Genomic DNA, 57,671 nt, shown 5'->3' on the forward strand with positions numbered 1-57,671 from the left:
GAATTCCTCACTATATTTACTCATATAAAAACACCCCAAACGTTAGATTTGTCCTCTAACTTTTGGGGTGCACCACCAACTCCATTTATAATGCGCGATTTTGATGAAATGTGCGCGCTGACGGGTTACGCAGTGCTCCGCCTCCCGCATCATCTCCTCGCTAATTCATAATGCGCGATTTTACATTGCCTGTGCTCGAAAAAATCGAAATTGCGCGGAATCAGACACATCATGCGCGATTCTAGACCAGTTTTGCTCGAAAAATTTCAGAATGCGCGGAACTTCACTTTAAATGCGCGATCTTGATTAAAATGTGCGCGCAGATGGGTTACACCGGGCGCCGCCTCCCGCATCATCTCCGCTACCGCTAATGCGCATCTCTCCAAAACAAAAAAACTTGTTGATAATCTCACTTCAGGAGATTTATCAACAAGTTTTACTTTTATGACTTTGTGCTAATCGGGCGTTTTCTAACGCCTTTCATTTCTTGTTCGAGCTCATCGAAGAACTCTTCGTTTGTTTTTGTTTCTTTTACTCGTTTAATAAACTGGTCGACGTATTCTGGAGAATCATTCATAGTCTTACGGATGGTCCAGAGTTTATCTAAATGCGGCTTAGAAATAAGCAGCTCTTCCTTACGTGTGCCTGAACGACGGATATCGATAGATGGGAAGATGCGGCGCTCAGATAGCTTACGATCTAGGTGGAGCTCCATGTTCCCTGTTCCTTTGAATTCTTCATAGATGACATCGTCCATACGAGAGCCTGTTTCAATTAATGCGGTGGCAAGGATGGTTAAGCTACCGCCTTCCTCGATGTTACGCGCTGCTCCAAAAAATCGTTTTGGACGGTGGAAGGCTGCTGGGTCAATCCCTCCTGAAAGTGTACGTCCACTTGGTGGCACATGAAGATTATACGCTCTAGCTAAACGGGTAATACTGTCCATTAAGATGACGACGTCTTTTTTGTGTTCAACCAGACGCATGGCCCGTTCAAGAACGAGCTCAGCCACTTTGATATGGTTTTCAGGTAACTCATCAAACGTAGAGCTAACCACTTCACCTTTTACAGAGCGCTCAATATCTGTTACTTCCTCAGGTCGCTCATCGATTAGTAGCACAATCAGTTCCACATCTGGGTGATTGTCTGCGATGCTGTTGGCTACTTCTTTCATTAGTGACGTCTTACCGGCTTTTGGTGGAGCCACAATTAAGCCACGTTGTCCAAAACCGATGGGAGAAATAAGGTCAATGATTCGTGAGGAAATACGACCAGGCTTTGATTCAAGTTCAATCTTCACTTCCGGATACAAAGGGGTGAGGGCCGGGAAATACGGACGGTCCTTTGATGTTTCTGGCGCTTTGCCATTTACTGCTTCCACATGCAACAACCCATGGTATCGTTCATTTTCTTTTGGAGGGCGAACCTTACCAGATACCTTATCGCCATTTCGTAAGTCAAAACGACGAATTTGGGAAGCTGAGATATAAATATCCTCTACACTCGGCATGTAGTTAATTGGCCGAAGGAATCCAAATCCTTCGGTAGCAATAATGTCCAGGACTCCTTCCATAAACATTAAGCCATCCTGTTCTGCTTGCCCTTTTAAAATAGAAAAAATGAGTTCTCTTTTTGTTAGTTTACTATAGTAGGAAACCTTATATTCCTTTGCCAGCTCATAGAGTTCTTTAAGCTTTAGCTTCTCAAGTTCAGCAATGTGAACACTCATTGTTACACCACGTTTCTATTAATTTTCAAAATTCTGGATCGTAATAGGTGCTACATCTTTTGATCCGCTTTATCTCACTTTGTCAAGACAGCACAAAATAGCCAAAGCTCCTGTTTATAAGAGTTCTTCTGTAGAAAATAGGGAAAAAATATTCTTATTGATCACCTGGGAATTCGCGTGTTTTCTCTTATTTTTTTATAGGAGGGTTCATGGAGAGATAGGTTTGTGGATCTAATTCACATAGCGAGTATATATACTATATTATTCTACCCTAAAACCCATAGATTATTCAATAGGCGCGCAAAAATAGAGGTTGGGACAATCTCGACAACACAACTTTTTACTAGAGTATAACTTTTATATATAAAAAATCCGACCGTGCGCATATGCTTTGTATGCATGTACGGCAGCGTTCGGATCTTTATCTATCTAGATGTAATTATTTAACGAATAACTAAATCTGGCTTTTTGTTCATACTATGTGTGCCGTCTACAAAGCGAACGGTACCTGATTTTGCTCTCATAACAATTGACTGCGTGTCTGCGTTTTGTCCTTTGTAACGTACTCCACGCAAAAGCTCACCATCCGTTACACCTGTAGCAGCAAAGATGCAATCATCGCCGCCCACTAGGTCATCCATTGAGAACACTTTATCCAGGGTTTCAATGCCCATGGAACGACAGCGTTCAACCTCGGCATCATTTTGAGGTAGCAATTTGCCCTGTAGTTCTCCACCAAGACACTTTAATCCGGCTGCCGCAATGACTCCTTCTGGGGCGCCACCTGATCCAAGCATAATATCTACACCCGTGTTATCAAATGCTGTATTTACCGCTGCTGCGACATCTCCATCAGGAAGTAGCTTAATACGAGCACCAGCTGCACGGATATCCTGAATCATTTGTTCATGGCGTTTGCGGTTAAGAATGGTTACAACTAAGTCTTCAACATCCTTATTTTTCGCTTTGGCCACGGCTCGAAGATTATCAATGACCGGGGCATTTATATCGACAAGTCCAACCGACTCGGGTCCAACTGCGATTTTTTCCATATACATGTCCGGGGCGTTAAGAAGTTGTCCGTTATCAGCAACAGCTAGCACTGCAAGCGCGTTCCACTGTCCATATGCAACAATGTTGGTTCCTTCAAGAGGGTCCACAGCAATATCAACTCTAGGGCCATAACCATTTCCTAGTTTCTCCCCGATATAAAGCATAGGTGCTTCATCCATTTCACCTTCACCGATTACCACTGTACCTTTCATCGGGATGGTGTCAAATACATCGCGCATCGCTTCTGTTGCAGCTCTATCCGCCTCTTCTTTATTGCCTCTCCCCATCCATCTTCCTGATGCTAGCGCAGCTGCTTCTGTTACACGTACAAGCTCCATTGATAAACTTCTTTCCATGTCCAAACCCCTTCCAAGCGTATTGTTTCATCTCTAGTGTATCTTTAGCTTTTTACTTGCTCCCGTTCTTCCTCTGACATTTGCTCACGCCAGATTCGGGCACCTAAACCAACAAGCTTTTCTTCTAAATTCTCATAGCCACGGTCGACATGCTCAAGTCCAGATAATTCAGTGACTCCGTCGGCCATTAAGCCTGCAATCAGCAAGGCCGCTCCGGCACGAAGATCACTGGCACGAACTTTAGCTCCCTGAAGTGCGCTAGCGCCGTTTATAATGGCTGAGCGCCCTTCAACCTTAACGTCTGCACCCATTCTCCGGAGCTCATCAATGTGTTTAAACCGTGCATTATAAATCGTATCTGTCACGATACTTGAGCCTTCAGCCTGAGTCAAAAGCGTTGTAAACGGTTGCTGAAGGTCTGTGGGAAACCCTGGATAAACAAGCGTTTTAATATCTACACCTGTTTTTGCTTTATGATTCGAGATTAATACCTGGTCGTCTCGTTCTTCTACAGAAACTCCCATCTCTCTCAATTTAGCAATGAGCGACTCCACATGGTACGGAATAATATTGTCTACTACTACCTTCTGACCAATAGCAGCGGCCAAAATCATATATGTACCTGCCTCAATCCGGTCCGGAATAATGGAATGTCTGCAGCCATGTAAGGACTCCACGCCATCAATTCGAATGACATTGGTACCGGCACCTTTAATTTTGGCTCCCATATTTGTTAACAATGTGGCGACATCAATAATTTCAGGCTCTTTTGCTGCATTCTCGATTACCGTCTGTCCTTTTGCCAACACAGCAGCAAGCATAATATTAATTGTTGCACCTACACTGACAACATCTAAATAGATGCGAGCTCCTTTTAATTCATCTGCTCGTAAATAAATAGCACCTTGCTCGTTAGTTACCCGGGCACCTAACGCTTCAAAGCCTTTAATATGCTGGTCAATTGGACGCGGTCCTAAATTACAGCCTCCTGGTAGTCCAATTACTGCTTTTTTAAACTTACCGAGCATCGCGCCCATCAAATAATAGGAAGCTCGCAATTGCTTCACTCGACCATTCGGCAAAGGCATAGAGAACATATTCTCCGGTTGAATGGTCATTTCATGATCACTTAATTGAACCTCCCCACCTATTTCTCTTAAAAGCTCTGCTAAAAGCTCTACATCTGAAATGGCTGGGAGGTTATCTATGGTCACTGGACTATCAGCTAAAATAGCAGCTGGAATAAGAGCAACAGCACTATTTTTAGCGCCGCCTATTTGCACGGTCCCCTCTAAGGGATAACCGCCTTCAATCATTAATTTATCCATGATCGCACCCTTTCTTTCCTCATCCCGTTCTTCTAACCAGTATATCCAGATCCTGCTTTTTTCTAACCGGATATGAATGATAAACTGGGCAGAAGAACGGAACCGCATTACGTCAAACCAAATCCTTGTGGGCCCATCATTTTCACAGAGAAAATCTTTACTTACGATTCTCCCAATCCGCAAGAAACTTCTCAATTCCTTGATCTGTTAGCGGATGCTTTGTCAGCTGCTTAATGACTTTTAGAGGAATGGTGGCAATATGTGCACCTCTAATGGCTGCCTCTGTTACATGTACAGGATGGCGAACCGAAGCAGCAATGATTTCAGTTGGTAGCTTGTGTGTCTCAAAGATCGCCGCAATTTGGTCAATCAAATCAAGCCCGTCATGTCCAATATCATCAAGTCTTCCTAGAAAAGGAGATACATAGGTTGCCCCTGCACGTGCGGCCAGCAATGCTTGTACCGGAGAGAAAACCAGTGTCACATTTGTTTTAATACCTAATTCAGAAAAGGCATGGACTGCTTTTAAACCATCCGGTGTCATAGGAACCTTCACCGTAATATTAGGGGCAATGGCCGCCAGCTCTTTTCCTTCGTTAATCATTGTCTCCGCATCCAGTGCAATAACCTCCGCACTAACAGACTCAGAAACTAGATCCGTGATTTCACGTAAACGATCGTGAAAATCAACGCCTTCCTTAGCTACTAAAGATGGATTCGTTGTTACTCCTGCTAGAATACCTAATTCTTTTGCTTCGCGAATTTCATCAATGTTGGCTGTATCTATAAAAAATTTCACCCAAATCACATCGCTTTCTTAAGATTAGTATATTAACGAGCATGAAATCGATAAAAGCAGTTCCGCTGAACTGCTTTTATCATGTTTCCCCTATTAAGCCTTGTTGGAAGAGCCAAACTCTTTCATTTTCCCAGCAACTGTTGCTTTAATCGCATCTCTTGCTGGTCCAAGATATTTACGTGGATCGTACTCTTCAGGTTTTGCAGCAAGTGTTTCACGTACTGCTTTAGCTGAAGAAATTTGGCTTTCTGTATTTACGTTGATTTTGGCATGTCCAAATTCAATCGCTTTTTGAACGTCTTTTGTAGGAATTCCTGTTCCACCATGAAGAACAAGTGGAATACCGACTAGACCGTCGATGGTTTTCATGTGGTCAAATCCAAGATTCGGCTCACCTTTGTATGGACCATGAACTGAACCTAAAGCGGGAGCAAAGCAATCTACATTTGTAGCTTCAACTAGCTCTTTACACTCTTCAGGAATCGCATAAGCAGCTTCTGCATCATCTACAATCAGATCGTCCTCTTGTCCACCAATACGGCCAAGCTCAGCCTCAACGGAAACTCCAACTGCGTGAGCCATTTCAACTACACGTTTAGTAAGAGCAATGTTTTCTTCAAGTGGATGATGTGAACCATCAATCATTACAGAAGTAAATCCTGCGCGGATTGCTTTGGCACAGCTTTCAAGGCTAGAGCCGTGGTCAAGGTGAATAGCAACTGGTACATCTACACCATACTCTTCCATTAAAGCTTCAACTAAAACAACAATTGTTCTAAATCCACCCATGTAACGAGCGGCCCCTTCAGAAACACCAAGAATAACCGGAGAGTTCTCCTCTTTGGCTGCTTGAAGAATCGCTTGAGTAAACTCAAGGTTGTTTAAGTTAAACTGTCCAACAGCATAACCCTCTGCTTTTGCTTTGTTCAGCATGTCTGTCATTGATACTAAAGGCATAATGATCCTCCTAATATATATTGCTAATTTTTTCACACAGCGGTGTTAAAACAAGCATAATTTCGATAATAAGTCAGTACAAGCCTCACACCTAATACCCTCGTGTGCATAACCATTTAATACTATGTACTACTTACGTGATTCAATGTACACATCGGTTACCCGTGGTTCATCGGAACGTGTCCATTATAGCATATTATACGTCAAAAACACCCCTTTCACACTGTAGATTTAACGTTTTTTTTAAAATCCACACATGTAGGATGTCGTTTTTTTCTATAGATGATCACGTATTACTTGCCTTACATCATCAATATCAAACGGTTTAGAGAAGTACGTAGCCGCCCCTAACCTGATCGCTTCATTAATTAAATTTAATTCTCCATAAGCTGTCATCATGACGACCTTAATGTTAGGATGTGTCGACTTAATTCTGCGAAGAATTTCCAATCCATCCATCCCCGGAATCTTCATATCTAAAAGAATTAAATCCGGGTTCTCCTCTTCAACAGTCTTAATCGCCTGGACTCCATTCGCCGCTTGAAATACTATATATCCGTCTTTCTGCAAAATTTCATTGAGAAGAACACGTATGCCATACTGATCATCAACTACGAGTAATTTCTTCAATAAAATCCCCCCTTATGCTCTAAGCATTCTTTAGATCTAATGGACTATTTTCGGTGTGATGCATAGGGATTCCTTCTTTTGTTTTGCAGATTGTTAAAATTCCTCGAAAAATGTTTCAAAGGCATGAAATATTGAAGTTTGTTACAATCATAAAAGCAAATCATCTAAAAAGGAGTCAAATCATGCTTCGTATCTTTACCACACAATTAACTGGACTTACAAAGGAATTCCTTCAAAAGCAAGAAGAACAACTAGAAGACGCCGCACGCCTTTTAGCTCAAGCCGCCATCTCTGGCGGGACCATTTATATCGCTGCTTACGGAGAAATGAAAGCTATTCAAGCCGAAGCATTGCATGGAAAAGAACCGCTAATACAAGCAGCCGCATTCACTGACGAGGCATGTAAACAGCTGTCAGATAGGGACCGTATCATCTTAGCAACGCGATCCTCAGACGATCCCGAGGCTGTTGCCCTAGCAAAAAGTTTACATCAAAAAGGAATCCCTTTTCTTTCTATTACAACCTTAACAGGGAACGCCGATGATTCTCTAGTGTCTTTTTCCGACATTATTCTTAATCTAGGCATTCAACACAGCTTAGTTCCAACGGATAATGGCTCTCGCATCGGCTATCCAGCTTCCTTGCTTGGACTCTATGCCTATTTTTATCTCTCACTTACATTAAAGGATATGTTGATGGAGCTTGAGTGATAGGTTAGTGGGTTCTGAGCGGTGAGGGCTTAATTAATTTTAGCGAGCTTTCCCACAAATTCTGAATGCCCCTCCCCCTCTTCCATAGAGCTCGTAACGGCTTCTGCACAACATTCCCAACAAAAAAAAGATGCGCAACTCTTCGTTACGCATCTTTCTTCTAAATTTAGTTCAGTGAAGCTTTGATAAAATCTCTGAATAGTGGCTGTGGACGGGTTGGTCTTGAGACGAATTCAGGGTGGAACTGGGATGCGACAAAGTATGGATGGTCGGCTAGTTCGATGATTTCGACAAGGCGTCCGTCTGGGCTTGTGCCCGAGAAGATAAAGCCTTTCGCTTCCATTTGGGCACGGTATTCATTATTGAATTCATAGCGGTGGCGATGTCTTTCGTAGATGACTTGCTCGCCGTATGCCGCTTTGGCAACTGAGCCTTCTTGCAGTTTGCATGCATATAACCCGAGGCGAAGAGTTCCGCCTAAGTCTTCGATGTCCTTCTGCTCTGGAAGGAGGTCAATGACTGGGTATGGTGTGTCTGGGTTAAGCTCTGCTGAGTTTGCGCCTTCTAGATTCAGCACATTGCGCGCGTATTCTACGGAGGCGAGCTGCATGCCAAGGCAAATGCCTAGGAAAGGTACCTTGTTTTCTCGTGCATAGCGGATTGCCGTGATTTTCCCTTCAATTCCACGGTCTCCAAACCCACCTGGGACTAAGACTCCATCCACATTTTGAAGAAGGTCAGCGACATTTTCATCTGTTACTTCCTCTGCATTGATCCATTCGATTTTTATATCAGCGTCGTATGCGTAACCGGCGTGGCGCAACGCTTCTGCTACAGAAAGATAGGCATCTGGTAGGGATACGTATTTACCTACAAGCCCGATACGGACGGTCTGCTTCAAGTTACGCACGCGTTCGACTAACTCTTCCCATTCTGTCATATCTGCTTGCTTGGTTTCTAACTTCAGATGATCACATACGATGTCATCTAGCTTTTGCTTTTGCAAGGCTAATGTGACTTGGTATAACACATCTGCATCTTCCGCTTCAATGACTGCTTCTTTACGAATATCGCAGAACAAAGCAATTTTCTCTTTCATTTCGTGTGGCACTGGGCGTTCTGTACGAACCACAATGACGTTCGGCTGAATGCCTAGTGAACGCAGTTCTTTGACACTGTGCTGAGTAGGTTTTGATTTCATTTCCCCTGCAGCTGCTAGATAAGGAATCAGTGTGCAATGTACGTACATCACATTTTCAAAACCTACATCACTTTTGATTTGGCGAATCGCTTCAAGGAAAGGTAAGCTTTCGATATCACCAACCGTTCCGCCGATCTCTGTAATAACGATGTCAGCATTTGTTTCTCTGCCTGCGCGGAAGACACGCTCTTTGATTTCATTAGTGACGTGAGGAATAACTTGTACGGTTCCACCAAGATAATCACCACGACGTTCTTTCTTTAGCACAGAGGAATAGATCTTCCCTGTGGTTACGTTGCTATTCTGGCTCAAATTAATATCAATAAATCGCTCATAGTGACCTAAGTCTAAATCCGTCTCTGCTCCATCATCGGTGACAAATACTTCTCCGTGCTGGTAGGGACTCATGGTTCCTGGATCCACGTTAATGTATGGGTCGAACTTTTGGATGGTTACACTCAACCCTCTATTTTTTAATAATCTGCCTAGTGAGGCTGCGGTAATTCCTTTTCCAAGTGAGGAAACGACACCGCCTGTAACGAAAATATACTTTGTTGCCATGCTTGATCTCTCCTTATGATTGCTCACCTAGGTGGCCACAGGTCACGCTATTTCTTTAGGGAAGGCCGGTAAAACAAAAAAAACAAAAGCGGCAGTCTCCCTCCAGTAAAGGGGGCGCTCGCTTTTGTTTCTACTTATCTATATCCGTTCATTATACGATTTCTTAAGCCCAAGGATGATTCTACCTAGAAAATGTGGATAAGTCAAGTGCTTGTCTTAACGATCTTCTTCTTCCTCATCATCAAAGGAATCGTCGTCTTCATCCTCTTCTTCGTCATCGTCATCATCAAAGCCATCAAGGTCTTTTTCATCATAATCTTCTTCAGATGAATCTTCCTCGCTAGAGATTTCATCCAGCTCATCTGCCAGATCTTCAAACTCGTCCTCTTCTGAATCATCTAGCTCGTTATCATCAACTAAATCCAGATCATCGTCATCCTCGTCAGCTGATTTTTTCTTTTTCTTCTTAGGTGCAGCAGCCGGAACAGGCTCTTCAATTTGATCGATAGGGTACCATGATTTTAAGCCCCAACGATTTTCTCCAAGTGTGATAAAGCGTCCATCTGTATTTAAATCGGTATACAAAAAGGATATGCGGTTATTCACATCTTCTTTGCTTAAGCCTTTAATTTCGGCAATTTGATTCACTAATTCATAATATTCAATTGGTTGATTTTTCTCTTGCATTAAAGCAAATGTAATCTCTATCATCGACATTTCCTGTATCTCGTCAGCACTCAATGTACTCAAATTCAAACCGGGCACGCCCTTTCACCATTATCTATACGATCCCATTCGTCTATTATCCGTTAAAGATCATCTTTTTTATTATAAACATATTTTCATAAAATATGCTAGAGCTTCCTCAAATAGCGTTCTTACTCTCGCTTTAGTAGATTCTTAATCTGCAAAGCTATGTATTCATCAAGTGTAAAATGCTTTCGGATCGCCCATCTTCTGAACGTCCACATTTGTCCTGCCACTAACAAATTATGCGTGAACAGCTTTTGCTCTTTGTCTGTGAATTGAAAAACACCCTCTTGGTTACACGCAGAGACCATTTCTTCCATCATAGCCGCCATCTCTTCTTCTTTTTTTAACACATAAGGAAGAGTTTCTTTTGGTAAAGACTTTGTCTCTTGATACATAACAAGCACTTCATCCTGCATGGAATCAATGACGGTAAAATATGCGCGTATCGCTGCTTCTAATCGTTCCACAGCAGAACCCGACGTATAAAGTTGTTTCTTTAGCCGTTCTGTGACTTCCTCATATATGGCATCGCAGACCAAGTAAAGCACATCTTCCTTTGTGCCAATGTATTCATAAAGCGTTCCTATACTAAATCCGGATTCCTTAGCAATTTCTCTAGTGGTTGTGCGGTGGAATCCCTTTTCTATAAATAACCGGACAGCCCCTTTTATAATCTGCTCACGCCGTTTAAGAATGAGCTGCTGATCTTTAACTAAAGATGGAACAGACTTCTTTTCCATACAGCAACAGACTCCCTCATTAGTATTTGACCTTATCTTATCATGACCCTTCAGATAAATTCAAAATGCTTTTTTCATGAAAGCTATTGGCTTAGGGCATAGTAAGATCAAAATCACTTTCTAAGGAGAGACCAAGATGAAACCTTTACTCATTAGTATCGCCTTCATTATTCTTGTATACATCTGGTTTCGGATAGATTATCGCATGGGTATGGCTAAACTGCGAAAAGAAGCTCACCAAAAAGTGCAGGAAACACGTTATCCACATGCTTCTTTGATTGATAATGGCGAGGATTTTTTTGTAAAACTGTTTCATGATATTCATCACGCACACCATCACGTGCATATTTTGTTTTATATCTTTAAAGAGGATCAAATTGGTACACGGTTGGTGGATCTGCTACTAGCCAGGGCCAAAGAAGGTATCGACATTATTTTAATGGTTGACTGGATCGGTTCAAAGCTTTCACGAAAAACCATCAAGACATTGCGAGAAGCAGGCATCACGTTTACCTATTGCCATATCCCAACCTTTCCAACCATCTTCTTTTCCTTAAACCAACGAAATCATCGAAAAATCGCCGTCATTGATGGAAAAATCGGGTACATAGGCGGATTTAATGCAGGGGATGAATACCTTGGCCGCTCAGCTAAATTTGGTTTCTGGAGGGATTTGCATTTGCGTTTGGAAGGTGACGGTGTTCAGGATCTTCAATCTCAGTTTTTAGAGGATCTTGAGCAAACAAATGCAGATTATTTTCATAAAAATCAGTACTATCCAAAGCTCACTAAAGGGAAACATATGGTACGGCTTGTTCCGACAAATGGGCGCTTTCTTGAGCAAATGTTAATTGAAACACTGCAAAAGGCGCGTTCCTCCATTTACCTTGGGTCTCCCTATTACATCCCTGGTCCTCGTGTACAGGAAACCTTATTAAATGCTGCGCAAAATGGTATCGACGTTAAGCTCATTCTGCCGCAGAAGTCTGATCATCCTCTGGTAAAGGAAGGCTCTCTTTCATATGTAGAGCGTTTAGTGGAAGCAGGAGCGTCAGTTTATCACTATGATCAGGGGTTTTACCACGGAAAAGCCCTGGTCACAGACCAGAGCTTAGCATGGGTAGGAACATCCAATTTAGACAAACGCAGCTTTCATTTGAATAATGAGATGACCTGCCTTCTATATGATCAAGAGAGTGTACAACAGGTGTTGGATTGCCTGATACACGACATGTCGATCTCTGAAGCCTTAACAGTGGAATCTTTGCAAAATCGCTCTCTTTTCAGTAAAGGTAAGGAACAGATTGCTCTCCTGCTTTCAAACCTTCTTTAGAAAAGAAATGCCTCGAGGAAGAACCAAATGATTAGCACTGTCTGAATGATCGCCTTTGCGACTGTGCCACTTAAAAAGGCTAAAAATGAAGCAAAGGCAATCTTCACAGCACGTTCAAAATCCCGCTGTAAATAAAGCTCAATAATTAAAACCAGTACAAATGGCACGACGATAATACCGAATGGTGGGATCACAAAGGAGCCTACAATCACACCTACCATCGCCGCTCGCTCACCCCAGGCCGATCCGCCATACTTTTTTACAAAATACCGACTCGCTAATAAGTCCGCTACAATTAAAACAACCGTTAAAATAACTGCTGCCGTCCAAAAGAGCCAGCTTAATGAGCCGTCTGTTACGCCAAACTGATAGATAAAGAATCCAATCCAAAGCACAAGTACAGACGGCACAATCGGGAAGATTAGGCCTGCATAGCCAAGAATAAAACAGACTGCTATGAGAATCCACCAAATAATATCCATGTTAGACTACATCTTTTCAGGAGCAGCGACCCCGAGTAATGCTAATGCATGCTGGATGGTTATTTGTGTTGATTTCATTAATGCTAAACGAGCCGCACTCTTCTCAGGCTGCTCTGCATCTAAGACACGCTCTGCATTATAGAAGCTATGCAGGGCGGACGCCAAATCATGTACATAATTGGCTATCTTATGCGGTGTGCGTTTCGCCGCTGCATCCGCCACCACTGCCGGATAATCACCAATGGCTTTAAGTAAATCGTATTCTTTTTCAGAAGCGATTGGAGTTAAGTCTGTTTCCGCGTTATAGGATAGACCAAGCTCCTCACCCTGACGCAGCATACTGCACACCCGAGCATGCGCGTACTGCACATAGAACACCGGGTTCTCATTAGACTTAGATACAGCCAGATCCATATCAAACTCTAGCTGCGTATCAAGGCTTCTCATCGCAAAGAAGTAACGTGTTGCATCAAGACCAACCTCTTCCATAAGCTCCCGCAGCGTTACCGCTTTTCCGGTCCGCTTACTCATCTTCACCTTCTCGCCACCCTGCACGAGGCTGACCATTTGGGTGATTTGAATATCGAGCTTAGTCGGATCATAGCCAAGTGCTTCAATTGCCGCTTTCATCCGTGCAATGTAGCCGTGATGATCCGCTCCCATCATGTCAATAAGACGATCATACCCGCGATTAAATTTATCCTCATGGTACGCAATATCCGGAAGTAGATACGTGTAGCTTCCATCCTTCTTAATCAGAACACGATCTTTATCATCACCATATTTTGTGCTACGAAGCCATGTTGCTCCGTCTTCCTCATATATTTCATCTTGTTTACGCAGAACATCAAGCGTACGATCAATCACGCCTGATTCGTATAAGGATGTTTCAGAAAAATATGAATCAAACTCCACACGGTAATCTGCTAGATCCAGCTTAATTTTATCCAATGCTTTATTCAGACCATACTGACGAAAAGCCTGCAATCGCTCCTCATCAGATAGCTTTAAGTAAGCATCCCCCTCGCTTTTAGCTAGCTCTTCACCCATTTCAATAATATCCTTACCGTGATAGCCATCCTCAGGCATTTCTACATCTTTCCCTAATGCTTGCTTATATCTTGCCTCAACAGAGTATGCCAAATTATTAATTTGATTGCCTGCATCATTAATATAATATTCACGGCCTACCTGATAGCCTGCTTTCGTCATAATTCTGCACATCGCATCTCCCACAGCCGCTCCACGAGCATGCCCTAGGTGTAATGTACCTGTAGGATTAGCAGAGACATACTCTACAAGGATTTTCTCCCCTTGCCCTGCATCACTTTCCCCATACGTTTCTGCGTTAGTGAGCACATCCTGAATAACTTCACGCAGGTACGATTTATCCATATAAAAATTGATAAAACCTGGGCCCGCAATATGAACCTCTGAAACTGATGCTTTTTCTTTTTGCAGTTGGTCTACAATCGTTTCAGCGATCTGTTTAGGTGCTTTTTTAGCTACTCTTGCTAACTGCATTGCAATGTTTGTTGCATAGTCACCGTGTGATTTATCTTTAGGTGTTTCGAGCAGAATATCTGGAATCTCCTCTGCCTTAGCCAGTCCTGCCTCTATCACCGCTGCCTTAATTTCATCCTTCAAGACCTGTTTAATCTGTTCCACGCTATTCATGATTCCGCGCTCCTCTAATAAGTAATGGTTATTCTTCTGCTTCTTCTAATTTGAGTCTGATTTCATGCGTTCCTGTTGACTGACCCTGTAAAAAAAACTGATAGCGAATATAAATTTTCCCTCTAGGCTTTTGCAAGCTTGGCCATTGTACAATCACTAATTCAGTGTCTGCTCTAGTTTCCCAGGAGGCCTCTGGTGTTACGTACCGCCCAAGCGTCTCCTCACCAGAACGGAATATCTGCCTCATTAAGACATCCCCCTGACGTATCAGAGTCAGCTCCTCGCCATCCCATTTCATCGTCGTTTGAACTTTACTATCTACTCCAAATGTCTCAACGAATCTCAAATAATCCTGATTTCTTTTATGGTATAACTCACCTTCTGTTGAAAATTCATACGACTCCATCTCGCCATGTAGCTCTATATTGGTTTGAAACGTTAAACGTAATCGTCGTTTTAATGGTTTATTCATGCGGCGCACACCTTCCTACCTATCAAGTTTAGCGAGTTTGTCCAGCACATGCAAGAAGCTCTTATGTTTAGTATTTCGGAAAACGTGATATATATATAACAACAAGAAAAAGGAGGAACCAATCATGAGCAAAGATAACGGTGTTGGAGATAAGATTAAAGGTGCAGTAAATAAAGCCAAAGGTGAAGTCAAAGACCAAGCCGGAAACGCGACAGATAATAAGTCCCTCCAAGCAAAAGGGAAAAAGGATAAAGTAAAAGGTGAAGTGCAAGATACTGTAGGTAAAGCAAAAGACGAGAAATAAAATAAATAAGAGCTTGTCGGTTCATCTCTTTTTTAGGAGAGGGTCGGCAAGCTTTTTTTGGCGGCTCATGTTTTGTTTCTTCGACGTCGCTCCCAAAATTTAGGCACGCTTACCGCGGGAGTACCTGAGCTAATCTGGCTGTACCCCTTTATATCAATGAACCTTTGTATCGAGACCATTGAAAAAGTCATGTAAGAATGAGCTTAATGGCGCCGCTACAGGAGAACCCTACGCTTTCCGCGGGAACGGCCTCAGCCCTCGAAGCGGAAAACCACCACTTCGATGTCTTCAGACGCGTTCTGTTCCGCAGGAGTCTACGGGTTCTCCTTCCGCTCATGTTCCCAATCAGTAAAATGACCAACATTCCTATCTAAGGAAATGAGGTCTGTTTTTTTGTTTGAAAGAAGATTTACTATCATATAAAGCTTCTTTTTCAGTGGCCTCCGTTTCATCCCGCAGGTGTCGGCCTATCTACACAATAATAAGGACTTGACCCTCATTGGCAAGAGTGATGACCTCCTTACCAAGACCAAGAGCTCTTCTCCAAGAAGAACGGGCTCACTAGCAAGAGCAATGGCCTCGTTACCAAGACCAGGAGCTCTTCTCCAAGAAGAACGGGTTCACTAGCAAGACCGATGACCTCCTTACCAAGACCAAGAGCTCCTCTCCAAGAAGAACGGGTTCACTAGCAAGAGCAATGACCTCCTTACCAAGACCAAGAGCTCTTCTCCAAGAAGAACGGGCTCACTAGCAAGAGCGATGGCCTCCTTACCAAGACCAGGAGCTCTTCTCCAAGAAGAACAGGTTCACTAGCAAGAGCAATGACCTCCTTACCAAGACCAAGAGCTCTTCTCCAAGAAGAACGGGCTCACTAGCAAGAGCAATAACCTCCTTACCAAGACCAAGAGCTCCTCTCCAAGAAGAACGGGTTCACTAGCAAGAGCGATGACCTCCTTACCAAGAACCTAGGTTCTCTCTTAGATCAACAGACTCCATACCAAGGGCAATGCCTCTCTTACTAGGTATTGAGCAGCTTTTCGAAGGCGCATTCTCGGCTTTCGTCTATCCCTATTAAACAGTTAAAAGCTCAGCATTCAGCTGAGCTTTTTTCTTACTTCAAAAGATCGCCAACAAATTTCGGTAGAGCAAATGCTGCGCGGTGGATGTCTTTTGTGTAGTATTTTGAATCGATTTCGTGGAATCGGTCTTCACTTACTTCAAGTGGGTCATGCTTTTTGGATCCAATGGTGAAGGTCCAGAGTCCACTTGGGTAGGTTGGAATGTTTGCTGTGTAAACGCGTGTGATTGGGAAGATTTCTTTTATATCCTTGTACACGTTACGGATCAACTCCTGTTGGAACCATGGGTTGTCTGTTTGCGCAACGAAGACGCCATCTTCATTTAATGCTTTTGAAATGCCTTCGTAAAATCCTTTTTCAAACAGCTTCACTGCGGGTCCAACGGGTTCGGTTGAATCAACCATGATGACATCATATTCGTTCTCTGATTGAGCAATATGCATGAAGCCGTCAGCGATTTGCACGTCTACTCTTTCATCATCGAGTGCTCCGGCAATCGTTGGAAGGTATTTTTTTGAGTACTCTACGACTTTTCCATCAATCTCAACTAATGTCGCTTTCTCCACAGATGGGTGCTTTAGCACTTCGCGAATGACGCCTCCATCTCCTCCACCAACCACTAGCACGTGTTTTGGATTTGGGTGCGTGAATAATGGGACATGCGCCACCATTTCGTGATAAACAAATTCATCTTTCTCTGTTGTCATAACCATGCCATCAAGAACAAGCATATTGCCGAATTCCTCAGTTTCAATCATGTCCAGCTGCTGAAAGTCAGTTTTTTCTGTATGTAAAGTTCGTTTAATTTTAGCTGTAATTCCAAAGCGTTCCGTTTGTTTTTCTGTGTACCATAATTCCATGTTCATCACCTCTTATTTATTTGCCGATACCCAAGCCAAGTATATAGCAAAAAAAGAATCATGCCAATTCTCTTTATGCTCATGTTTAAAAAAGTGAATGAAAACCTATCCTGTATATAAAAACGTCACGCAGGAGGTGGCAGCTGTTATGCAGGTGGTTCTTAATCGCAAAAAAAAGCGACAGATCCGGTTACTCCGTTTTACGATACGGTCTATTTTACTTGCTCTTATTTTTTCTGGTCTTTTTATTCTTGGATTGCTTTCTTATACGCGTATGCAGGGGCCACCGCCGATTCAAGTTCCTCAGACCACGGTTTTCTATGGATCTGATGGTTCGGTTATTGGGGAAGACCACGGTGGTGAGAACCGCTACTGGCTATCATTTAATGAAATGTCTCCATATATTTTAGATGCAACGGTTTCGATTGAGGATCGAAAGTTTTATAAGCATTTTGGCTTTGATCCGGTTCGGATTGGTGGGGCCATTCTTGCTAATATCAAAGCTGGTTCAAGTGCCCAGGGTGCAAGTACGATCACACAGCAGTATGCCCGAAACCTATATCTAACACATGAAAAAACCTGGACTCGTAAATGGAATGAGCTGATGTATGCCCTGCGCCTTGAAATGAATTACAGCAAGGAGGACATCCTGGAGGGCTATCTAAATACCGTTTATTATGGGCATGGTGCTTATGGTATTGAAGCCGCAGCGAATTTTTTCTATGACAAGTCTGCAGATGAATTAACCTTAGCCGAAGCATCCATGCTTGCAGGTGTTCCAAAAGGGCCGAGCTATTATTCTCCCGTTACTGATTATGAACGTGCAAAAGCGAGACAGGAATTAATTCTTACGAGCATGGTGACAAATGGTTACATTACTACCGAAGAAGCGGAAGCAGCAAAAGCAGAGGAGCTTATTTTTGCAGAGACGGAGAGCCAGACAAGTGAGGTGGTTGGACCCTATTTTCAGGATGTGGTCATCAATCAGTTAACGTCTCTTCTTGACCTTAGTGCAGATGAAGTAGAAACAGGCGGCTATCATATCCATACAACGCTTGACCCAAAGATGCAAAAGGAAGCTGAGCATTGGGTGCAGGAAGAAATGCCAGATTCGACACTACAAACGTCTCTCGTAGCCATTGATCCAAGATCCGGCGGTGTACGTGCAATGGTAGGCGGCGTAAATTACGCTGAAAGTAGCTATAATCGTGCCACTCAAAGCAAACGTGAGCCCGGGTCAACCATTAAACCGTTACTCTATTACGAGGCACTACAGCATGGCTTCACAGCTGCCTCTACTTTTATGAGTGAACCAACAGAGTTTGTGTATGATGATGGGCGACAAACGTATGCACCCAAGAATTTTAATAACCATTACGCTGAGGACTTCATAACGATGCAGCAGGCGCTGGCGGTATCTGATAACATTTTTGCGATTAAAACACATCTGTTTATCGGACCGGATAATTTGGTACAGATTGCAGACAAATTAGGACTCGGTTCATTTAAAAATGTTCCCTCTCTTGCCTTAGGTTCCCAAGCAGTGAGCCTGCTTGACTTAACAAATAGCTATGTTCCCTTTGCAAATGAAGGGCTTTATAGCGAGCCGCAGTTTATTTTAAAGGTAGAGGATGCAGAAGGAGCCATCCTGTATGAACAAGAACCCGAGCTACAGGAAGTACTCGATCCTGTTTCTGCGTTTTTGATGACCGAGATGATGACAGGCATGTTTGATCCTGCATTAAATGGCTATACCAGCGTGACTGGGAGTTCTGTGGCCCCATTATTGAATCGACCAGTCGCCGGCAAATCCGGATCTACCCCTAAGGACAGCTGGATGGTTGGTTTCACGCCGCAGCTGGTGACCGGGGTTTGGGTCGGTCATGACCGTGATCAGGAGCTAAATCAGCATGATGAAGGTCCAATCTCTAAGAAAATTTGGGCGAACTTTACCGAGCATGCCCTTGAGGGACAATTAAAGCTACCCTTCCATAAGCCTCAAGGAGTGACTCGCGTGGAGGTTGACCCACAAAGTGGTCTACTCGCGAACGACGCTTGTCCAGGCGGTGTACCAATGTATTTTAAAGAGGGAACAGAACCAACATCAGCCTGCACTTCGCCCGAAGAGCAAGAAAAGCTTGAAGAACAAAAGCAGGAAAAAGAACGATTCATGGATCGATTTAAACGGTGGTTTGGCCAGGATGATCATTAAAACAAGGAGGTCTACTCATGAGTAAACGTTCAAAAATCGCTCTTAGGGTTATCCTTGCTACCACCTTTGGCCAGACCCTCCTTTTTCTTATTGCTGCTCTCTTAACAGGGAACTGGAAGCTACTTGTCTGGAGCTCCACATTTGGCGTCATAGTTGGCATTCCCGTCCTGCTTATTGTAATGAGACAAATCCGCTTAAAGAAAACCTAAAGATCTTGTATGTGAAGCAGCAAAGATGCATACCTTTAAAGAGAGATTCTTTCTCATTCATGCTACACTATGCTTACGATTTAATTAAAGGAGTGACAGGATGACCACATACAAAAGCAGGCAGGAAATACCCGAGGAAGAAAAGTGGAATCTGCAAGATCTATACCCGGAGGAAGTTGATTGGCACAGCGATTTAAAGAAAGTTGAAGCGTTAGCTAAAGATCTATCCGAGTACGATGGGAATATAAAGGATGGACAATCCTTGTACGAGTTTTTAAAGAAACAAGAGGATCTAAGTTTTATCTTTACCCAGGTGTACGCCTATGCGATGTTTAGTACTGATATTGATACAAGAGACTCTAACGCCCAATCCCTAAAGGATCGCGCTACACAGGTCAGTGTAAAAGTAGGCTCAGCTACTTCATTTTTCATGCCATTCCTTCTTACTCTTGAAGAAAAGACGTTAAAGTCCTACATAGAGGAAGTGAAGGAGCTTGAATACTTTGAAGAAGAGCTTTGGGACTCTTTCAGATACAAAGCGCACGTGCTGACTAAGGAAAAAGAAGAAGTCCTATCTGCATTAGGAGAAGCCCTTTCGTCACCTGACCGAACCTACGGTATGCTAAACAATGCGGACATTCAGTTTGGCACGGTCACGAATGAAGACGGCGAGAAAGTGGAAATGACCCGCGGCATGTACTCGAAGCTCATTGAGGATGAAGATCGCAGCAAACGGAAGGAAGCGTATTTTGCGTATTATAAGCCGTATGTTCAGTTAAACAATACGATCGCCTCGACACTATCAGCAGCGATCAAAAATAATGTAACCCTTTCAAAGCTACGTCAGTATGAGTCAGCACTTGGTAAGTCATTATTCACGGACAAGGTACCAACTGAGGTCTATGAGAATCTGATCGCTACAGCAAAGAATAATTTGGAACCCTATCATCGCTACACTGCTTTACGTAAGCAGATACTCGGTGTCGACGAGCTTAGACAATATGACCTAAACGTATCGCTTGTGAGCGGCGCCAAAAAAGATATCTCTTATGAAGAAGCTTATGAAACCATGCTTACAGCCCTTGCTCCTTTAGGTGAGGAATATATAGAGACCCTAAAGGAATTTAAAGAGAAACGGTACATTGATGTGCGGGAAACACCTGCCAAACGCTCTGGCGCTTATAATATGGGGGTTTATGGCGTACATCCCTTTGTACTTTTAAACCATCATGATGATCTTGACAGCTTATTCACGCTAGCACACGAGATGGGGCACGCCATGCACAGCCATTACTCAAGCACCCATCAACCACAAATCACTGCGAGCTATACCATCTTTGTGGCAGAGGTAGCTTCAACAGTAAATGAAGTGCTGCTTATCCATCATTTACTCGAGCACTCCACTGATAATGACGTACGAAAATATCTACTCAACCACTTCATGGATCAGTTCCGAGGCACCTTCTTTACCCAGGTGATGTTCGCTGATTTTGAGAAACAAACCCATGAATTAATTGAGCAGGATGAACCGTTAAATGCTGAGAGGTTTAATAAAATTTATGAAGACCTATTTCGTGAGTACAATGGACCCGACATCGTGTTTGATGATGAAGTAAAATACGGATGGTCACGCATCCCGCATTTCTACCGTCCATTTTACGTCTATAAATACGCCACAGGCTTCGCTTCCTCTATCCAGATTGCCAAACGCATCTTAGATAAGGAAGAAGGCGCTCTGGAGGACTATTTAACCTTCCTAAAAAGCGGAAGCTCTGAATATCCACTGGATTTGTTGAAAAAGGCCGGCGTGGACCTGACCACACCAGAACCAATTGAATCCGCCCTCGCTTATTTTGGTGAGATTGTAAGTGAATTTGAATCATTGTAGGGGATATGACCATAAGCCAATGTCATGAAGGTGCCATTGGCTTTTTGTGTCGTGTGGCAGGGGCAGGAGAGGGCTTTTGTTTTGCAAGGGGGGACGAAGAAAGTAGGTGATGAGGACCTGAGCAAATTTAATATGTGCGGAAATCAAAAACTCCCATGCTTCCTTTACAAAGCATGGGAGTTTTGCTCCAGTATGAGTATGGTGGCTCTATCGTTTCACTTTCAGCTTCTATCGTTTCACTTTGACCTCCATCGTTTCACTTTCTCCATCCATCGTTTCACTTTCACTTCTATCGTTTCACTTTCTCCATCCTTCGTTTCACTTTCACCATCTATCGTTTCACTTTCTCCTCCATCGTTTCACTTCCTCCTCCCCCTCATATCCCATCCATCCCACTACTCTCTCCCCACAAAAAAACAGCAAGCACTATGTGCTTACTGTTTAATCCTTTTGCAGGGCATCGTGAAGTTCGGCGTCTGAATGGTTCCACATTTCTTCGTTGTGGCTCTTGAGAAATTCGGCCAGTAGGTGACGAGATTTCTTTTCCATATCATCTACAACAATTTTGCCTTTTAAGGATTTATCCATTTTGTTCACGTGCTCTGGCATGCTTTTGTAGCCGCGTCTGATTTCCGTATCAACACGCATTTCACAGCCTGCGACCCCACCATAATACGGTTTGTTCTCTTTAGAAAGAATCGTTACCCAGACGAGCCAATACAATTTGCCATTTGGAACCTTATCTTTTTCCTTTAAAAATTTAATTCGTTTTTCCACTGAGGATCTAGCGTGGAGGGCGCCCATATCTACAAAAACTTCATCGTCCTCTGGGTTAACAAAAACAGGTGTCATATTATCCAGGTTTAGTGTTCCTGCACCATAACCACCATGCCCATCAGTCGAATCCCCGCTTAATATCGTAAAACCGGTTGATGTCTTTTTCTTTAAGTTCTTATTATTTAATAAATCCATTAGCTGAACTCCCCTTCAACTTGTTCCGTTTGTTTTTTTTATTTTAACACATTCAGTCTTTGGTTCCTATTTTTCAGCATATGCAAAATCCGACAACTCTCCCCAACCAACGACATAAGCATACAAGAGTTATATAGAATATATGGTAGTATATTAGAGTTGAATAGAGATATTATAAAATAATTATAAAATATGAAAATATATATGGATATTTAGAGATCATAGGACTATAATCATTTCAGCACCATACAAAATATTCCCTTTAGGAGGAAAATGATGAAAAGGTTTGTGTCTGCATTCCTAGTTTTTGCACTATTATTTTTGTCTGTACCAAATGTGAGCTTTGCCTCAGTGAATGATGAGGAATTAGAGGGGTTTCTTATTGAAAGAGAGATTACTAGAGACCAATTGGATGAGTATTTGGCTCGTTGGGGTCAATACGTAAATGATTTTGATACGTTAGAGGAATTAAGTTACTTCGTTTACACAGTAAAAGGTACCGATCCAGATGGTTTTCCTTTTATCCAATATACTCTTGATTGGTTTGAAATTACATACGACGAGCTAATCTCATTACTTGCAGAGAATGGATATACAATAGATGATTTTATTTTTACTGAAGATATAGATGACTACTTATTAGAGAATTTTGAATGGGATTGGGATTGGGAAGAAGAAGAAGATTACTGTGACCCATCTCTTGAGCCATTCTTTAAAGAATTCGAGTTCACTTGTGAGGAGTATACAAATCTGATCAATCACTTATTTGATGTTATTGAAAGTAATCCAGAAACAGTTGACCAGCTTTCTGCACTAGCAGATCGTATGATTGCTTTTGATGACTTTGAATCTGCAAGGGAACTTACTGCAGAAGAAATTGCTGAATTATTCTCAATTGGTAAAGAGCTTATTGACTTACTAAAATTAAAACCTGAGTATTATCTAGCCAAGCCTGGTGAACAAAAACCTATAAGTTTTACTGACTTAATGAATTTAGATAAACTTGAAGGATATGATTTATTGGTTGTGCTATATAATCAACAGAACGATAAATTGGCTGATTTCTTCATTTCTGCTGAGATGTTTAATGCTGTTTTCATGAAGAAGGTTGGTGGTGATGTTGAAGAAGTGGCTAGAGAAACAGAGAATAAGGTAGAAGAGAAAAACCAAAATCCTACACCCCCTAGTTCAGCTGAAAAGACAGCTAAACCTAGCGACAAAAAAGTATCCAAAGCAGAGGCTAGCACTACATCCAAAAAAGTAACAAAAACAGTGGATGGTGCAAAAATGCCTAAAACGGCTACTTCTTACCCTGCGTATGCCATGATTGGTCTAATGATGACGTTAGGCGGAGTGATCTTATTCCGTAGACTTAAGATGGCGTCATGAGTAGGAGATCTGAGAAAAGGACGAAGCGCTTAAATAAGCGTTTCTTCCTTCTTTTTTTCACCGCTGCCCTTATCGTTTTTGGTTTGTGGTTTACGACAACAAATGCCTACAAATTCGCCAAGGGGTATTTCCTTTTTAAAACAGAGCAAGTGGAGGCTCAAACGCCTTCTGCTGAAAAACCTAAAGTCGAAACGCCTGAGCCCACTGAGCCGATTGATTGGTGGCCTGAGCAGGGCGAGTTAATGGGTGAGCTTGAGATTCCTGCCATTAAGGCGACTTTGCCCATCTATCATGGCACGGACGATAATGAGTTAGATCAAGGAGTCGGGCATTTTGCTCAGAGTGTATTGCCTGGAGACCCTGATAATTCGGTATTGTCTGGTCATCGCGACACAGTATTTCGCAAGCTTGGAGATGTTGGCGAGGGTGACACATTAATTGTTCGAACTAAAATTGGTGAATACACATACAAAATTTTTAGGCAGCGTATTGTAGATGAAGATGATCGTACGGTGATTGTATCAACAGAAGAGGCACAGCTGACGTTGACTACTTGTTATCCGTTTGAATTTGTAGGATCTGCCCCTGATCGATATGTTCTCGAAGCTGAGCTTATTGATACGACTCTTTATTCGGAGCTTGCTGATTTCGATTATTAGAAGATTGCCTATGCTATACTGGATAAGAAGCTGATAAAGGGGGATTATCCATGCCAATCGTAACTGTAAAAATGCTAGAAGGTCGTAATGATGATCAGAAGCGAGCGTTAATTGAGCAAATCACTTCTACTGTCGTTGAAACGGTAGATGCGACTCCGGAGAGCGTGACGGTCATTATTGAAGAAATGAAGCCTACCCATTTGGGCAAAGCAGGAAAACGTCCTTCCGATGCATAGGATGAATGAAAAAGAAGACCGAGAGATTAATACTCTATCGGTCTTCTTTTTTTAAATTTTATATAGTGATGTACACTGAACCAAATGACAAGAATAACTCCTAGTGTTATATAACCAGCTATTGGTCGAATAATCATTAAGCGAAGCAATAGTGGAATGCCAGCACCAAACAACAGCCAAAACAATAAGGCATAGCTGAAGAATTTCATGATCTTCACCCTTCACGTTATCTAGACATCAGCTTTTCGATGAACTAGTTCCACTATATAAAAACCACTGCTCTTTTTACATAAAAAAGCTGTCTAAAAAAATGTGATATTGTGTCTAATCCCCTATTGCACCACATAATTCTTAAGCTGACTCATATAATGAATCGCTTTCTCAAATTCCTCATTTGTATATTTTTGTTTTGGCTTTACAGACATGACCTTCTGCTTCAATTCCTCACCAGACAGATGGTCAAAATATAATAATGTGGATAACAATTCAAGGAAACGAGAGCTCTGTTGATTTAAGTCGCCTGTTACATCAGTTAGATCGGGCAGGTTAATCATTGATAGCTTTAAAAAGCGTGTGCCCTCGTCTGAAAGACTGTAACGATAGTGATAATAATGCCCCTTATCTTCCTTTAATTCCTCAATAAGCCCTAGATTCGTCAGCTCTTCCATGCGCAGGCTTAGCTCTTCTGAGTAAGGTCCATAGACGTGAAAGGTGAATTTCTCTCCAAAGGGAACGTTCAGCTTCTTTAATATGTATATCATCTTTTGTAATTTCTTCCGTCCAATGACCTCGCCTGCTTGTGAAAAGAAAGTCATTAATTTAGCATGTTCTTCTAGCATATGCGCCTCCTTCACCTTTCTTGAAATAACAGATTGCGAATCTCTTCTTTTTCCACCTTATTTTCTTTTGATGCCAGCCAGTCACTTGGATAATATAACTTATGGTCCGTTCGTTTTTTTCCGGAAATGGATTCAACTAAATCCGATTCCCTTGAAAGCTCTCTTAATTTGCCATTAGGCTTAACTAAATGGATAGGCACCCGCTCCTCTTCCTCTCCAGGTCGGTAGAAGTCATACGGAAGATCTGAGGAGGAATCAACCACTAGGTAATAATCCGGGTCTAATCCAGCCTGAGTAAATAACTCTCTAAGTCTTGCCCAATCAGCCATTTGATTATTAGGGTTAATTTCCACATACTTAAACAGCTTTCGATTGATAAATCGATGACATAAATCCTTTAGGATCTCGTCGTCCTCTTCCTGCCACATCTGAAAATAATATAGAACAATCGATTCATCTAACTTAAGATAGTCTGTCAAGGTTGGTTTTCCTTCAAAAAAAGAAAACAAATGCTGGGGAGGCTGTTGGAACCGGTAGCCTTCTTTGTATAAAAACTTTGCTCGCTGAAAAATTTTACTTAATATCACTTCAGCACTTCGCGTAACAGGATGGAAATAAACCTGCCAGTACATTTGATAGCGGCTCATAATATAATCTTCTACCGCGTGCATGCCGCTTTGTTTAATCACCACTTGATCTTCAGTGGGTCTCATTACACGCAAAATACGCTCCATATCAAAATGCCCATAGCTAACTCCGATGTAATAGGCATCTCGCTGTAAATAATCCATTCTGTCTGCATCAATTTGGCTGGAGATCATACTCGTCACCAGTTTATTTGAAGATGTTTTTTCTATGACTTCCGCTACTTCCTTGGCGAAGTCAGGACCTATTGACGTTAGAACCTGATTTACCTCTGTATCACCAAGAATAATTGCCCTTGTCCACGCTTCATGATCAGAATGAAAGACCTTTTCAAACGAATGCGAAAAAGGCCCGTGACCAACATCATGTAGTAAAGCTGAAACTAGTGCAAGCTGTCTATCTTTTTCATTCCAATGGGGTCTACCTTGAAAGACTTCAATCATACGTCTTGTGATCTCATAGACCCCTAAGGAATGGGTAAACCTAGTATGCTCGGCACCATGAAAGGTGACATAGCTTGTCCCTAATTGCCGCACTCGTCTAAGACGCTGAAATTCTTTGGTGCCAATGAGCGCCCAAATCAATTTATCCCGAACATGAATATATCGATGCACTGGATCCTTAAACACTTTCTCTTCATCAAGCAAACCTCGATAGGATTCTGTCATGTCGGTTCCACTCCATTTTCGTCGCAAATACTAATGTTTTTATTATACATGAGCGAGGTACAGGATGAAATGAAAAAACCAAGACAGCTGATATCGTAGCTGCCTTGGTTCTTGGTCGTATGTCAGGACGTCGCCTGCATGTCTGAGTCATCATCATCTATGTGGCCATTTTTTCGTTCACTATGGTCTAAAATAACTGCACACACAGCATCTCCAGTGATATTAACTGAGGTACGAATCATATCGAGAATACGATCGACACCAATAACAAGAGCAATCCCCTCAGGCGGAAGTCCTACCGAGGTAAGGACCATTGCAAGCATGATCATACCTACTCCTGGTACTCCAGCGGTTCCGATACTTGCAAGGGTCGCTGTTAAAACAATGGTTAATAAGTCAGGGACAGAAAGTGCTTGGCCATATACCTGTGCAATAAATACGGTTGCTATGGCTTGCATAATGGCCGTACCATCCATATTAATCGTTGCACCCAGCGGTTGAACAAAGCTAGATACCTGTTTAGATACCCCGAGATTTTCCTGTGCTGATTTCATGGATACAGGTAATGTACCATTACTACTTGATAAACTGAAACCCATCGCAATAGCTGGAAAGAATCCTTTATAGAACTTAATCGGATTCATTCTGCCGAAGATAGAGACAGCCCCACCGTATGTGATCGCACTATGAATAATCAGCGCACCCACCACACACAGCATATACATGGCTAAAGAACTCATAGCTGCAATCCCTGCATCTCCAAGAGCTGAGGCGAGTAATGCACCCGCACCATATGGAGCAACCTTCATAATAATGCCGACAAGGTACATCATAATTTCGTTACCCTGTTCAAATAGCTTCGTAATACCTTTAACCTTATCTCCAAGAATGGCAAGCGCAATCCCTACAAATAATGAAAAAGCAATAATTTGTAGCATGTCACCCTCTGCCATTGCTCCAATTGGGTTAGACGGAATAATATTTGTAATGGTCTCCATAATCGGTGGAGCTTCTTCAGCTGTATAGCTTTCATCTGCTTCACCTAGCAATCCTTCATCTCCTGGCTGTACAATCAGAGCAATGGATAAACCAATTGCTAGAGCAATAGCTGTTGTGATCAAGAAAAATCCAACGGTTTTCCCGCCAATTCGACCTAATTTCTTAGGATCTCCCATTCCAGCTGCTCCTAGTGCAATAGAAAAGAACACCAGCGGTACCACAATCATCATGATCAGATTAAGAAATGTTGAACCGATTGGGTCAAAGAAATATGTATCGACGTATTGAAAAGCATCTGGTGCAAAGATATTAAAGATAATTCCCGTAATCGCACCAACAGCGAGTCCTATTAGAATTTTTACTGTTAAACTCATATTCGTTCTCCTCTCTTCACTTGATATGATTTCTAATTCATTCCCTCTTTTTTCGTAAATGAAACAATTTTCCAGTGTTAATTCCATAGCCCTTGAAACATGTGTGCTATTGTATACCACACAGATCAACGCGTGCAATGTTAATTCATACCAGAGCGTATGGCTACATGTGCTTCGAGAACATGGTATACTAAGCTAATTAGTTCTATAAGAAACGGGAGATTTTTTTTATGATGGCTGAAAAAGAAACACAAGAATTTAGTAAAAGCTGGCGTTATTTTGACCATTCAAATCGGGGACCGGAATACGACGCCCTTCAATCCTTCGCCTTTGACGATATGCTGTGTCAAACGGTGGGAAATAGCGGTGGAGCAGCCTTTAGAGCCTGGGTTCATCACCATACGGTTGTACTCGGCACACAGGATTCCAGACTACCTTATATTCATGAAGGACTTACGTTTCTATCTCCGCAGTATCGTGCGGTTGTTCGAAATTCAGGCGGACTTGCTGTTATGTTAGACGAAGGGGTCCTTAATCTCTCACTTATTTTTCAAGAGGAGAAGGGTTGGTCCATTAATGCGGGCTACGACATGATGGTAACGCTCATTCGCACAATGTTTAGCACCTATAGAGATCAAATTGAAGCGCGTGAAATTGTTGGCTCTTATTGTCCAGGAAGCTATGATCTAAGTATTGGGGGACGGAAGTTTGCCGGAATATCTCAGCGACGGACACGCGGGGGAGTCGCTGTCCAAATTTATCTCTGCGTGACCGGGAGTGGGTCCGCACGCGCCGGGGTTATTCGAGACTTTTATGAAGAAGCGCTTCAGGATGGCGAGACTCGTTTCGACGTACCCGCTATTCGTCCAGAAACGATGGCCTCTCTAGAGGAATTAACAGGGGAAGCACTTACAGTGAAGGATGTATTGCAGCGTGCGCTTCAAGCTATGACAGAGCTTGGTGCGAAGCTTGTTCCATCAGAAGCTACAAAAGAAGAACAAGGCTTGTTTGAACAACAGCTCATTCGAGTGACTCAGCGGCACGATCGTTGTCTTGCCCCGATTTAAGCAAAAGAAAAACGCAGCGGAAATCGCTGCGTTTTTCTAATATTAAACTGTCACCCGCTGGTTAACAGCCTGCATCGCTGTAATTAAGCTAAGCTTAAACACATCGTTTGTGTCACATCCGCGAGAAAGGTCGTTCACTGGTCTATTTAGACCTTGGAGAACTGGACCGATCGCATCATAGCCACCAAGACGTTGGGCAATTTTGTAGCCTAGGTTACCCGACTCAAGACTCGGGAATATAAAGACATTAGCCTGTCCTTGTAATGGCGAATCAGGTGCTTTCTTTTGTGCTACCGCCGGAACAAAGGCTGCATCAAATTGGAATTCACCATCAATGACAAGGTCTGGACGTTCCTTCTGGGCAATTTTTGTAGCCTCAGAAACCTTTTGTGTCTCTTGAGATGAAGCCGATCCAAGCGTTGAAAAGCTCAGCATTGCTACCTTTGGATCGATATCAAATAATTTTGCTGTTTCTGCTGTCGCAATCGCAATTTCGGCTAACTCTTCTGCATTTGGTGCAATGTTAATCGCGCAATCACCAAACACAAATTTATGCTCATCCTTCACCATAACGAAAACACCCGAAGTACGTTTAATTCCTGGCTGCGTTTTAATGATCTGAAGTGCAGGACGAACGGTATCTCCAGTAGAGTGAGCAGCGCCACTAACTAATCCTTCTGCTTTATCCATGTAAACAAGCATCGTTCCGAAATAGTTTACATCAAGTAGGATCTTTCGTGCACTTTCCTCTGTTTCTTTTCCTTTACGTCGTTCAACAAAAGCTTCCACCATTGCATCAAACTCTGCGTAATCGGCTGGATTGTATATAGTCAAGTCGGACGAAATTCTTATTCCGTGTTGTTTAGCAACATCCTTTATAGCGTTTAGATCACCAATTAAAATAGGCTTAACGATACGCTCTTCTTTAAGTTGAACAGCCGCCCTTAATACTCTTTCGTCTGTTCCTTCTGGAAAAACAATGGCTGGCTGATGTTGTTGGACCTGCTCTTTAATAGTAGAAAACAAATCACTCATGCCAAACCCTCCTTTACTTTATCTATACCCTGTATACCTCTAGAATACCCCTGTTTTTCGTAAAAGGGAACAGGTATACACAAAGTTGTCATTTTTGCAACTAAAAAAAGTGCCAGCGCGTATACGCTTACAGCACCATGGATATTGGTGGATATCGCTTACATTTATTTTTTCAAGAAACTCTTATTTTATGTGCCCGATTGTGCGAATTGATGTTTTGACCAAGGGAAATATGATAATGTAGATAGGAATAAAACAAAATGAGTAGAGTGTACACAGGGGGTTGTAATACAATGAATGAAGCTGCAAAAACATTAGACGGCTGGTATGTCCTACATGATTTCCGGAAAGTAAATTGGGCTGCATGGAAACAAGTTCCAACTGAGGAAAGAGAACAGATATTAGCTGAACTTAAGAGCCTTCTCTCTAAATGGGAAGAAGCCACTCTTTTTGAAAAAGGAACACACACTATTTACTCTATCCTTGGGCAAAAGGCAGACGTCATGTTTATGCTGATGCGTCCCACCATGGATGAGCTTAATGAAATGGAAAATGCATTTAATAAAACAGCCTTTGCTGAATTTACAATTCCGACATACTCCTATGTATCCGTTGTCGAGCTAAGTAACTATCTTGCTGGCGAAAGTAACGAAGACCCATATGAGAATCCGCATGTTCGCTCAAGATTGTACCCAACTCTTTCTGACGCACCGTACGTTTGCTTCTATCCAATGGATAAACGTCGTGACGGAGAAGACAACTGGTATATGCTAGATATGGACGAGCGTCGCTCCCTTATGCGTAGCCACGGTATGATTGGACGTAGCTATGCCGGGAAAGTAAAGCAAATCATCTCCGGCTCTATTGGCTTCGACGACTGGGAATGGGGCGTCACGTTATTTGCTGATGATGTCCTTCAATTTAAAAAGCTTGTGTACGAAATGCGTTTTGACGAAGTATCCGCACGTTACGGAGAATTCGGATCCTTCTACGTGGGGACCCTGTTAAAGAAAGATCATATGGCTAAATATTTTCATGTTTAGGGTTTAATTGAGTTCCTGAGAATGTATTTCTCGGGGACTTTTTTTGTGAGGGAGTGGTTGGATGCAATTAGTTGGGGTGTTTAGCGATGTATCTGCTCTTCTTCCGATGGATTCCGGCCTCCTCGCGATGTATCTGCTCTTCTTCCGATGTATTTCGGCCTCCTCGTGATGTATCCGCTCTTTTCCTACCTCACCCTTGCTTCCCATAACAAAAAAGCTGACCAGCCCGGTCAGCTTTTCCTCTTATTTCTCTAATTCAGCCATCGTTAAATTCGGACGAATGACCACAAAGTACGTTTGAATAATCATGAAGATATTTCCGATAACCCAGTATAGCGAAAGCGCGGATGGTAATGTGATACCAGCTACTACAATCATGACAGGCATGATATAAAGTAGAATATTCATTGGGTTTGGCATTCCTTCTACTGTTGGCATCTGCATTTGACTCATTGACATTTTAAATTGGAAATAGGTTGTGATGGCAGCGACAACTGGCAAGATGTAATCTGGTTGTCCTAAATTAAACCAAAGGAATTCATGCGCTCTGATCTCCTCTGTACGGATAATCGCAAAGTAAAATGCCATGATAATTGGAAACTGTACAAGAATCGGTAAACACCCTGCTAGTGGGTTAACACCGTGCTTCTGGTAAAGAGAAAGCATTTCTTTTTGAACTTCTTGTTGAGCTTGAGGATCTCCCTTTTTGCTCTTCATTCTTTCCTGAATCTCTTGCATCTCCGGACGAAGTAGCTGCATTTTACGCGTACTTTTTTGCTGTTTTAGCACGAGTGGCAAAAGCACCATACGAATTAGAATGGTTGTTAAAATAATGGATAGGCCGTAGTTATTATTAAAAAGTACGGCAACCGTGGTAATTAGCCATGACATTGGGTATACAAAGAAATGGCTCCAAAACCCCTCTGTTTCAGATGTTATCGGTTGTTGCTCCATTGGGTTACACGCTGAAAGTACAAGCATCAGCAGCACCATGGTAAGCATAATAATATGAGACTTCTTCAAAATGTTGACTCCTCCTTGTTATATATAGAACATTGGTTAAGCGACTGCAACAAGGGACGGAGCCTCATCATCAGAAGCAATTTGATCAAGAACTGATGGGATTTTCGGACGATATATAACCGACATAGGGCGAATAGGCAGAGCTATCAAATGTGAATGAGCTTCGACTCGCATTGTCTTTTGCTGATTCCATTTTACTTTATGCTGATTAAACGACAGATTCAGCGTCGAAAAAGCAGCCAGCATATATATTCCAATTAAGACAACGGCCCAAAGCATCATCATTTCAAGCAATAATTCAATCATACCTATTCACCTCCTATCATTTGCACAACAAAATTATCGTACCATACTTATCCTCTGTTCTCAAAATGCTTTTTGAAGATATTATTACTTTTTTGAAAGCGATAACGCAGACTTGATTCCTTTCACTAAGGAACCACTTCCATACATGATGACTCCACCTTTGTATACCTTGGCTGCAAATACACTGAATACGCCTATAGACGCAAGCATCACTCCAAATGAAAGAATGACTTCCCACACAGGAATAGCAAGCATTCCAAAACGAAGGAACATAATAATAGGTGAGAAAAAGGGTATCCAGGAAGTCACAGTCACAAGCATTGATTCTGGATTAGTTAAGCCAAACATAGCGATAAAAAAGGCTATCATTAGTAGATAGATTAGTGGTTGAATTAAGGTGTTTACATCCTCCACCCTACTAACTAACGATCCTAGCATCGCCGCAATGCTTCCATATAATAAAAAGCCAAGAGCTAAGAATATTAGACCATACGCAATCAGATCAAATTGAACGGATGGACCTAAGATCACTTGAAGGAACGAATCCTCAATGCTTGATCCACGAATTAAAAAGCCAATCCAAGCTCCTAAAAACATACTTCCAACCTGCAAGATGGCTAAAGCACCAATACCAAAAATCTTCCCGAACATTTGTACAATGGGATGTACACTTGAAACTAGAATTTCCATAACCCGGGAGGATTTTTCCGTAGCGACTTCGGTTGCAATCATGGTGCCGTATATTATGACGGATAGATAAATAACAAAAACCATAATATAGACCATGGCCTGTGCTTGAAAGGTTTCTTCCTCTGTTCGCTCAGGAGAAGCACCGGCCTCAACTGTTTGCGTTTCAAATGAGATAGGCGAGTATATCTGAGCGAGCTCTTCCTCTTCTAACCCTAAATCCCTTGTAACAAAGGCCTCCTTGACACGCTGTAAGGCCATCTCTATTTCCATCGCTGTAGAGGAGCTTGCTTCATCTCCGTAAAGTACCGCTGATAGCTGCCCTGCCGCATCTTCATTTAATAAGAGAATATAGTTATTATTGCCTTGCTCATACAGTTCACTGGCCGCCTCTTCCGTGGCAGGTTCGACGCTTGCTTGACCATTCGCCACGATGTCCGTCGCAATCTCACTTAAGGCCGCTTCATTCCATTCCGCATTTTCACCAAGGATGATAATTTGTTCATCCTCATCACTCGAAAAAGCGTCAAATACGCGATCAACATTCATAATCCCCGCAATAAAAATAACTGTAATGATCGTAGTGATGATAAACGCTTTTGACTTTAAACGATTGGATAGTGTATGTAAGGTAACCGTCCAAAAATTATTCATATGACGTCCCCACCTTTTCAACAAAAATATCATGTAAGCTTGGTTCTTCTAGTTCAAAACGTTCAACAAAACCTTTTTCACTGATTTCTTTAAAGATCTGTTTCGCTGTTTCCAAGCCATCGACTTGAATACGAGCCCCACTCGAATGCTGATCAAATTTAGTCACACCCGAAAAACTCCTTAGAAAATCAAGAGAATAGTCTGCGCGAATGACAATGTTTTTCTTACCATACGCTTGTTTAATCTCTTTCAACCTGCCGTGAACCACTGGACTTCCTTTATGCAATATACATAAGTACTCACAAAGTTCTTCCACATGCTCCATACGGTGACTAGAAAAGACAATGGTTGTGCCTTCGTCCTTCAACTGATGAACGGCTTGTTTAAGTAGATCGACATTAAGGGGATCCAAACCACTAAAGGGTTCATCTAGAATTAATAATTCTGGGTTGTGCAGCACAGCGGCAATGAATTGAATTTTCTGTTGATTTCCCTTGGAAAGCTCCTCTATTTTTTTGTTTAGGTATTCTGGAACCTTAAATAAATCAAGCCATTTCTCTGCTTCCCGAAGAATATCAGGCTTCTTCATTCCTTTTAATTTCCCTAGGTAAACAAGCTGTTCCTTTACTGTAAGCTTAGGATATAAACCTCGCTCTTCGGGTAGGTAGCCGATTAATCCCGTGCGACTGTAATCTATTTTCTGTTGATCCCATGTAATGCTTCCCTCTGATGGATCTAATAATCCAAGCATCATTCGAAACGTTGTTGTTTTGCCAGCGCCGTTTGCCCCAAGCATGCCAAACATCTCGCCCTTGGGCACTTGGATGGATAGATCATTTACTGCTTTGTACTGGCCGAATTGCTTTGTCACATGATCAATGTTTAAGCTCATCCCTTCATCTCCTTGTCTGCTCTAAATTCACACGCAAAATATCTGCCATACCCACAGCCTGAACCTGTTGAATCTGGACCCGCTGACCTATAAGCGCTTCCTCTGTGATCAACCGATTATTTGAAAGAAGCATGGCTGTTTTCCCTGTTGTTTGAGTGGTTAGGACTCCCGGTAAACGCTCAAGCTCAGGAGTAGCATCCACCCACATATAAGCGTATTGCTCTGTTAGTTGATCCTTTTCATAAGGTCCTTCTAGCTCACCATTTTTCAGAAAATGAATGTAATCTGCCATTTCTCCCACTTCACTTGTAGAATGAGTTGAAAATAAAATCGTTCGCTGCTCATCCTGTTCTAGATAGGCAATCCACTCTTTCTTTAATTGCTCCTGACCACTTATATCGACACCTGCTAGTGGTTCATCCATCACTAAGAGCTTAGAGGGTCTAGAAAGAGCGAGGGCCGTCATGGCTTTCTTTTTCATTCCAACAGAGAACGTCTCAACCTTTTTCGTTAACGGTAATTCAAAATCCTCTACCAATCGATCAAACAGGTTATGATCCCAGCCTTTATATGCAATCATCTCTAAACGTTTCAGCTCTTTTAATGAAAAAAACGATAGCGGTCCTACTTCCTGAGGCATATAAGAAAGCATGTGTTTCCATTTCTCTTCAATCGATTCACTAAATCGCTCAACAGACCCTTGATCTGGTCGAATCATCCCAGCAATTAAATGAAACAGCGTGGTCTTCCCCGACCCGTTATTCCCTACAAACACATGTATGCTTCCTGGCTCAATATCTAAGTGCTTTATATTAAGAATCACCTTTGAATCAATGCTTTTGTGTACGTCTGCTAACACTAATGGTTTCATACGCTCCTCCTACTTTTTTAAAAGTTTTTTAAACAAATCAAGTAGCTCTGAATCTTTATAATTGTGCTGCCTCCCTGTTTGAATTGCTTGAGCCATTCCCCTCTCAACCGTTTCTACCTTTGCTTGTTCACGTGCCCCTGTATCAACATCCGCAACAAACGTTCCTTTCCCTTGCATTGTACGGATCATTCCCTTCTCCTCAAGATTATGGTAGGCCCGCTTGGTAGTAATTACACTACAGGCAAGATCTTTTGATAGAACACGGATAGATGGAAGACTTGCTCCCGTCTCTAAATAGCCAGAAACAATTAACGTATGGATCTGCTCTTCAATTTGATGATAAATCGGAGTTCGACTCGATTCCTCTAGCTGAATCGGAAGCTTCATATGGTTACCCCCTTTACGTGTTTACACATGGTAATCAACCTCTCGCATATAACGTTTCATGTAGTAGGAGGTGCAGATGATTGAAAGAAATCCAATAAGTATTGAAATGATAAGAGACCAGATTGGGTAGTTAATCATAAAGATAACAGCCCATGCAAATAAACCATTACCACTATAAATCGCAATTAAAAGAAGCCCCGCAATGCCTCCAATGAAAAAAATCAAGTTAAAAAAGGTAAGGTATTTCTTAGTGTAAATCTTTCCCGCTTCTGATGCAGGAATATAGGTGCCTCCAAGTAACATGATTACATTCCAGACTATAAGCCAGACGGGAAACAAACTTACAGGAATCAATTCTCGTAAATCAGTGGCAACGAAATACGTAAGACTTCCAACGATAGAGTTTAACACTAAGGAAATCATTACATATAGATAGACCCGCGAACGAACAATTACTTTTTCGGAAAACGGCATCGTTCTCAACAAAAGGAGAAATGGCGCTGAATATAACCCACCTTTTTGCTCATGCATTCTAAAGGATTTTGGTCGTATGGAATAAATAAAGTACATAGCATAACTTAGGACAAAGACATCCACCATGGCATGAACACCAAATGTCCCGTCAATAAAGTCAAAGAATTCTCCCGATAAGCTAAAATAACCGATTAAAAATATTGCAAGCAAACTAGCGTAAATGAATCCAATAATATTTTTGTAGCTTATATGTCTTAACTCAAACATCACCAACTCTTTCAACTGCTGCTTCTCAGACATAAAACCCCTCCTAAATCTCAATGTGTATATGTGTGTATATCTTTATACACACTATAACAGTGTGCATAAAAAAGATCAAGGTTTTTTTCGTTATTTTGTGTACATATCCTGTAAATCACGTTCATACAGTAAAAGGGATGAAGGTATTCACAGCATGAGGGAAGTCGTATGGAGGTGTGTGATGGCTGTAATCAAAGCGTCTTCAAGTGATATTGATGTGTTGGCCCGATTAATGCGTGCAGAGGCTGAGGGTGAAGGGGAACAAGGCATGCTCATGGCAGGAAATGTGATGGTGAATCGAGCCCGTGTTCGCTGCTTGGACTTTGGAAATGTTAATACGATTCCACAGGTAGCCTTTCAATCACCTGGTGGATTTGAAGCTGTTCAAAAGGGATATTTTTATCAACGAGCCCGTGAGCGAGACAAACGCTTGGCTCGACGGTTAATTAATGGAGAACGTTTTTATCCGGCAGATAACGCGCTGTGGTTTTTTAGACCGGGTGGGGATTGCCCTGCTACATGGTATGGGCAGGCAAACTCAGGCCAATATAAGTCCCACTGCTTTTATCAGCCAACCCCAGAAGATTGCACAGAAGTGTTTAATACGTATTAATCAAAAAGGAGTGAGTAAACGTGTATCAACAGCCTTGGAATAACGGTTATCAGAACAATGGTTATTATGATCAGTATTACCGCCAGCAACAACAAGCCGGTCAAGAGCCCTATTTTTCAGCTCAAAACTATCAAACCCCAGGATTCGCACAGCAAGCCCAGCAAGGAGCAACACCAGCCGAGGGAGGCTCTTCACTTCCCATTGAACAATCATTTATTGAAAACATCTTACGATTAAACCGCGGAAAAAACGTCATCGTGCACCAAACCTTTGAAGGAAATGACGAATGGAGATCTAGAGTTTTCCGCGGCAGGTTAGAAGAAGCAGGTCGTGATCATATTATCGTCAGCAATCCCGAAACCGGAGAATATTACTTACTATTAATGGTGAATCTTGATTGGGTGACCTTCGATGAGCAGATTAACTACTCCTATCCGTTTGGTCAGCAAAGCTCGCAGGATCTCGGAACGTATTCTCCTCGTTAATTGGAAAGACCCCTCATCATTGTGATGTGGGGTCTACTGATGTTGATTGGATGCCTGGTTTTCTTGGTGTGGTGGGGTGGTTCTTTCTGGAGGTGGTGGGATGGTTCTTGGTATTGCGCTCGTTCCTCTTGCTGTGCGGGGTATCTTTCTTGGTATGGTGCTCTGGCTCTTGGTAACGAGCTTGTTCCTCTTGCTATGCCGCGCTTCTTTCTTGGTAAGCCGCTCCCGCTCTTGGTTACGAGCTCGTTCCTCTTGCTATGCAGGGCTTCTTTCTTGGTAACCCGCTCCCGCTCTTGGTTACGAGCTCGTTTCTCTTGCTATGCAGGGCTTCTTTCTTGGCAACCCGCTCTGGCTTCTCTCTAACGAATCTTTCCTCACTTTACAATGCTCTCACTGCAAAGGTCCCTAGCAGTATCCAGCCAATGATAAAGGCTAGTCCGCCAATTGGGGTGATGGCACCTAGTTTGGTGATACCGGTTAATGCCATGACGTACAAACTGCCTGAGAAAAAGATGATACCGATAAAAAAGGCCCAGCCTGCGCCTGTGAGTAAGGCTGAGGAGGTTAGTTTCAAGCCTGCAAGTGCTACGGCGATGATGCCTAGGCCGTGGATCATATGATATTGTACGCCTGTTTGGTAGTTCTTCATCATTCGTTCAGAGATGCGTGGTTCTAATCCATGAGCACCAAATGCCCCAATGGCCACTCCTAATGCCATAATAATGCTGCCTATTAATAAAAATAGCTTTACCATATCGTATACTTCCTCTCTTTCACATGTACTTCTATGTATTAGGTTATCATAACTTTTTTATGAGAACTCCCAGAGCTGTATAACTGTCATTGAATTCTCATTTCTATTAGTATAAAAGGATGGAGGTGTTTCATACATATGAGTACGATCACAGTGCGTCCTTATACGCTTGAAGATTACGATGCTTTATTAACTATCCAAAAAGAGGCCTTTCCTCCACCCTTCCCGTCGGATTTATGGTGGACAAAAGAGCAGATTCAGAGTCATGTGGAAACATTTCCGCAGGGTGGCCTTATTGCCGAGGTACATGGGACGCCTGCTGGTTCTGCTACCTCTCTTCTTATAGAGTTTGATGGGAGCTCTCATACATGGGATGAAGTCTCTGATTCAGGCTTCATCCGCGGCAGTCATCAACCTGATGGCGACAGCTTATACGGGATTGATTTATGTGTAAGGCCAAGTATGCGCGGACAAGGCATTGCTCAGGCTTTATATGAAGCTCGCAAGCAAACTGTACGCGACCTCGGCCTCAAGCGATTTATTGCGGCTTGCCGCATTCCCGACTATTACAAGCATGCGGACAAGCTATCCGTTCAAGACTATGTTCGGGCTGTTCAAAACCAAGCTCTTAAGGATCCTGTCTTAAGCTTTATGCTGAAGCAGGGGCTAACACCGATATCCATCCTCCCGAAATATGTTGAGGATGAAGAATCATTAGACTACGCCGTCTTAGTAGAGTGGCTCCATTAGGCTTGCTCGCGTCTTGTTTTTTTTAAGACCATAATGTCTATTAAGAGCTGGCATTTCAAGTTAAAATCGTCAAATCGAATGGAAGTCAGCTCTTGAATTTGTTTTAGTCGGTAAGACAGGGTATTGGGGTGGATAAAAAGCTGCTCTGATGCGGCTTTCACACGGCAATTGTGAATGAGATATTGCTCAATCGTTTTGATAAATTCTGTTTGACTGGTTGCATCCTTGCGCTCTAAAATAAGTAGATCCGGGTTCTGGTATCCTGTTTCTTCTTGAACTTGAGAGAGGGTCTCTACATATTTGAATAGACCAATTGTTGAAAATTCTCTTCGTTCAACTGGCTGTTCCCCTAACATATCTGCAATTTTTATAACCTTTATGGCTTCTGAATATCCTCTTGCTAGCTCTGTTAGATTTAAGCACGATCGACTAATCCCGATCCACATTTGTCGATACTCTTCTTCTCCGGCTTCTTGCTTAAGAGAGTGGAGCATCGCTCGAATGATGGTTTGTGTGGGATTCTCACTTGTCAGCACGATAATTGATCCCTCATGCGTTAAAATATAGCTATTAGGCAATCCAATTTGCCTTAGAGCTTCCACCCTTTTTGCAAGGAGAGCTCCTTTTTTTTGTTTAATGGCGGTGACAACTAAATGTCGTGTAAAAGGGATCCCTTCGTCGTAAGCTAGCTCCTGTAGCTGCTGCTTCGAGGTGAATGAGTGAGCCAGTGCCATTTGATAAACGTGATCGGCAGCATCACTTTTTGCTAACTTCATCACCTGGCTTTCATACATGGTTTGCGCTAAATGAACAGCCGCCTCCTCAAAAAATTCAAGCTCCTGATCCGTAAGTGATTGTTGATACTCCTGCAACCAGATATACCCTTGAATCTCACCCTTGTAGCGGATGGTTTTAACAATTCTTGCGTTCAAGCCGATTTCTTCTATTGGTCCTACATTAAATCGTTCGTTACTTTCCTGTAGCTTTTGGATAATACCACATTCAAGAAATTTATCGTATATATGCTGCGGACATTTTTTGGAGAAAATCGTTTGTTGGTTGGCTAAATCAAATTGATGGATATGGTAGGAGTGATAGGCTGCTAAAGAGAAATCAGCACCTTCAAGAATAACAGGTCGTTTTAACTCTCTGCTTACATAATCAACAATGGCTCCAATCTCTGATAATGCTTCAAGCTTTTTTAGAGGCTTGTCCATACCTTGTAAATCCCCCTGCACCGTTTTCCCTCTATCATACTTGTATTAAAGGACCTTGTATAGCAATAGACATACAAAGAAAAACCCTCAGGCTGAGTAAACTCTCCCGAGGGCTTTCTATATCATTAGGATTGTCGTTTTACTTCATCAAAGACATTTGTTATCTCCTCTGAAGGTGTTTTTGTTAACAGACTGACTACATAAATCATCAGAACACTAACAATAAACCCAGGAATAATCTCATAAAGATCCTCAGATAGACCAATGACACTAGATAAGTCCAGAGTAGACCACAGTAAAACAACCACTGCTCCAGATATAATACCAGCAAGTGCTCCTTGAGCATTCATTCTACGCCAGAAAAGACTCATGAGAATAACAGGACCAAAAGAGGCACCAAAGCCTGCCCAAGCATAACTTACCATATCTAATATTCTTCCAGGTTGTATCCAGGCAATGAGCAATGCCGCAGCTGAGATAAGTAATACCGCCAACCTCCCGACGATGACCAACTCTTTATCGGAGGCTGCACGCCTGAAGAATGATTTATACAAATCATCCGTTAAGGAGCTGGCTGTAACAAGCAGCTGAGAAGAAATCGTACTCATGACAGCTGCCAAAATAGCGGAAAGAATAAATCCTGTAATAATTGGGTGAAATAAGATATCCCCCAATTGAATAAATATCGTTTCAGGATCTGCAATCTCCATCCCCTGCTGAGCATAATAAGCTAAACCAATTAATCCGGTAAATACCGCTCCAGCCAGTGATACAATCATCCAGCTCATTCCGATTCGCCGCGCTTTGCCTGCACCTTTTGCCGTCGTTAAAGCCATAAAGCGAATGATAATATGCGGCTGTCCAAAGTAACCGAGTCCCCATCCAAGAAAGGAGATAATGCCTACTGCCGTCATGCCCGTAAAGATATTCAGCATCGAAGGGTCAATGGCTCGAACCTCTGTAGTCACCTCTGTTGGTCCACCCATTGTAATCAAAGTCACGACTGGTACAAGCACGAGGGCAAGCATCATGATCATGCCCTGCACAACATCCGTCCAGCTAACTGCTAGAAATCCACCAAACAATGTGTAGGCAATCGTCACACCTACCAATACCCAAATCCCAGTCTGGTAGCTCATTCCTAGTACATTCTCAAATAAAACTCCACCAGCCACCATACCAGACGCTACATAAACGGTAAAAAATATAAAGATAACAATACTAGAGAAAATACGCAAATAGCGAGTATGGTCTGCAAAGCGATTTTCAAAATATCCAGGAATGGTAATGGAATTATTAGCGACTTCTGTGAACGTTCTAAGCCTAGGGGCAACATACAACCAATTTATGTACGCCCCCATCGTTAAACCAATGGCAATCCAGGCTGCACTAAATCCCTCTACAAACACAGCACCCGGCAGCCCCATCATCAGCCAGCCGCTCATGTCAGATGCCCCTGCACTGAGGGCTGCAACTCCTGGAGTTAACCCTCTCCCTCCTAACATATAGTCCGAATGTGAGGAAGTACGCTTATACGCGTAATACCCAATAAAAAGCATGGCCACCATGTAGACTACGATAGAGCTTATTAAATAGATATTCATCTTATCCCTCCAGTTATGTATATACAAAAAGATGGAGCGGAATATAATCCGCTCCATCTATATGATTACCCTATATTAATATGTTTCACTCACTGTTTTAGCATTCATGTGTAAAGCTAGATAATCTGGCCCACCTGCTTTGGAGTCAGTACCTGACATCTTAAAGCCACCAAACGGGTGATAGCCAACGATTGCGCCCGTGCAGTTACGGTTAAAGTACAGATTTCCAACATGGAACTCATGCTTTGCACGGTCGATATGTGCACGGTTATTTGTAATGACCGCACCAGTTAATCCGTATTCCGTGTTGTTTGCCACTTCTAGCGCCTCATCGAAGCTTGATACTTTAGAGAATGCTAGAACTGGTCCAAAAATTTCTTCTTGCATAATGCGAGATTGTGGATCTGCATCAGCAAAAATGGTTGGTTGAATGAAGAAACCTTTAGAGTCATCGCCTGTTCCGCCACTCACTAAACGGCCTTCTTCTTTTCCAATTTCAATGTAACCCATGATTTTTTCATATGAGGCAGCGTCAATGACAGGTCCCATGTACGTTGAGTGCTTTTCAGGATTACCAGTTGTTTGTGCTTCTGTGATCTCAATGACACGGTTTAAAACCTCATCATACACATCCGCATGCACTACTGCTCTTGAGCCAGCTGAGCATTTTTGACCGGCAAAGCCGAATGCTGATGCAAAGATAGACTGAGCGGCAAGCTCGACGTCTCCATCCTTATCAACAACAACCGTGTCTTTTCCACCCATCTCAGCAATAACTTGCTTAAGATGCTGTTGACCAGGCTGCACTACTGCTGCACGTTGGAAAATGCGTGTTCCCACTTCACGTGAGCCCGTAAAAGTGATGATGCTTGTTTCAGGATGATCAACAAGTGTATCTCCAACTTCTGCTCCACTACCTGGTACAAAGTTAATAACACCGTTTGGAACGCCTGCTTCTTCTAGTACTTCTACAAAGCGCGCAGCAATAACAGGCGTTGCACTAGCTGGCTTTAAGACAACCGTATTCCCTGTTACAAGTGGCGCTACTGTGATCCCCGCCATAATAGCAAATAGGAAGTTCCAAGGTGGAATGGAAACTGTTACTCCCGTTGGTGTGTAGATGTATTGATTGTACTCACCATCACGGCTTTCAATTGGTTTACCTTTTGCCATATCAATCATTTGACGCGCATAGTACTCCATGAAGTCGATTGCTTCTGCTGTATCAGCATCTGCTTCCTTCCAAGGCTTACCTGCTTCTTTCACTAGCAATGCTGAGAATTCATGCTTTTGACGACGCACAATGGCAGCAGCACGGAACAAGATGTTAGCACGGCCCTCAGGAGAAGTGTATCTCCATGTTTTGAACGCTTCTGCTGCAGCATTGACAGCTTTTTCAGCAAGTTCCTTTGTTGCTTTTGAAACCGTCCCAACTACTTCGTCCTTTTTAGCTGGGTTATATGAAACAATTTTATCTTCAGTCGTAATACGCTCTCCATTAATAACAAGCGGGTATTCCTTACCCAACCATTCCTTATTAACGGTTTTTAGAGCCTTTTCAAAGGCTGCTTGATTTTCTTTCACACTAAAGTCAGTGAATGGTTCGTGCCTATATGGTGTTGTCATACGATCATCCTCCTGCGTTATTTTTTGGTTAAACCTTTTAAAGCAAAGCTGATATTCGAAGGCTTTTCAGCAAGCCTTCTCATGAAATAGCCATACCAGTCATCTCCATATGGCATATAAATGCGTACATTGTACCCTTCTGCCTTTAGATCTTCCTGAGTTTTTGCACGCATACCATACAGCATTTGAAATTCAAATTGATCCTTTGGTATGTTCAGCTCTTCAGCCAGCTGCTTTGTATATTGAATCATGCTGTCATCATGTGTGGCGACAGCTGTATAGATTCCTGTTTCCAGTTGTTTCTGAATCAACTTCTTGAAATTCTCACTGATATCCTGCTTTTCAGTGTGAGCAACAGAGGCTTCTTCTTTGTAGGCTCCTTTTACTAAACGAATAAAAGGTTGGTGTTCGTTAAGGTCATTCAAATCATTCTCAGATCGGAATAAGTAAGCCTGAATCACCGTACCAACAAGCTTAAATTCCTGCTTCAACTCGGTAAACAGATCAAGCGTTGCCTGACATCTTGACTCATTTTCCATGTCGATTGTCACTAAGACTTCATGCTTGGTTGCTTCTCTGAGAATGTCGCGCATATGATCTCTAACTAGGTTGATATCTATATCAAGACCTAGCGAAGTTAGCTTCACAGAAACTTGAGTATCTAGCTTCTCTGCTGCAATCGTTTGAATGGTGGTTATACATTCTTGCGTTCGTTCCTTTGCGACCTGTATGTCAGTCACAAATTCACCTAGATGATCCACTGTAACCTGGATCCCTTTTTCGTTCAAACGTTTAATATGTGGAATTGACGATTCAAAATCAATGCCTCCAATAATGGTTCCCGAAGCCACTGACTTTCCCCATCTTCTGGCCATGTAATTCAGCCCGCGGTTCTTAGATAAAAACAAGAAAAAATCTCTACTTAAAGCGTCCACCCTGAACACCTCGTTTCTCTTGAATACTATCTTAACTTTACTTGAGCCGCTCTGTTCTTCGCAATATTCTTAGAAGACAACGTTTTCAGGAAAACATTGTGGATTACACACAAAGATTTTTTTGTGTGTAAGATTGAGTGACAAAAGAGATTGAAATTAGAAGTAATTCCTTAATAAAAAATCCTAGCTTTCGCTTCCTGGTTGGGCACGCTTTCCACTTGCCCTCACCTCAAGGCAACTGAAAAGCCATGTAAGAATGTGCTGACTGGCGCCGCTACAGGAGAACCCTACGCTTTCAGCGGAAACGGCCTCAGCCCTTGAAGTGGAAGGGCGCCACTTCAATGTCTTCAGACTCGTTCTGTTCCGTAGGAGTCTTCGGGTTCTCCTTCCGCTAACATTCTGACTTAAACAATTGAAGAAAGTTCTCAGACTTATAAAGATAGTTTTTCAGCGGCCTCCATCGAGTCCTCTCTTTTGTAGATGAATCCCTTTCACAAAATAAGAGAGAGGTATTTTAAAAATCAAACAGACTTCCTGGTTTTTCGCTTGTGTTTTGGGTGGTTGGAGTTGGTGCTGGTGTTGAGACTGCTGGTTTTGGTGTGTGTTCTGGTGGCTGTATGGTTTGTGAATGGTTTGGGGTGTCCTTTAATAAGCGACAATAGCCTTCTATTACAGATGTATATTCACGCACCGCTTGATGATCTTGATTATTGATGGCCTGCTTTAATAACCTAAGTTGTTCTTCCATATTGGTTACGACACGTTCTGCCGAAATGTTCATGGGGCTCACCTCTTTCATACATAGTTTATCACAAAAAAAGACTACCCTTGTAGGAGTAGTCTAAGTCTCAACCGTCTGAAGACATAATTGCTTTAATGCCAGCGATGTTGATCCCTTTTTCAATATAAGCCTTTACCATGTTGAGCCGCTCAATATCAAACAGTGAAAACATACGCTGATTTCCTTCATTCCGATCAGGCTTCACAAGCCCTTGTTCCTCATAATAACGAATTTGTCTTGCAGTTAAATCCGTCATTTCCATGACAACTCGTATCGGGAAACAGGCTTGTTTAGGCGGGATGTCATGACTCACAACCCTTTCCTCCTCTTTTTTTGATCTTAGGTGGATGAATTCTCATCATTTCCCTTTAGCTAGATATACATAGATATCACGCAATGTGCGAAAGCCCATCTCCTCAGCCTTCAACAAATTAGAACGCCACAGTTTAGCTGCAAGCACTGCATCAGCCATCGCATGGTGGCGATTTTGAGTTTCAATTTGATAATAAGCACAGCACTCATCAAGCGTTACCAGATTCTCATCCGGCGCAACCACTCTCGTCAAAAAAGAAGTATCCACTAGTCTGTGCTGAAACGTTAGCCTTAGCGTTTGCCACGTGGCATGCGCCATAAATCGTTTCTCGTGACTTGCATGATGTGCCACCAGAGTGGATTCTCCCATAAACTGATAAAAGGAAGGCAATACTTCTGCAAGTGTTGGAGATGCAACTAATTCTTCATTCGTTAACCCTGTTAAAGCAAGAATTTCCTCAGACGGTTGCTTTTTGGGCTGCACCGTTGAATAAAAGGTATGTTCCTCTCTAATCTCTACGCCCTTCATTTTGATAGCACCTATTGAAAGAATACTATCCCCCACATCGGGATTAAATCCACTGGTTTCAAGATCAAACACTACAAATGGAAGGGTTAAAAGTGGTTGATCAATGACATCATACTGCTTTAATTGCCGCTGGATTTCACGAACATGTGCCAACTGATCCGCTCTAGATTGCTGCTGCGACGATGTATATATACCAGGACTTAATTTAGTCGATAGCTGCTTCATAAGCTGAATCATATTGTTCATCATAATGGATTTACTCTCTCCCCACGACTTTTTCTATCTTATGGTAAAGCTCTCTCCCCTCTTTAATCCATTCTTTAAGCTGTTTCTTTTCTTCTGAAGAGAGCTTAGAAACCTGAAGATGATGGATGAAGTCATAGTCATCAATAGACTGTTGCCATAAAAGTCGTTTCTCGAGCAACTTCTTATAAGAAGGCTCTAGCTTTTTTATGGCATCGTGTTCATCTGAAATGTGCTGAAACCGCGATAACGTCTCAGCGGCTTCTACCTCTTCCTTAATAGCTAAAAGCCTAAGGCCATTCACGTATGGAAATAGGGCAAGCTGCTTTAAATCAAAGGTTCCCTTATATTTCCCCGAGGTTTCTGTAAGTAGTTGACCAAACAGGCCAATCCCGTTACGCAGACGCCCAGTGTTATGTTTAAAACGGTCAAGAAGCTCAGGATTGTTAGTTACTTCAGCAAAAATGATGTGTTTAAGCTCAGACAGATAATTCTCTTCACCCCAAACGACTCTGCCATCATAAAAGGTTAATAAATAGCGAAGGTTCTCCCACGTATCCTCGCGTAACCACCCTTTAATTTGTTTGGCAAAATCCTCCCTTGATTTGCACCATTTTTTATTTGAGGCCATCACATTTCCATCGCATCGCTCGTATCCTACTGCCTCTAAAGCTTCCACAATATTTTCTCCAAGAGTTAAGAAATAAGACTGTAAATCTTGATCCTCGTCTTCATCTGATTGATCATAGATAATACCGTGATCCTGATCACTCCAATAGAGCTGTTCCGCCCGTCCTGCACTACCCATAACAAAGAAAGTAAAGTGAGTGGGAATCGTTCCCCACTCACTTTCTGTTTTTTCAATAGCAATCTGAATGGTTTCTTTTGTTAACTTTTCATGGAGCTCGTGAACCTTTTGAATGGATGGTTCAATGTTCTTCATGTCAGATAAACGTTTTTGGTATAGTTCGTCTAATCGACTCTGCCAATTACCATCTTGTTTTTTTGAAGGCAGTCCACTCATTAGGACCTCCCTTAAGCACCTGTCTTTTTCTTGTCTACTTCAGCTTGCATATTCTCAGGATAGCCGTAGCTACCATGCTCACTAATATCAAGTCCCATAATCTCTTCTTCCTCGGTAACACGAAGTCCACCAAGAATGGCTTTAATTCCTAGTAGAAGAAGATACGAAGCAATAAAGGCGAACGCGCCACAAGCAACTACACTGATGATTTGAACTCCTAGTTGAGAAAATCCACCACCGTAGAATAATCCTGCTAAGCCGCCATTCATTTCTGCTAGCTCAGGTGTAGCAAAGAATCCTGTTGAAATCGTACCCCAGACACCAGCAACACCGTGCACGGAAAGAGCAAAAATCGGATCATCAATTCTTGCTTTATCAAAGAACTTCATACTGAAGAATACAATTAATCCACCAATTGTACCAATAATAACAGCCGCCCACGGTGCAACAAAGGCACAAGATGCTGTGATTGCTACAAGACCAGCCAACGCACCATTTAACATTGTCGGAACATCTGACTTACCTGTTACAGCATATACGATGAATAGTGCAGCAATGGCACCAGCACCTGCAGCTAGCTGCGTGTTTAATGCAACGTAACCGAAGAATCCATCTGCAACTCCACCCGTACTACCTGCGTTAAATCCAAACCAACCTACCCAAAGGATCAATACCCCGAGTGCAGTAAACACTTGGTTATGTCCAAAAATTTCATTAGCTGTACCATCTTTATTAAAACGACCAAGACGTGGTTTAAGTAGAATGGTTGCAGCAAGTGCTCCCATTGCTCCTGTTAAGTGAACCACGGTTGAACCTGCGAAATCTTGTTTACCAAGTGATGATAACCAGCCTGCATCACTCCAAATCCAGTGTGCCACAAGCGGATACACAACTGCAGAGAACGCGATGGCAAATAATACATATGCTGCAAGCTTTCCACGTTCAGCAAAACCACCAAAAGCAATCGTTAAAGCAATCGCTGCAAATGTAAGTTGAAAGAAGAAGTCAACCGAACCAGTTGTTCCTTCTGCATCAAAGCTCGTAAAATCTCCAAAGAAAAAGTCTGATAAACCAATAATTGCATTTCCTTCACCATATATAAATCCATATCCTACTGCCCAAAACACGAGGGATGCAATACCCACTGTAAAAATAGTTTTACCAGCAATATGCCCCGCATTTTTCATTCGTGTTGAACCAGCTTCAAGTAAAATAAATCCACCTTGCATAAAAAGTACTAAAATTGCAGCTACCGTTAACCATACATTATTCATAAGAAAAATAGGATCGTTCAAGTTCGTTTCGCCCCTTTCAATCTTTTACTTGCGTAAAGATAGTTGACATCTCTTGTCACCCCTAATTATACGTTTCTACAAAGGCTTCGCTACTTCCATGGCAGATTACCTAACATTATTTCTACTCTTCAGAAATAACTGAATATTTACTTTCCCTTGTACGCTCGCATGATAATGCGCTTTCATTTTTTATTAAAAAATATCGTATGTATACTCAATTTTAAGACACATTAATGAATGGACTATAATGTCCTTATAAAAAGGAGGCCGTCTTTTCATGAATAGCTTACCGAACCAAAACCAAGCAAACCAAACTCAATCTGCTCAGGTCCCACCTAAAATGAACCATGGCGGACACGAATTATTTGACTGTCACGAGATCATTGCCGGTATGATTAACGTGATGGATCAATATATGATGTTCCGTTCATTTATGAAGGATCAAGAGCTCATTGAGATGCTCGACCGTCAATATTCATTTATCGAAAGCCAATACAATTTAATTGTAGAAGCCTTCAGCACAGGTCAAAAACCCTCTGGTTCAACTGGCGTCTACAAGATGACCCAAAGTCATGATGTTACCTTTGGAATCAAACCATCACAGCCAAAAAAACCGAACCAATCTCTAAACGAGATAAAAGAAGCAGGGTTATCAGCACATATGCTTGGACTATTGAAATCGGAAGCTTCTCTTATTGGAATGGCTGCATGTGAAATTACGAATCCCGTTGTCCGCCGCGTGCTAGCAGACACCATTCCAAACTACATTGAAATGGCATACGAGGTTTTCCTTTACCAAAATAAACACGGGTACTACCAGGTTCCACAACTGACTGCCCAAGACACACAAGCCATGACCCAGGCATACGTACCAGCTACGCAACCAGTACAAATGCCAACAGCAAAATCAAATCAAATGTTGCAATAAATGAAGAACCCCCACTAAGGTCAGTGCACTGGCCGTAGTGGGGGTTCTTGGTTAAGAGTGAAGAGGGATTGAAGAAGGTTTGTTTTCTCTTGGTGAAGGTGTTTGCTTCTTGCTATACCGTCTGCTGCTCTTGGTATGTAGGCTTTTCTTCTTGATATGAGCCTTTGCTTCTTGCTAAATGCTCCGTTTCTCTTGGTATGCGAGTTTTTCTTCTTGGTAAGAGCTCTGGCTTCTTGCTATATGCCCCGCTCCTCTTGGTATGCAGGCTTTTTCTCTTGGTAAGAGCTCTGACTTCTTGCTATATCGTCCGCTTCTCTTGGTATGAAGGCTTTTTCTCTTGGTAAGAGCCTTTGCTTCTTGCTAAATGCTCTGCTTTTCTTGGTATGCGAGTTTTTCTTCTTGGTATGAGCCTTTGCTTCTTGCTAAATGCTCCGCTCCTCTTGGTATGCGGGCTTTTCTTCTTGGTGCAGCTCTGGCTTCTTGCTATATCTCCAGCTTCTCTTGGTATACAGGCTTTTCTTCTTGCTAAGTGCTCCGGCTTCTTGCTATATCGTCCGCTTCTCTTGGTATGCAGGCTTTTCCTCTTGCTATAAGCTCCGGCTTCTTGCTATATCGTCCGCTTCTCTTGGTATGCGGGCTTTTCTTCTTGGTATAAGCCTTTGCTTCTTGCTAAATGCCCCGCTCCTCTTTGTATGCAGGCTTTTTCTCTTGCTATGAGCTCCGGCTTCTTGCTACATCGTCCGCTTCTCTTGGTATGCAGGCTTTATCTCTTGGTAAGAGCTCTGGCTTCTTGCTATATGCACCGTTCCTCTTGGTATGCAGGCTTTTCCTTTTGCTATGAGCTCTGGCTTCTTGCTATATCATCCGCTTCTCTTGGTATGCGGGCTTTTCTTCTTGCTATGAGCTCTGGCTTCTTGCTATATGCCCCGCTCCTCTTGGTATGCAGACTTTTCTTCTTGCTATAAGCTCTGGCTTCTTGCTATATGCTCCGCTCCTCTTGCTATGCAGGCTTTTCCTCTTGCTATGAGCTCCGGCTTCTTGCTATATGCCCCGCTCCTCTTGGTATGCAGGCTTTTCTTCTTGCTATGAGCTCTGGCTTCTTGCTATATGCCCCGCTCCTCTTGATATGCAGGCTTTTCTTCTTGCTATGAGCTCTGGCTTCTTGCTATATGCCCCGCTCCTCTTGATATACAGGCTTTTCTTCTTGCTATGGGCTCTGGCTTCTTGCTAAATCGTCGGTTTCTCTTGGTATGCAGGCTTTTCTTCTTGCTATGAGCTCTGGCTTCTTGCTAAATCGTCCGTTCCTCTTGGTATGCAGGTTTTTCCTCTTGCCCATGCTTCATCTTCTCAATTCTGCAGTCCTAAGTCGATTCCACGGGCTTAGCAAACCACTTTATTAAAAAAGGCAACGCGACAAACAAACTTAGTACTCTCAGCATCTGCAGAGTGGCGACGAGGGTTGAATCCAACTGCAGTGAGAGTGCGGTGGCTGCCATTTCAGCTGCTCCTGCTGGAACAATGCCGAGCATAGACTCGCTAAAGGAGATGCTTGTGACGAAAAAGAAGAGAGCTGCTAGTGATAGGCTGCCGACAAAATATAGAAGCATAGCCAGTGCGCTGACTTTTCCAATTCTTAAAAGCTCGGAAAGGGTCTCACGGTCGAATCGCATTCCGAGTACGGCTCCCATTAATCCTTGAGCAATACCTGGAATGAGTGAGGGCATTGAGTATTGCGGGATGACCCACGTATGAGCAGCGAAGCCTAAACCAATGCTGACAAAAATGATTGCTCCCGGAAAGGGGATGCGTCCCCCGAGTTGCATAGAGAGTAGAGCGACAACTCCCACCGTGAGGATAACAACGATCCAGCCTGTGATCGACAGAGCGGGTTGGCTGATTGTTAAGTCACTGCGACCATTTGAAAAAAGTCCTGCTATAAGCGGAATAATCATGACAAACAAAGTGATTCTGGTTGTGTGAAAGGCGGCGACTATACGTTGATCGGCACCATATTGCTCACTTACGGCGATGACCTCTGAAGCTCCCCCCGGCAAACAGCAAAAAAAGGCCGTATTTGCATTAAGTCCAGACCACTTCTGAAAATATTTCCCGAGCAACATTCCAAGAAATATGGTAATGAAAATAGAAATCAACAAAGGGATGATCAATCCCCCATATGTAACAAACCGCTCTAATATCACGGTAAAGCCAATATTAGTCCCGATGATTGCCAACACAAAAGAAAAGTAAGATCTAGAAAAGATGATTTTTTTGATTGCAAATGAGCAAACAATGCCAAAGATAAGCGCTCCTAACAACCAGCCTGCAGGAACCTGTAGTGCATTAAAGACCCATCCGCACATCAGCGCGGATAAAATATATATCAGCTTATACAATGACAAGCCCCCCTTTGTACCACTTTCCTGTTATGTGAGTTCCCATTGAATGGGTTCCATTCCTTGTTCCGTTAACCATGTATTAATGGTTGAGAATGGGCGACTCCCAAAAAAGCCTTTGTACGCAGAGAAAGGACTTGGGTGAGGGGCTGTTAGTATTAGATGCCTTGAGTTGGTGACTCTTTCTCCCTTTTCTCCTGCATGTCTTCCCCAAAGCAGAAAACAAACAGGCTCTTCACGCTCATTCAAACAATCAATGACCTTATTTGTGAAATGCTCCCAGCCTAGCCCCCGATGTGAGCCTGGTTCACCTTTGCGGACGGAGAGAGCTGTATTAAGCATTAACACTCCTTGTTTTGCCCATGGCTCTAAATAACCGTGAGTTGGAGGGGTTATTCCTAGATCGGTTTGAAGCTCTTTATATATATTTTTTAGCGAAGGCGGGACCTTCACATCCGGCTGCACAGAGAAACTTAGACCATGCGCTTGTCCAGGGCCATGGTATGGATCTTGTCCAATTATGACAACTTTCACGTCCGGATAATCGGTAAAATGCAGGGCATTAAATAAATCATGCATCGGTGGGTACACTGTCTGATTAGAATATTCATCCTTTAAAACTTCCCGAAGTTTTAAATAATAGGGCTTATTAAATTCCTCTCCCACTAAATCATTCCACGAATTATGCAGAACACTCATGTTGTGCTGACACCTCTTTTATTTCCATTGTTTCTTCAGTATATCATGTGATGCAAATGAAAAAGTGGCTTCGAGGTCTGTCCCTCAAAGCCACTTCGCTACTAATATATTTTAAAAGAAAATATGTGCCATCATAACAATGATAGGTAATGTAATGATTGTACGAATCAAAAAGATAAGCACTAAATCAAGAAAATTAACAGGTAGCTTAGACGCTAATAGTAAGCCGCCAGTCTCAGATAAGTAAATTAATTGCGTCACTGACAAACAAGCAATGATAAAACGAGTCATTTCACTTTCAATTCCACCAGCAAGTAGTGCTGGTAAAAGCATATCTGCAAAGCCAATGACCATTGTTTGCCCTGCAGCTGCAGCCTCTGGCACCTGCATTAGCTCAAGTAGCGGTACAAACGGAGCACCCACCCATGTAAAAAATGGAGTAAGCTCTGCTACAATTAATGCCAATGTTCCGATAGCCATAACAACCGGAATAACTCCCAGCCACATATCCAACACGTTTTGCAGCCCGTTTTTCACATGAGCCATTGGGTTCGTTGTTTTTGAAGAAACTTTCATTGCACGATTAAAACCAACCGCTAATAAATTTGTCCCTTTCGGAAACACTTCATCCTCAGATGTAGAATGATCAATGTAAGTATCCTTTTTTCTCGATAGTGGCGGAATCCGAGGTGAAATGATCGCTGCGGCTAAGCCAGCAAGGACAATCGTTCCATAGTATTGCCAGAACATATGTTGAAGTTCTACATACGATAGGATAACAATGGTGAACGTAATGGAGACTACAGAGAAGGTAGTCGATACAATGGCTGCCTCACGCTTAGTATAGTGTCCTTGTTCATACTGCTGATTACTTAGTAGGACTCCAACCGTTCCGTCTCCCATCCAAGATGCCAAACAGTCTACTGAAGAACGTCCAGGTAATTTAAACAAAGGTCTCATTAGTCTGTTTAGCAAAGCACCACAAAGCTCTAACAGACCAAAATTCAATAGTAATGGGAGCAAAAGACCGGCAAACAAAAAGACAGCAAATAGAATTGGTAGTAAATCATCATACACAATGGTACCCGTGTAATCTCCCCACACTGCTTCTGGTCCCCATTGAAGGTATGTCATAAGTCCAAAAATGGCTCCAAGCAAGCGAATAACAACCCAAAGAGGTCCAACAACAAACAATCTCTTTAAGAAAGCACTTTGCATAATAAAAACGGGTTTTGAAATAGAAATAATCATGGTTGCGATTGCAGAGATTAATAGAACACTTAATAGAATTACTGGCATCGCATTACCTAATAGATTACTAAGCACTTCTGCTAAATAAGCTACGGGTAACGTAATTCCGTCTTCACCCTCTAGCGGCACCATAAATAAGAAAATACCAATCAAAGAAGGAATTAAAAAAACTAATAAGTTCCGAACTGAAAAATAACTTGGCTCTTGTAATGAGTTCATATATATATACCCCTTAAATTATTTAGAAGGATTGTCAGATAATGTTCCTAAAACCTAAACACCCCTAGATAATTATACATAAAAATTTATATTTAGCCAGTCTTTTTTTGAGGAAGCTGGAATTTTGCTAGTTCCCCCTCCAGTGCTTCTGAATGCTGAGTTAATACAATTGTTGATTTTTCCATATCCTGAATAATTAAAAGCTGATCATTTGTTAACGTGACCGCTTGTTTTGATTGCATTACATTGTTTACAGAAGCGTCATTTACTGATTCCATTTGAGTAAAGAGCTGCTCCATATCTTTAGAAATAGAAACCGTAGAATTCGACACACCCTCCATTTGTGTATAAACCTTTTGAACGGTCGTGTTTATCTGTTCAAACGAGTGCACCACTTTGTTCATCACTACTGTTCCAGCCGATACCTCTTTTCTACTTTTTTCTATTTTATCTACAGCTTGCTTCGTTTCCACTTGAATCGAATCGATTTGATGACCAATTTGACCTGCCGAGACCTTTGATTGCTCTGAAAGCTTTTGAACTTCCTTTGCCACTACGGCAAAGCCTCTCCCATAATCACCTGCTCTCGCTGCTTCAATAGCGGCATTGAGAGCCAATAAACCAATTTGTTCCGAGAGATCCTCCATTAGGGTAACAATCTTCCCGATTTCCTGTGAGCGGTGATTTAGATTCCTCATGGATTCAGCTTTACTATAGACGGTCTGCTCAATAATAGATGATTGATTCATGGCGTGCTGAACTAAGTTTCGACCTTCCTCCGCTTCCTGATCCATTTGCTTTGCTGCGGTAGTTGCCGTTGCAACAGCAGTGCTAATAGAGGATACCGTGCTGTTTACAGCTTGTGCTGCAGTTAAACTTTTAGCTGTTAAGGTTGAGTTTTGTTCTGCTGCATTTGAAAGCTCGCGTAGAACGGTTGAAATCTCTCTTACAGATTGTGCTGTTTTTTTTGATTTTAGGGAAAGCGTATGTACAGTTTGAGTCACATCGACGGCCATTCGAGCAGTTGAACCAATCAAACCTTTTAAAGCACCACGCATTTTATTAAACGAATGAGAGACCACACTTATCTCATCTCTTGATTTGATCTGAATTGGCTTCCCGCGTAAGTCTCCGCCGGCAATGGTATTGGCTTCCTTGGCAAGATGAGCTAATGGGCTAGATATCAGTGTGGAGATGTGAAACGATAACCAAAGAATAATTAACACTACTGTAGCAGCCATAATGTAAGTAATTAGCTGAAGACGCTCTCCAGATTTGACTATAGATTCAATGCTCGCTGTGATGGATAGTCGCTCTTCTTCTGCTAACTGCTGAAAGGTTTGCATCATCTCATTTGCAATTGGCGTTGACCGTTCGTCCATAATTCGAGTGGCCAGTTCAAACTCCTCATCAACCATTAGACCAAACACCTGAAAGGTTAAGACGTCCTCCCATTCCTTCGCTTGAACCATTGCATTCATAAACGCCTCTTCATTTGAATGCTGAGTTACAACCTCTGCTATTTCTTGACTCTCTAGACTAACTTCTTTAAACCTTTCAAGATATTCTTGGTCGTCAAACAATAAGTAACCTCTCGAAAGAGCCAGCCGATCTGCAATATTATAAGCCATCTGTTCCTTAGCTGAGAGCAATGGTAGCTAACTTTGATTAATTTGTTGGATATTCTGGTTTGTCTGATGCGCATTCCAGCTACTGTATGCAGCAAATAACAGAAATAATGTCGTAATCATGGCGAAGACAATCAGTAATTTACTTTTTACACTATTCATGGCTCGCTCCCTCCTATTTAGACACCTCCTTTTATAATAGGTAATTAGACCCTGTAGCTCTAGGCTGTTTGTTTTGCATTTTTGTAAAGGCTTTGTAAAGAAAAACCCGAGCAGTCAAAAGACCACTCGGGTTAATCGATTAAGATGATTTTCTGTTCGTCACATCTTCTTCTAATACTTCTTCTGACTTCTCTTCCATTTCAGAAGTCGCAAATGACTCCTCTACGTTATCCGTATGATCAGAATCTTCTTCAGTAGCACTTTCCCACTCATCTATTTGAGGTTTAAAAACCTGTGCGGAGTTCACTTTAAACTTCGAAACCTCGTCTAAAAGACTGTTAGCAAGCTCAGTTAAAACTTCAGCGGATGCAGCTACCTCTTGCATGGCTGCAAGCTGTTCCTCTGTACTAGCCGCGGCTTCCTCCGTGCTTTCCAAATTAGACTTTGAAGCAGCATTTACTTCAGTAATATGTTCATTTAATGAAAGTGTTTCTCTGGCTATACCTTGTGTCGCCGTGGATACAGCTAGCATTTCCTTATTAACAAGTGAAATAGCCTCTTTAATCTCCTCAAAAGATGTACCTACTTCTCTCATCATGGCTGTGCCTTCCTGTACTTCCTCCGTACCTTTTTGCATCTCCAGGGCAGCGGTCTTTGCATCTTTCTGAATGGCTTGAATCATGCGCTCAATCTCACCAGCAGATGATTTGGATTCCTCCGCCAACTTTCTAACTTCATCAGCTACAACAGCAAAGCCTCTTCCGTGCTCACCTGCTCGTGCAGCCTCAATAGCAGCGTTAAGAGCAAGCAGATTGGTTTGTTCGGATAACGAGGTAATGAGCTCTAAGATGTCTCCTATATCCTTTGAGCGCTTATCAAGCTGCCCCATAACCTCTGCTGTTTTCCCTACCGTGTGACGAATATCTTCAATTTGATCAACTGCTTGTTCAATTAATTTCTGACCTAATTCAGAACGCTCTTCCATTTGCATCGAGGCTTCAGTAGCAGATGCTGTAGCTAGTGTTATACTCTCTACACTTTTTGCCATGGCAGAAGAAGCTTCTAGGCTGTTTTTAGATAAAACCGAATTAGACTCAGCAGAAGTCGTTAATGTTTGAATCGTCCCGGCAATCTGATTTGTAGCCGCAGAGGTCTCCTCCGAGCTTGCAGAGAGCTGTTCAGCCGTAGCTGCCACATTTTCAGACATACTTGCCGTCGTTCCAATTAGACTGCGTAAGGATTCTTTCATTTTATTAAAGGACTCGGCTAAATTCCCGAGCTCATCCTTTGATTTTATTAAAATCGGTTCACCAGTTAAGTCGCCTTCACTAATGAGGTCAGCTTCTTTTACTAATCGTTTTAATGGA

At 42.3% G+C, this 57,671-nt stretch carries 57 protein-coding genes (1 of these 57 running past the window's edge); 15 read left to right on the top strand and 42 right to left on the bottom strand.

Features of this window, described 5'->3' with window-relative positions; all coding sequences use genetic code 11:
- Positions 1-442: 442 nt before the first annotated feature.
- The 6 genes from rho to FN960_RS18455 form a co-directional block, all read right to left on the bottom strand.
- Positions 443-1,729: a transcription termination factor Rho gene (gene rho / locus FN960_RS18430; protein ID WP_143850343.1), complete on the bottom strand. Its 1,287-nt coding sequence runs from the start codon at positions 1,727-1,729 to the stop codon at positions 443-445.
- Between the two features lie 443 nt (positions 1,730-2,172).
- Complete coding sequence (gene glpX / locus FN960_RS18435) at positions 2,173-3,138, bottom strand: class II fructose-bisphosphatase (protein ID WP_143850344.1); 966 nt, start codon at positions 3,136-3,138, stop codon at positions 2,173-2,175.
- Between the two features lie 44 nt (positions 3,139-3,182).
- On the bottom strand, positions 3,183-4,466 hold the full coding sequence (murA, locus tag FN960_RS18440) for a UDP-N-acetylglucosamine 1-carboxyvinyltransferase (RefSeq protein ID WP_143850345.1): 1,284 nt from the start codon (positions 4,464-4,466) through the stop codon (positions 3,183-3,185).
- 157 nt (positions 4,467-4,623) lie between these two features.
- Positions 4,624-5,265 (bottom strand): fructose-6-phosphate aldolase, encoded by a 642-nt coding sequence (gene fsa / locus FN960_RS18445; RefSeq protein ID WP_143850346.1) that lies wholly within the window; start codon positions 5,263-5,265, stop codon positions 4,624-4,626.
- Between the two features lie 93 nt (positions 5,266-5,358).
- Positions 5,359-6,222, bottom strand: coding sequence for a class II fructose-1,6-bisphosphate aldolase (gene fba, locus FN960_RS18450; RefSeq protein WP_143850347.1), 864 nt, complete (start codon positions 6,220-6,222; stop codon positions 5,359-5,361).
- Positions 6,223-6,498: 276 nt separating this feature from the next.
- A complete protein-coding gene (locus FN960_RS18455) occupies positions 6,499-6,852 on the bottom strand; it encodes a response regulator (RefSeq protein WP_306461628.1) in 354 nt (117 codons plus the stop codon).
- A 182-nt stretch (positions 6,853-7,034) separates the two neighbouring features.
- Here FN960_RS18455 and FN960_RS18460 point away from each other — a divergent pair, with 182 nt between their 5' ends.
- Positions 7,035-7,562: a DUF2529 family protein gene (locus FN960_RS18460; protein WP_185971106.1), complete on the top strand. Its 528-nt coding sequence runs from the start codon at positions 7,035-7,037 to the stop codon at positions 7,560-7,562.
- 166 nt (positions 7,563-7,728) lie between these two features.
- On the opposite strand, the gene pyrG is transcribed toward FN960_RS18460, so the two are convergent.
- The 3 genes from pyrG to FN960_RS18475 all read right to left on the bottom strand — a co-directional run bounded on the left by pyrG (position 7,729) and on the right by FN960_RS18475 (position 10,817).
- Entirely contained in the window at positions 7,729-9,324 is a 1,596-nt protein-coding gene (gene pyrG / locus FN960_RS18465) for a CTP synthase (RefSeq protein ID WP_143850350.1), read from the bottom strand.
- Positions 9,325-9,540: 216 nt separating this feature from the next.
- Entirely contained in the window at positions 9,541-10,089 is a 549-nt protein-coding gene (gene rpoE, locus FN960_RS18470; RefSeq protein WP_438799903.1) for a DNA-directed RNA polymerase subunit delta, read from the bottom strand.
- Positions 10,090-10,202: 113 nt separating this feature from the next.
- Positions 10,203-10,817: a TetR/AcrR family transcriptional regulator gene (locus FN960_RS18475; protein WP_143850352.1), complete on the bottom strand. Its 615-nt coding sequence runs from the start codon at positions 10,815-10,817 to the stop codon at positions 10,203-10,205.
- Positions 10,818-10,953: 136 nt separating this feature from the next.
- On the opposite strand from FN960_RS18475, the gene cls reads away from it, so the two are divergent.
- Positions 10,954-12,150: a cardiolipin synthase gene (gene cls / locus FN960_RS18480; RefSeq protein WP_143850353.1), complete on the top strand. Its 1,197-nt coding sequence runs from the start codon at positions 10,954-10,956 to the stop codon at positions 12,148-12,150.
- Here the strand turns inward: cls and FN960_RS18485 are convergent.
- From FN960_RS18485 to FN960_RS18495, 3 genes are read right to left on the bottom strand one after another with little or no spacing between them, the layout of a single operon-like run.
- Complete coding sequence (locus FN960_RS18485; protein ID WP_143850354.1) at positions 12,147-12,632, bottom strand: DUF456 domain-containing protein; 486 nt, start codon at positions 12,630-12,632, stop codon at positions 12,147-12,149. The two genes, cls and FN960_RS18485, sit on opposite strands and share 4 nt — an antisense overlap.
- 6 nt (positions 12,633-12,638) lie before the next feature.
- Complete coding sequence (gene argS / locus FN960_RS18490) at positions 12,639-14,309, bottom strand: arginine--tRNA ligase (protein WP_143850355.1); 1,671 nt, start codon at positions 14,307-14,309, stop codon at positions 12,639-12,641.
- Between the two features lie 28 nt (positions 14,310-14,337).
- Positions 14,338-14,781: a YwiB family protein gene (locus tag FN960_RS18495; protein ID WP_143850356.1), complete on the bottom strand. Its 444-nt coding sequence runs from the start codon at positions 14,779-14,781 to the stop codon at positions 14,338-14,340.
- A gap of 124 nt (positions 14,782-14,905) precedes the next feature.
- Here FN960_RS18495 and FN960_RS18500 point away from each other — a divergent pair, with 124 nt between their 5' ends.
- Positions 14,906-15,085 carry a CsbD family protein gene (locus FN960_RS18500; protein ID WP_143850357.1) on the top strand — a complete coding sequence of 60 codons (180 nt, stop codon included), beginning with the start codon at positions 14,906-14,908 and terminating at the stop codon, positions 15,083-15,085.
- A 1,111-nt stretch (positions 15,086-16,196) separates the two neighbouring features.
- Here the strand turns inward: FN960_RS18500 and speE are convergent.
- Positions 16,197-17,024 (bottom strand): spermidine synthase, encoded by an 828-nt coding sequence (gene speE, locus FN960_RS18505; protein WP_143850358.1) that lies wholly within the window; start codon positions 17,022-17,024, stop codon positions 16,197-16,199.
- 148 nt (positions 17,025-17,172) lie between these two features.
- On the opposite strand from speE, the gene FN960_RS18510 reads away from it, so the two are divergent.
- The 3 genes from FN960_RS18510 to pepF all read left to right on the top strand — a co-directional run bounded on the left by FN960_RS18510 (position 17,173) and on the right by pepF (position 21,333).
- The gene (locus tag FN960_RS18510) at positions 17,173-19,236 is read left to right on the top strand and encodes a transglycosylase domain-containing protein (RefSeq protein WP_143850359.1); all 2,064 of its coding nucleotides are present in this window, start codon (positions 17,173-17,175) and stop codon (positions 19,234-19,236) included.
- A gap of 17 nt (positions 19,237-19,253) precedes the next feature.
- Positions 19,254-19,445: a hypothetical protein gene (locus FN960_RS18515; RefSeq protein WP_143850360.1), complete on the top strand. Its 192-nt coding sequence runs from the start codon at positions 19,254-19,256 to the stop codon at positions 19,443-19,445.
- A gap of 100 nt (positions 19,446-19,545) precedes the next feature.
- Positions 19,546-21,333: an oligoendopeptidase F gene (pepF, locus tag FN960_RS18520; RefSeq protein WP_143850361.1), complete on the top strand. Its 1,788-nt coding sequence runs from the start codon at positions 19,546-19,548 to the stop codon at positions 21,331-21,333.
- Positions 21,334-21,774: 441 nt separating this feature from the next.
- Here the strand turns inward: pepF and FN960_RS18525 are convergent, their stop codons facing one another.
- Positions 21,775-22,305 (bottom strand): YwhD family protein, encoded by a 531-nt coding sequence (locus tag FN960_RS18525; RefSeq protein ID WP_143850362.1) that lies wholly within the window; start codon positions 22,303-22,305, stop codon positions 21,775-21,777.
- A 273-nt stretch (positions 22,306-22,578) separates the two neighbouring features.
- On the opposite strand from FN960_RS18525, the gene FN960_RS18530 reads away from it, so the two are divergent.
- The 3 genes from FN960_RS18530 to thmT are packed head-to-tail and all read left to right on the top strand — an operon-like array spanning position 22,579 to position 24,589.
- Positions 22,579-23,694 carry a processed acidic surface protein gene (locus FN960_RS18530; RefSeq protein WP_143850363.1) on the top strand — a complete coding sequence of 372 codons (1,116 nt, stop codon included), beginning with the start codon at positions 22,579-22,581 and terminating at the stop codon, positions 23,692-23,694.
- Positions 23,691-24,353 carry a class D sortase, LPxTATN-specific gene (srtD, locus tag FN960_RS18535; RefSeq protein WP_143850364.1) on the top strand — a complete coding sequence of 221 codons (663 nt, stop codon included), beginning with the start codon at positions 23,691-23,693 and terminating at the stop codon, positions 24,351-24,353. Before FN960_RS18530 ends, srtD begins: the two co-directional genes overlap by 4 nt.
- 50 nt (positions 24,354-24,403) lie before the next feature.
- Positions 24,404-24,589 carry a 2-hydroxymuconate tautomerase gene (gene thmT / locus FN960_RS18540; RefSeq protein ID WP_143850365.1) on the top strand — a complete coding sequence of 62 codons (186 nt, stop codon included), beginning with the start codon at positions 24,404-24,406 and terminating at the stop codon, positions 24,587-24,589.
- Between the two features lie 26 nt (positions 24,590-24,615).
- Here thmT and FN960_RS18545 read toward each other — a convergent pair whose 3' ends face one another.
- The 4 genes from FN960_RS18545 to FN960_RS18560 all read right to left on the bottom strand — a co-directional run bounded on the left by FN960_RS18545 (position 24,616) and on the right by FN960_RS18560 (position 28,114).
- Positions 24,616-24,798 (bottom strand): hypothetical protein, encoded by a 183-nt coding sequence (locus tag FN960_RS18545; protein ID WP_143850366.1) that lies wholly within the window; start codon positions 24,796-24,798, stop codon positions 24,616-24,618.
- A 123-nt stretch (positions 24,799-24,921) separates the two neighbouring features.
- Entirely contained in the window at positions 24,922-25,428 is a 507-nt protein-coding gene (locus FN960_RS18550) for a YwgA family protein (protein ID WP_143850367.1), read from the bottom strand.
- Between the two features lie 11 nt (positions 25,429-25,439).
- Positions 25,440-26,741 carry an HD domain-containing protein gene (locus FN960_RS18555; protein WP_143850368.1) on the bottom strand — a complete coding sequence of 434 codons (1,302 nt, stop codon included), beginning with the start codon at positions 26,739-26,741 and terminating at the stop codon, positions 25,440-25,442.
- 122 nt (positions 26,742-26,863) lie between these two features.
- The gene (locus FN960_RS18560; protein ID WP_143850369.1) at positions 26,864-28,114 is read right to left on the bottom strand and encodes a dicarboxylate/amino acid:cation symporter; all 1,251 of its coding nucleotides are present in this window, start codon (positions 28,112-28,114) and stop codon (positions 26,864-26,866) included.
- 233 nt (positions 28,115-28,347) lie between these two features.
- On the opposite strand from FN960_RS18560, the gene FN960_RS18565 reads away from it, so the two are divergent.
- Positions 28,348-29,181, top strand: a complete 834-nt coding sequence (locus FN960_RS18565) for a lipoate--protein ligase family protein (protein WP_143850406.1) — start codon at positions 28,348-28,350, stop codon at positions 29,179-29,181.
- Between the two features lie 42 nt (positions 29,182-29,223).
- Here the strand turns inward: FN960_RS18565 and pta are convergent, their stop codons facing one another.
- Positions 29,224-30,216: a phosphate acetyltransferase gene (gene pta, locus FN960_RS18570; RefSeq protein WP_143850370.1), complete on the bottom strand. Its 993-nt coding sequence runs from the start codon at positions 30,214-30,216 to the stop codon at positions 29,224-29,226.
- A gap of 293 nt (positions 30,217-30,509) precedes the next feature.
- On the opposite strand from pta, the gene hemQ reads away from it, so the two are divergent.
- Positions 30,510-31,259: a hydrogen peroxide-dependent heme synthase gene (hemQ, locus tag FN960_RS18575; RefSeq protein WP_143850371.1), complete on the top strand. Its 750-nt coding sequence runs from the start codon at positions 30,510-30,512 to the stop codon at positions 31,257-31,259.
- Positions 31,260-31,502: 243 nt separating this feature from the next.
- Here the strand turns inward: hemQ and yidC are convergent, their stop codons facing one another.
- From yidC to FN960_RS18610, 7 genes are all read right to left on the bottom strand, one after another.
- Positions 31,503-32,282, bottom strand: coding sequence for a membrane protein insertase YidC (yidC, locus tag FN960_RS18580; protein WP_143850372.1), 780 nt, complete (start codon positions 32,280-32,282; stop codon positions 31,503-31,505).
- Positions 32,283-32,318: 36 nt separating this feature from the next.
- Positions 32,319-32,588, bottom strand: coding sequence for a hypothetical protein (locus FN960_RS18585; RefSeq protein WP_143850373.1), 270 nt, complete (start codon positions 32,586-32,588; stop codon positions 32,319-32,321).
- Between the two features lie 84 nt (positions 32,589-32,672).
- Entirely contained in the window at positions 32,673-33,929 is a 1,257-nt protein-coding gene (locus tag FN960_RS18590) for an ABC transporter permease (protein ID WP_143850374.1), read from the bottom strand.
- Entirely contained in the window at positions 33,922-34,821 is a 900-nt protein-coding gene (locus tag FN960_RS18595; protein ID WP_143850375.1) for an ABC transporter ATP-binding protein, read from the bottom strand. Before FN960_RS18595 ends, FN960_RS18590 begins: the two co-directional genes overlap by 8 nt.
- Positions 34,822-34,825: 4 nt before the next feature.
- Complete coding sequence (locus tag FN960_RS18600) at positions 34,826-35,692, bottom strand: ATP-binding cassette domain-containing protein (protein ID WP_143850376.1); 867 nt, start codon at positions 35,690-35,692, stop codon at positions 34,826-34,828.
- 9 nt (positions 35,693-35,701) lie between these two features.
- Entirely contained in the window at positions 35,702-36,079 is a 378-nt protein-coding gene (locus FN960_RS18605) for a GntR family transcriptional regulator (RefSeq protein ID WP_143850377.1), read from the bottom strand.
- 21 nt (positions 36,080-36,100) lie between these two features.
- Positions 36,101-36,853, bottom strand: coding sequence for a hypothetical protein (locus FN960_RS18610; protein ID WP_143850378.1), 753 nt, complete (start codon positions 36,851-36,853; stop codon positions 36,101-36,103).
- A gap of 181 nt (positions 36,854-37,034) precedes the next feature.
- Between FN960_RS18610 and FN960_RS18615 the strand changes: the two genes are divergently transcribed.
- Both FN960_RS18615 and gerQ read left to right on the top strand, forming a co-directional pair.
- A complete protein-coding gene (locus tag FN960_RS18615) occupies positions 37,035-37,466 on the top strand; it encodes a cell wall hydrolase (RefSeq protein WP_143850379.1) in 432 nt (143 codons plus the stop codon).
- A gap of 20 nt (positions 37,467-37,486) precedes the next feature.
- Positions 37,487-37,951, top strand: coding sequence for a spore coat protein GerQ (gene gerQ / locus FN960_RS18620; RefSeq protein WP_143850380.1), 465 nt, complete (start codon positions 37,487-37,489; stop codon positions 37,949-37,951).
- Positions 37,952-38,330: 379 nt separating this feature from the next.
- Here the strand turns inward: gerQ and FN960_RS18625 are convergent, their stop codons facing one another.
- Entirely contained in the window at positions 38,331-38,705 is a 375-nt protein-coding gene (locus FN960_RS18625) for a DUF423 domain-containing protein (protein WP_143850381.1), read from the bottom strand.
- 138 nt (positions 38,706-38,843) lie between these two features.
- Here FN960_RS18625 and FN960_RS18630 point away from each other — a divergent pair, with 138 nt between their 5' ends.
- Complete coding sequence (locus FN960_RS18630) at positions 38,844-39,455, top strand: GNAT family N-acetyltransferase (protein WP_143850382.1); 612 nt, start codon at positions 38,844-38,846, stop codon at positions 39,453-39,455.
- Here the strand turns inward: FN960_RS18630 and FN960_RS18635 are convergent.
- The 9 genes from FN960_RS18635 to FN960_RS18675 form a co-directional block, all read right to left on the bottom strand.
- A complete protein-coding gene (locus FN960_RS18635; protein WP_143850383.1) occupies positions 39,452-40,672 on the bottom strand; it encodes a PucR family transcriptional regulator in 1,221 nt (406 codons plus the stop codon). The two genes, FN960_RS18630 and FN960_RS18635, sit on opposite strands and share 4 nt — an antisense overlap.
- Before the next feature lie 125 nt (positions 40,673-40,797).
- Positions 40,798-42,276 (bottom strand): sodium/proline symporter PutP, encoded by a 1,479-nt coding sequence (gene putP / locus FN960_RS18640; protein WP_143850384.1) that lies wholly within the window; start codon positions 42,274-42,276, stop codon positions 40,798-40,800.
- Between the two features lie 75 nt (positions 42,277-42,351).
- Positions 42,352-43,902: an L-glutamate gamma-semialdehyde dehydrogenase gene (pruA, locus tag FN960_RS18645; protein WP_143850385.1), complete on the bottom strand. Its 1,551-nt coding sequence runs from the start codon at positions 43,900-43,902 to the stop codon at positions 42,352-42,354.
- Positions 43,903-43,919: 17 nt separating this feature from the next.
- Positions 43,920-44,837, bottom strand: a complete 918-nt coding sequence (locus FN960_RS18650; protein WP_143850386.1) for a proline dehydrogenase family protein — start codon at positions 44,835-44,837, stop codon at positions 43,920-43,922.
- A 514-nt stretch (positions 44,838-45,351) separates the two neighbouring features.
- Positions 45,352-45,618, bottom strand: a complete 267-nt coding sequence (locus FN960_RS18655; protein ID WP_143850387.1) for a YwdI family protein — start codon at positions 45,616-45,618, stop codon at positions 45,352-45,354.
- 67 nt (positions 45,619-45,685) lie between these two features.
- Positions 45,686-45,931, bottom strand: coding sequence for a MerR family transcriptional regulator (locus FN960_RS18660; RefSeq protein ID WP_306461629.1), 246 nt, complete (start codon positions 45,929-45,931; stop codon positions 45,686-45,688).
- Between the two features lie 45 nt (positions 45,932-45,976).
- Positions 45,977-46,708, bottom strand: a complete 732-nt coding sequence (locus tag FN960_RS18665) for an exonuclease domain-containing protein (RefSeq protein WP_143850388.1) — start codon at positions 46,706-46,708, stop codon at positions 45,977-45,979.
- Positions 46,709-46,715: 7 nt separating this feature from the next.
- Positions 46,716-47,726 carry a DUF294 nucleotidyltransferase-like domain-containing protein gene (locus FN960_RS18670; RefSeq protein ID WP_143850389.1) on the bottom strand — a complete coding sequence of 337 codons (1,011 nt, stop codon included), beginning with the start codon at positions 47,724-47,726 and terminating at the stop codon, positions 46,716-46,718.
- An 11-nt stretch (positions 47,727-47,737) separates the two neighbouring features.
- Positions 47,738-49,000 carry an ammonium transporter gene (locus tag FN960_RS18675; RefSeq protein ID WP_143850408.1) on the bottom strand — a complete coding sequence of 421 codons (1,263 nt, stop codon included), beginning with the start codon at positions 48,998-49,000 and terminating at the stop codon, positions 47,738-47,740.
- A 298-nt stretch (positions 49,001-49,298) separates the two neighbouring features.
- On the opposite strand from FN960_RS18675, the gene FN960_RS18680 reads away from it, so the two are divergent.
- The gene (locus FN960_RS18680; RefSeq protein WP_143850390.1) at positions 49,299-49,949 is read left to right on the top strand and encodes a spore coat protein; all 651 of its coding nucleotides are present in this window, start codon (positions 49,299-49,301) and stop codon (positions 49,947-49,949) included.
- A gap of 1,361 nt (positions 49,950-51,310) precedes the next feature.
- Here the strand turns inward: FN960_RS18680 and FN960_RS18685 are convergent.
- The 6 genes from FN960_RS18685 to FN960_RS18705 all read right to left on the bottom strand — a co-directional run.
- Positions 51,311-52,345: an AbrB family transcriptional regulator gene (locus FN960_RS18685; RefSeq protein ID WP_260682065.1), complete on the bottom strand. Its 1,035-nt coding sequence runs from the start codon at positions 52,343-52,345 to the stop codon at positions 51,311-51,313.
- Between the two features lie 30 nt (positions 52,346-52,375).
- The gene (locus FN960_RS18690; RefSeq protein WP_143850391.1) at positions 52,376-53,044 is read right to left on the bottom strand and encodes a uracil-DNA glycosylase; all 669 of its coding nucleotides are present in this window, start codon (positions 53,042-53,044) and stop codon (positions 52,376-52,378) included.
- Between the two features lie 111 nt (positions 53,045-53,155).
- Positions 53,156-54,514 (bottom strand): YjiH family protein, encoded by a 1,359-nt coding sequence (locus FN960_RS18695; protein WP_143850392.1) that lies wholly within the window; start codon positions 54,512-54,514, stop codon positions 53,156-53,158.
- 92 nt (positions 54,515-54,606) lie between these two features.
- Complete coding sequence (locus FN960_RS18700) at positions 54,607-56,097, bottom strand: methyl-accepting chemotaxis protein (protein ID WP_185971108.1); 1,491 nt, start codon at positions 56,095-56,097, stop codon at positions 54,607-54,609.
- A gap of 75 nt (positions 56,098-56,172) precedes the next feature.
- Complete coding sequence (locus FN960_RS23255) at positions 56,173-56,304, bottom strand: hypothetical protein (protein WP_260682066.1); 132 nt, start codon at positions 56,302-56,304, stop codon at positions 56,173-56,175.
- Positions 56,305-56,443: 139 nt separating this feature from the next.
- Positions 56,444-57,671, bottom strand: partial view of a methyl-accepting chemotaxis protein gene (locus tag FN960_RS18705; RefSeq protein WP_143850394.1) — the 3' portion only. Its footprint extends 617 nt past the window's final position; 1,228 of the gene's 1,845 nt are visible here — the last part of the coding sequence; the start codon falls outside the window, past its right edge — the gene reads right to left on this strand; the stop codon is at positions 56,444-56,446.

The organism is Alkalicoccobacillus porphyridii (assembly GCF_007293315.1).
Lineage (GTDB): Bacteria > Bacillota > Bacilli > Bacillales > Bacillaceae_D > Alkalicoccobacillus > Alkalicoccobacillus porphyridii.

Excerpts from the sequence above, each read along its gene's own strand:
- rho (WP_143850343.1), bottom strand. The coding sequence starts at position 1,729 with ATGAGTGTTCACATTGCTGAACTTGAGAAGCTAAAGCTTAAAGAACTC.
- glpX (WP_143850344.1), bottom strand. The coding sequence starts at position 3,138 with ATGGAAAGAAGTTTATCAATGGAGCTTGTACGTGTAACAGAAGCAGCT.
- murA (WP_143850345.1), bottom strand. The coding sequence starts at position 4,466 with ATGGATAAATTAATGATTGAAGGCGGTTATCCCTTAGAGGGGACCGTG.
- fba (WP_143850347.1), bottom strand. The coding sequence starts at position 6,222 with ATGCCTTTAGTATCAATGACAGACATGCTGAACAAAGCAAAAGCAGAG.
- FN960_RS18460 (WP_185971106.1), top strand. The coding sequence starts at position 7,035 with ATGCTTCGTATCTTTACCACACAATTAACTGGACTTACAAAGGAATTC.
- pyrG (WP_143850350.1), bottom strand. The coding sequence starts at position 9,324 with ATGGCAACAAAGTATATTTTCGTTACAGGCGGTGTCGTTTCCTCACTT.
- FN960_RS18475 (WP_143850352.1), bottom strand. The coding sequence starts at position 10,817 with ATGGAAAAGAAGTCTGTTCCATCTTTAGTTAAAGATCAGCAGCTCATT.
- cls (WP_143850353.1), top strand. The coding sequence starts at position 10,954 with ATGAAACCTTTACTCATTAGTATCGCCTTCATTATTCTTGTATACATC.
- FN960_RS18485 (WP_143850354.1), bottom strand. The coding sequence starts at position 12,632 with ATGGATATTATTTGGTGGATTCTCATAGCAGTCTGTTTTATTCTTGGC.
- argS (WP_143850355.1), bottom strand. The coding sequence starts at position 14,309 with ATGAATAGCGTGGAACAGATTAAACAGGTCTTGAAGGATGAAATTAAG.
- FN960_RS18495 (WP_143850356.1), bottom strand. The coding sequence starts at position 14,781 with ATGAATAAACCATTAAAACGACGATTACGTTTAACGTTTCAAACCAAT.
- FN960_RS18500 (WP_143850357.1), top strand. The coding sequence starts at position 14,906 with ATGAGCAAAGATAACGGTGTTGGAGATAAGATTAAAGGTGCAGTAAAT.
- speE (WP_143850358.1), bottom strand. The coding sequence starts at position 17,024 with ATGGAATTATGGTACACAGAAAAACAAACGGAACGCTTTGGAATTACA.
- FN960_RS18510 (WP_143850359.1), top strand. The coding sequence starts at position 17,173 with ATGCAGGTGGTTCTTAATCGCAAAAAAAAGCGACAGATCCGGTTACTC.
- FN960_RS18515 (WP_143850360.1), top strand. The coding sequence starts at position 19,254 with ATGAGTAAACGTTCAAAAATCGCTCTTAGGGTTATCCTTGCTACCACC.
- pepF (WP_143850361.1), top strand. The coding sequence starts at position 19,546 with ATGACCACATACAAAAGCAGGCAGGAAATACCCGAGGAAGAAAAGTGG.
- FN960_RS18525 (WP_143850362.1), bottom strand. The coding sequence starts at position 22,305 with ATGGATTTATTAAATAATAAGAACTTAAAGAAAAAGACATCAACCGGT.
- FN960_RS18530 (WP_143850363.1), top strand. The coding sequence starts at position 22,579 with ATGATGAAAAGGTTTGTGTCTGCATTCCTAGTTTTTGCACTATTATTT.
- srtD (WP_143850364.1), top strand. The coding sequence starts at position 23,691 with ATGAGTAGGAGATCTGAGAAAAGGACGAAGCGCTTAAATAAGCGTTTC.
- thmT (WP_143850365.1), top strand. The coding sequence starts at position 24,404 with ATGCCAATCGTAACTGTAAAAATGCTAGAAGGTCGTAATGATGATCAG.
- FN960_RS18545 (WP_143850366.1), bottom strand. The coding sequence starts at position 24,798 with ATGAAATTCTTCAGCTATGCCTTATTGTTTTGGCTGTTGTTTGGTGCT.
- FN960_RS18550 (WP_143850367.1), bottom strand. The coding sequence starts at position 25,428 with ATGCTAGAAGAACATGCTAAATTAATGACTTTCTTTTCACAAGCAGGC.
- FN960_RS18555 (WP_143850368.1), bottom strand. The coding sequence starts at position 26,741 with ATGACAGAATCCTATCGAGGTTTGCTTGATGAAGAGAAAGTGTTTAAG.
- FN960_RS18560 (WP_143850369.1), bottom strand. The coding sequence starts at position 28,114 with ATGAGTTTAACAGTAAAAATTCTAATAGGACTCGCTGTTGGTGCGATT.
- FN960_RS18565 (WP_143850406.1), top strand. The coding sequence starts at position 28,348 with ATGGCTGAAAAAGAAACACAAGAATTTAGTAAAAGCTGGCGTTATTTT.
- pta (WP_143850370.1), bottom strand. The coding sequence starts at position 30,216 with ATGAGTGATTTGTTTTCTACTATTAAAGAGCAGGTCCAACAACATCAG.
- hemQ (WP_143850371.1), top strand. The coding sequence starts at position 30,510 with ATGAATGAAGCTGCAAAAACATTAGACGGCTGGTATGTCCTACATGAT.
- FN960_RS18585 (WP_143850373.1), bottom strand. The coding sequence starts at position 32,588 with ATGATTGAATTATTGCTTGAAATGATGATGCTTTGGGCCGTTGTCTTA.
- FN960_RS18590 (WP_143850374.1), bottom strand. The coding sequence starts at position 33,929 with ATGAATAATTTTTGGACGGTTACCTTACATACACTATCCAATCGTTTA.
- FN960_RS18595 (WP_143850375.1), bottom strand. The coding sequence starts at position 34,821 with ATGAGCTTAAACATTGATCATGTGACAAAGCAATTCGGCCAGTACAAA.
- FN960_RS18600 (WP_143850376.1), bottom strand. The coding sequence starts at position 35,692 with ATGAAACCATTAGTGTTAGCAGACGTACACAAAAGCATTGATTCAAAG.
- FN960_RS18605 (WP_143850377.1), bottom strand. The coding sequence starts at position 36,079 with ATGAAGCTTCCGATTCAGCTAGAGGAATCGAGTCGAACTCCGATTTAT.
- FN960_RS18610 (WP_143850378.1), bottom strand. The coding sequence starts at position 36,853 with ATGTCTGAGAAGCAGCAGTTGAAAGAGTTGGTGATGTTTGAGTTAAGA.
- FN960_RS18615 (WP_143850379.1), top strand. The coding sequence starts at position 37,035 with ATGGCTGTAATCAAAGCGTCTTCAAGTGATATTGATGTGTTGGCCCGA.
- FN960_RS18625 (WP_143850381.1), bottom strand. The coding sequence starts at position 38,705 with ATGGTAAAGCTATTTTTATTAATAGGCAGCATTATTATGGCATTAGGA.
- FN960_RS18630 (WP_143850382.1), top strand. The coding sequence starts at position 38,844 with ATGAGTACGATCACAGTGCGTCCTTATACGCTTGAAGATTACGATGCT.
- FN960_RS18635 (WP_143850383.1), bottom strand. The coding sequence starts at position 40,672 with ATGGACAAGCCTCTAAAAAAGCTTGAAGCATTATCAGAGATTGGAGCC.
- putP (WP_143850384.1), bottom strand. The coding sequence starts at position 42,276 with ATGAATATCTATTTAATAAGCTCTATCGTAGTCTACATGGTGGCCATG.
- pruA (WP_143850385.1), bottom strand. The coding sequence starts at position 43,902 with ATGACAACACCATATAGGCACGAACCATTCACTGACTTTAGTGTGAAA.
- FN960_RS18655 (WP_143850387.1), bottom strand. The coding sequence starts at position 45,618 with ATGAACATTTCGGCAGAACGTGTCGTAACCAATATGGAAGAACAACTT.
- FN960_RS18665 (WP_143850388.1), bottom strand. The coding sequence starts at position 46,708 with ATGATGAACAATATGATTCAGCTTATGAAGCAGCTATCGACTAAATTA.
- FN960_RS18670 (WP_143850389.1), bottom strand. The coding sequence starts at position 47,726 with ATGAGTGGACTGCCTTCAAAAAAACAAGATGGTAATTGGCAGAGTCGA.
- FN960_RS18675 (WP_143850408.1), bottom strand. The coding sequence starts at position 49,000 with ATGAATAATGTATGGTTAACGGTAGCTGCAATTTTAGTACTTTTTATG.
- FN960_RS18680 (WP_143850390.1), top strand. The coding sequence starts at position 49,299 with ATGAATAGCTTACCGAACCAAAACCAAGCAAACCAAACTCAATCTGCT.
- FN960_RS18690 (WP_143850391.1), bottom strand. The coding sequence starts at position 53,044 with ATGAGTGTTCTGCATAATTCGTGGAATGATTTAGTGGGAGAGGAATTT.
- FN960_RS18695 (WP_143850392.1), bottom strand. The coding sequence starts at position 54,514 with ATGAACTCATTACAAGAGCCAAGTTATTTTTCAGTTCGGAACTTATTA.
- FN960_RS23255 (WP_260682066.1), bottom strand. The coding sequence starts at position 56,304 with ATGAATAGTGTAAAAAGTAAATTACTGATTGTCTTCGCCATGATTACG.